The 45,161-nt window shown below is 67.5% G+C and carries 39 protein-coding genes; 12 read left to right on the forward strand and 27 right to left on the reverse strand.

Features of this window, described 5'->3' with window-relative positions; genetic code table 11:
- Window positions 1-447 (reverse strand): hypothetical protein (locus J7528_RS21905; protein ID WP_291878963.1); only part of this gene is annotated, 447 nt, incomplete at its 3' end.
- A 1,327-nt stretch (window positions 448-1,774) separates the two neighbouring features.
- Between J7528_RS21905 and J7528_RS21910 the strand changes: the two genes are divergently transcribed.
- Window positions 1,775-2,707 (forward strand): hypothetical protein, encoded by a 933-nt coding sequence (locus tag J7528_RS21910; RefSeq protein WP_291878965.1) that lies wholly within the window; start codon window positions 1,775-1,777, stop codon window positions 2,705-2,707.
- Here the strand turns inward: J7528_RS21910 and J7528_RS21915 are convergent.
- Window positions 2,704-3,174 (reverse strand): hypothetical protein, encoded by a 471-nt coding sequence (locus tag J7528_RS21915; protein ID WP_291878967.1) that lies wholly within the window; start codon window positions 3,172-3,174, stop codon window positions 2,704-2,706. The genes J7528_RS21910 and J7528_RS21915 overlap by 4 nt on opposite strands.
- Before the next feature lie 317 nt (window positions 3,175-3,491).
- Here J7528_RS21915 and J7528_RS21920 point away from each other — a divergent pair, with 317 nt between their 5' ends.
- Entirely contained in the window at window positions 3,492-4,223 is a 732-nt protein-coding gene (locus tag J7528_RS21920; protein ID WP_291878969.1) for a hypothetical protein, read from the forward strand.
- 289 nt (window positions 4,224-4,512) lie between these two features.
- Here J7528_RS21920 and J7528_RS21925 read toward each other — a convergent pair whose 3' ends face one another.
- A complete protein-coding gene (locus J7528_RS21925; RefSeq protein ID WP_291878971.1) occupies window positions 4,513-5,823 on the reverse strand; it encodes a cation:proton antiporter in 1,311 nt (436 codons plus the stop codon).
- A 438-nt stretch (window positions 5,824-6,261) separates the two neighbouring features.
- On the opposite strand from J7528_RS21925, the gene J7528_RS21930 reads away from it, so the two are divergent.
- The 4 genes from J7528_RS21930 (at window position 6,262) to J7528_RS21945 (ending at window position 12,834) form a co-directional block, all read left to right on the forward strand.
- A complete protein-coding gene (locus J7528_RS21930) occupies window positions 6,262-6,813 on the forward strand; it encodes an RNA polymerase sigma factor (RefSeq protein WP_291878973.1) in 552 nt (183 codons plus the stop codon).
- Window positions 6,814-6,822: 9 nt separating this feature from the next.
- Window positions 6,823-7,782 carry a FecR domain-containing protein gene (locus J7528_RS21935; protein ID WP_291878975.1) on the forward strand — a complete coding sequence of 320 codons (960 nt, stop codon included), beginning with the start codon at window positions 6,823-6,825 and terminating at the stop codon, window positions 7,780-7,782.
- Between the two features lie 109 nt (window positions 7,783-7,891).
- A complete protein-coding gene (locus J7528_RS21940) occupies window positions 7,892-10,831 on the forward strand; it encodes a TonB-dependent receptor (RefSeq protein WP_291878977.1) in 2,940 nt (979 codons plus the stop codon).
- Window positions 10,828-12,834: an Atxe2 family lasso peptide isopeptidase gene (locus J7528_RS21945; RefSeq protein ID WP_291878979.1), complete on the forward strand. Its 2,007-nt coding sequence runs from the start codon at window positions 10,828-10,830 to the stop codon at window positions 12,832-12,834. Before J7528_RS21940 ends, J7528_RS21945 begins: the two co-directional genes overlap by 4 nt.
- A gap of 1 nt (window position 12,835) precedes the next feature.
- On the opposite strand, the gene J7528_RS21950 is transcribed toward J7528_RS21945, so the two are convergent.
- The 11 genes from J7528_RS21950 to repC form a co-directional block, all read right to left on the reverse strand.
- Window positions 12,836-14,548, reverse strand: a complete 1,713-nt coding sequence (locus J7528_RS21950) for an asparagine synthase-related protein (RefSeq protein WP_291878982.1) — start codon at window positions 14,546-14,548, stop codon at window positions 12,836-12,838.
- Between the two features lies 1 nt (window position 14,549).
- Window positions 14,550-15,209 (reverse strand): lasso peptide biosynthesis B2 protein, encoded by a 660-nt coding sequence (locus tag J7528_RS21955; RefSeq protein ID WP_291878984.1) that lies wholly within the window; start codon window positions 15,207-15,209, stop codon window positions 14,550-14,552.
- Window positions 15,210-15,249: 40 nt separating this feature from the next.
- Window positions 15,250-15,384, reverse strand: coding sequence for a benenodin family lasso peptide (locus J7528_RS21960; protein ID WP_291878986.1), 135 nt, complete (start codon window positions 15,382-15,384; stop codon window positions 15,250-15,252).
- A gap of 93 nt (window positions 15,385-15,477) precedes the next feature.
- A complete protein-coding gene (locus J7528_RS21965; RefSeq protein WP_291878988.1) occupies window positions 15,478-16,116 on the reverse strand; it encodes a GntR family transcriptional regulator in 639 nt (212 codons plus the stop codon).
- A gap of 236 nt (window positions 16,117-16,352) precedes the next feature.
- Complete coding sequence (gene radC, locus J7528_RS21970) at window positions 16,353-17,108, reverse strand: DNA repair protein RadC (protein WP_291878990.1); 756 nt, start codon at window positions 17,106-17,108, stop codon at window positions 16,353-16,355.
- Between the two features lie 72 nt (window positions 17,109-17,180).
- A complete protein-coding gene (locus tag J7528_RS21975; protein ID WP_291878993.1) occupies window positions 17,181-21,440 on the reverse strand; it encodes a bifunctional class I SAM-dependent methyltransferase/DEAD/DEAH box helicase in 4,260 nt (1,419 codons plus the stop codon).
- Between the two features lie 148 nt (window positions 21,441-21,588).
- On the reverse strand, window positions 21,589-23,718 hold the full coding sequence (locus tag J7528_RS21980; RefSeq protein WP_291878995.1) for a chromosome partitioning protein ParB: 2,130 nt from the start codon (window positions 23,716-23,718) through the stop codon (window positions 21,589-21,591).
- Between the two features lie 76 nt (window positions 23,719-23,794).
- The gene (locus J7528_RS21985) at window positions 23,795-24,676 is read right to left on the reverse strand and encodes a toprim domain-containing protein (protein ID WP_291878996.1); all 882 of its coding nucleotides are present in this window, start codon (window positions 24,674-24,676) and stop codon (window positions 23,795-23,797) included.
- Window positions 24,677-24,844: 168 nt separating this feature from the next.
- A complete protein-coding gene (locus tag J7528_RS21990; protein ID WP_291878998.1) occupies window positions 24,845-26,170 on the reverse strand; it encodes a type II toxin-antitoxin system HipA family toxin in 1,326 nt (441 codons plus the stop codon).
- On the reverse strand, window positions 26,170-26,418 hold the full coding sequence (locus J7528_RS21995) for a helix-turn-helix transcriptional regulator (protein ID WP_291879001.1): 249 nt from the start codon (window positions 26,416-26,418) through the stop codon (window positions 26,170-26,172). The genes J7528_RS21990 and J7528_RS21995 overlap by 1 nt, the downstream gene beginning before the upstream one ends.
- A gap of 215 nt (window positions 26,419-26,633) precedes the next feature.
- Window positions 26,634-27,899 (reverse strand): plasmid replication protein RepC, encoded by a 1,266-nt coding sequence (repC, locus tag J7528_RS22000; protein WP_291879004.1) that lies wholly within the window; start codon window positions 27,897-27,899, stop codon window positions 26,634-26,636.
- 246 nt (window positions 27,900-28,145) lie between these two features.
- On the opposite strand from repC, the gene J7528_RS22005 reads away from it, so the two are divergent.
- Entirely contained in the window at window positions 28,146-28,415 is a 270-nt protein-coding gene (locus J7528_RS22005) for a hypothetical protein (RefSeq protein WP_291879008.1), read from the forward strand.
- Between the two features lie 35 nt (window positions 28,416-28,450).
- Here J7528_RS22005 and J7528_RS22010 read toward each other — a convergent pair whose 3' ends face one another.
- From J7528_RS22010 to J7528_RS22055, 10 genes are all read right to left on the reverse strand, one after another.
- Window positions 28,451-29,635 carry a TrbI/VirB10 family protein gene (locus J7528_RS22010; RefSeq protein ID WP_291879011.1) on the reverse strand — a complete coding sequence of 395 codons (1,185 nt, stop codon included), beginning with the start codon at window positions 29,633-29,635 and terminating at the stop codon, window positions 28,451-28,453.
- Window positions 29,632-30,651 carry a TrbG/VirB9 family P-type conjugative transfer protein gene (locus tag J7528_RS22015; protein ID WP_291879014.1) on the reverse strand — a complete coding sequence of 340 codons (1,020 nt, stop codon included), beginning with the start codon at window positions 30,649-30,651 and terminating at the stop codon, window positions 29,632-29,634. Before J7528_RS22015 ends, J7528_RS22010 begins: the two co-directional genes overlap by 4 nt.
- Window positions 30,648-31,349: a conjugal transfer protein TrbF gene (trbF, locus tag J7528_RS22020; protein ID WP_291879016.1), complete on the reverse strand. Its 702-nt coding sequence runs from the start codon at window positions 31,347-31,349 to the stop codon at window positions 30,648-30,650. The genes J7528_RS22015 and trbF overlap by 4 nt, the downstream gene beginning before the upstream one ends.
- Window positions 31,349-32,587, reverse strand: a complete 1,239-nt coding sequence (trbL, locus tag J7528_RS22025) for a P-type conjugative transfer protein TrbL (protein WP_291879018.1) — start codon at window positions 32,585-32,587, stop codon at window positions 31,349-31,351. Before trbL ends, trbF begins: the two co-directional genes overlap by 1 nt.
- A gap of 240 nt (window positions 32,588-32,827) precedes the next feature.
- Window positions 32,828-33,538, reverse strand: a complete 711-nt coding sequence (locus J7528_RS22030; RefSeq protein WP_291879020.1) for a conjugal transfer protein TrbJ — start codon at window positions 33,536-33,538, stop codon at window positions 32,828-32,830.
- Window positions 33,535-33,810 (reverse strand): hypothetical protein, encoded by a 276-nt coding sequence (locus J7528_RS22035; protein ID WP_291879022.1) that lies wholly within the window; start codon window positions 33,808-33,810, stop codon window positions 33,535-33,537. The genes J7528_RS22030 and J7528_RS22035 overlap by 4 nt, the downstream gene beginning before the upstream one ends.
- Window positions 33,800-36,256 (reverse strand): conjugal transfer protein TrbE, encoded by a 2,457-nt coding sequence (gene trbE / locus J7528_RS22040; protein WP_291879024.1) that lies wholly within the window; start codon window positions 36,254-36,256, stop codon window positions 33,800-33,802. The genes J7528_RS22035 and trbE overlap by 11 nt, the downstream gene beginning before the upstream one ends.
- Before the next feature lie 11 nt (window positions 36,257-36,267).
- Window positions 36,268-36,528 carry a VirB3 family type IV secretion system protein gene (locus tag J7528_RS22045; RefSeq protein WP_291879026.1) on the reverse strand — a complete coding sequence of 87 codons (261 nt, stop codon included), beginning with the start codon at window positions 36,526-36,528 and terminating at the stop codon, window positions 36,268-36,270.
- 2 nt (window positions 36,529-36,530) lie between these two features.
- Window positions 36,531-36,956, reverse strand: coding sequence for a TrbC/VirB2 family protein (locus tag J7528_RS22050; RefSeq protein ID WP_291879029.1), 426 nt, complete (start codon window positions 36,954-36,956; stop codon window positions 36,531-36,533).
- Between the two features lie 66 nt (window positions 36,957-37,022).
- A complete protein-coding gene (locus tag J7528_RS22055) occupies window positions 37,023-37,538 on the reverse strand; it encodes a helix-turn-helix transcriptional regulator (RefSeq protein WP_291879032.1) in 516 nt (171 codons plus the stop codon).
- A 340-nt stretch (window positions 37,539-37,878) separates the two neighbouring features.
- Between J7528_RS22055 and J7528_RS22060 the strand changes: the two genes are divergently transcribed.
- The gene (locus J7528_RS22060; protein WP_291879035.1) at window positions 37,879-38,013 is read left to right on the forward strand and encodes a hypothetical protein; all 135 of its coding nucleotides are present in this window, start codon (window positions 37,879-37,881) and stop codon (window positions 38,011-38,013) included.
- A 3-nt stretch (window positions 38,014-38,016) separates the two neighbouring features.
- Here J7528_RS22060 and J7528_RS22065 read toward each other — a convergent pair whose 3' ends face one another.
- Complete coding sequence (locus tag J7528_RS22065; protein WP_291879038.1) at window positions 38,017-38,217, reverse strand: helix-turn-helix transcriptional regulator; 201 nt, start codon at window positions 38,215-38,217, stop codon at window positions 38,017-38,019.
- Window positions 38,218-38,919: 702 nt separating this feature from the next.
- Window positions 38,920-39,639 carry a DUF6624 domain-containing protein gene (locus J7528_RS22075; RefSeq protein WP_291879039.1) on the reverse strand — a complete coding sequence of 240 codons (720 nt, stop codon included), beginning with the start codon at window positions 39,637-39,639 and terminating at the stop codon, window positions 38,920-38,922.
- Between the two features lie 758 nt (window positions 39,640-40,397).
- Here J7528_RS22075 and J7528_RS22080 point away from each other — a divergent pair.
- The 3 genes from J7528_RS22080 to J7528_RS22090 all read left to right on the forward strand — a co-directional run bounded on the left by J7528_RS22080 (window position 40,398) and on the right by J7528_RS22090 (window position 43,384).
- On the forward strand, window positions 40,398-41,009 hold the full coding sequence (locus J7528_RS22080; RefSeq protein WP_291879041.1) for a TetR/AcrR family transcriptional regulator: 612 nt from the start codon (window positions 40,398-40,400) through the stop codon (window positions 41,007-41,009).
- Between the two features lie 76 nt (window positions 41,010-41,085).
- A complete protein-coding gene (locus J7528_RS22085) occupies window positions 41,086-42,507 on the forward strand; it encodes an MFS transporter (RefSeq protein WP_291879044.1) in 1,422 nt (473 codons plus the stop codon).
- A 124-nt stretch (window positions 42,508-42,631) separates the two neighbouring features.
- Complete coding sequence (locus J7528_RS22090; RefSeq protein ID WP_291879047.1) at window positions 42,632-43,384, forward strand: SDR family oxidoreductase; 753 nt, start codon at window positions 42,632-42,634, stop codon at window positions 43,382-43,384.
- A 147-nt stretch (window positions 43,385-43,531) separates the two neighbouring features.
- On the opposite strand, the gene J7528_RS22095 is transcribed toward J7528_RS22090, so the two are convergent.
- Window positions 43,532-44,413 carry a tyrosine-type recombinase/integrase gene (locus tag J7528_RS22095; RefSeq protein WP_291879050.1) on the reverse strand — a complete coding sequence of 294 codons (882 nt, stop codon included), beginning with the start codon at window positions 44,411-44,413 and terminating at the stop codon, window positions 43,532-43,534.
- Window positions 44,414-44,551: 138 nt separating this feature from the next.
- On the opposite strand from J7528_RS22095, the gene J7528_RS22100 reads away from it, so the two are divergent.
- Window positions 44,552-45,161 (forward strand): hypothetical protein (locus J7528_RS22100; RefSeq protein WP_291879053.1); only part of this gene is annotated, 610 nt, incomplete at its 3' end.

The raw sequence follows: 45,161 nt of genomic DNA on the forward strand, positions 1-45,161 counted from the left end.
GCCGCCACCGCCGCCGCCGCCGCCACCGCCGCCGCCACCGCCGCCACCGCCGCCGCCGCCGCCGCCGCCGCCGCCTTCGCTGTTTTCAATTTGTTCTGTTATGTAGTCGTCGATGTCGTTCAAGAAGTCTTTAAGAACAGATATACTGCCCATGTCGTCCAGAAAGCCGACGGCGTCGAGAGCATCTGCGAGTTTTCCAGGGATGTGAGCGACATTTTTCATCGACTCCACCATACTGGTTTCGTTTGCATCGCTTTTCGCGTCTTGAAGGAAGGCGCTTAGCTTATCCGCCCCCTTTGTCACCTGATAAACTTCTACGGCTTTGACCGCAGCCTCGGTGCCCTTGTTGGGCGAGTTTGCCTTGATGAGCTCCGCTGCGTTCTTGACGTAGTCGCTACGGTCCGATGGGCCACCAGGCAGGTGGGGCAGGTCCTCGCTATCGCTCATTTTTCATAAACCCAGATCGATTAAAGGTTGAGCTAAGCCTTTCGTGCTGGTCCAGATTTATCAACCTTGGATTTATTAAACCTGTGGACGAATTTCGCACATCGATCACGCATTCAGCGCGCAATATTGGCCCTCGATTGCTCTGGATCCTCGTGAGCACGGCGCTGTTGACCGGCCTTGCCGCGTGCTCGGAGAGGCGCCCGGGTCACTATATTGTCTTCGCAAATCACTCGGTAATGGGCTCGGTGGAGATTTCAGATAGTAAAAAGCTCCCAACTCTTCACACGACGCTTGCGAAGCCAAAACTTGTCGACGGTAAATTTTCAAAACACCTAGTCCAGCCGGTAGAAGTTGACTGCAAGGCGCATAGGTTAAAGGTGCAGAGATCCTCCATCGTCGATAGCGCGGGGAGTGAGATCGCTGGCATCGAAGGTGAAAATTCTTGGAGCTCGCCCAAATCTGGGTCCTTGGAGGGGAAGGCGATAGAATTCGTGTGCGGGAGAAATTTGGAGAATCCAGACGCCGATAATTACGAGGATTTGTCGCTGATCTATGCCGTCAAGGTAAAGGGAAGTAATGAGTAATATTATTAGGATTTTAACTCGTGAATAGCGGGCCGTTGTGATCCCGTCGCCTTATCCTGATCGGCGCCTTGACGCATTTTTTGTCGCGATCTTACTCGCCTTGGGCGTCCTGATGCTCGTTACTGGCAATACTCATCCCCTGCGCGGGCCCTGGCGACCTAACTCTACGTTTCACGGATTTCGATGCTTCGATGACTGCCGCGATCATCGTGACGCCTACGCTTGGGCCGCTCGAAACGGCATTACTAGTCCGGCGCAATGCCGACACATTGCCCGCAGCTTTTCTGAAGGTTGTACCGCGTGGGCGCGTGAAGCTTCGAGCCGCCGCAGCCGAGAACGCCAGTCTTTTGATGCCGGGCTTTGATCTAGGTAGCTCAAGGGTCCGCGCGCTGGGATCGCCCATTTCGCGTGTGCAGATAGCCTCCAACGTCTGTTGCTGATCGGCGAAGATCATCCGGTCATGGCCTGAAGGTCCGCTTCCTAGAGGTGAGCCAATGGCTGCTTATGGCGCACCCGTCACCTGGCGGCCGCATGGCTCAACTCGATGGCGGTGATCTGCGCGGTGTGGTGCCGTTCGTATTTCAGCGGGTAGATCGCCCCCGGTAGGGCACGTGAATCGAGCGCTGCGCGTCTGGGTATGGCGCTTCCCCTTGGCGAAAAGTCGTGCGGCGCCCACCTTCCGACAGGCGGATCCGCACCGGTCTGCCTTTTTCCTGGCCACGCCATTGAGGCTGACACCAACCATGACCTTCGCCGCGCGCCTGCAGTTCAAACTCGGCAAGGGCCTGACCACCGACGCCGAGGCGCTACAAGGCCAGTTTGATGGTCGAGAGATCACCCTGAAGCCGCAGCTCGCCGGCGAGACGCTGCGCACCACCAAATTCTACATCCTCACCGCACCCGGCTTTTCCACGCCTGAGGCAGCCGAGGCCTTCGGTCGCCGGCTGCAGCGCGGGCTGGCGATCTCCGGCCTCCTCGCCAATGTCGGGGTCAATGTCGGCGAGGACAAACAGACCCTGTTCATGGCCCCAAGTTTTCTCAGGGCGGCTTTTCCCGACCATGCCGGCGAGTTCCGCTTTCCCATTTGGGGGTTGGAGGTCTACGACGAAACCAGGGATCCGAAGTGGGTCTACTTCGGCGCTGAAGCCACGGTTTCCGGCGATCCCGACCAGTTCCTGGCCGCGATCGACGCACAAAGCGCCCGTGTCGACGCTCTCAGCGAGACCCTGGTGCAGGCGCTCCAGCTGCTCAACGCGGCCGTGATGGCGCCCAACCCCGCCGCCCAACTCGTGCTGGGCATCGCCGCCATCGAGCTGCTCGCCAAGACCGAGGCCTGGTCACCGGCTCAGAAGGCCGCGGTCAAGCGCTACAAGGCCATGGCGTTGGAGGATAAAGCGCTCGCAGCCGAGGAGCGGGAAGAGGTCGCCGCCGCTATCGAGCGCATTTACAAAATTGGCGTCCTGGAAGCGAGTCGCCGCTTCATTCGGAGCGTGTGCCGGGAGGACCTGCTCGACGAATGGCAGGCGATCTACAAGCTCCGCAGCCAGATTTTCCACGGCCTATCGGCCTTCAAGGCCGACGATGTGAGCCTGCTAGCCGCGCGCACCCTGCCGATCGCCACCGCCCTTGTGACCGCGGCAGTCGAGCTGGCTCAGGCCGGCCCAGAGGAAAACTAGTCGAAGAAGCGCGGGCGGGTGGACGCCGACCACGCCGCTTCAGCCTGGCGGTAGAGCGCCTCGGCCATCTCGTAATCGATCGTGTGGGCGCTGTGCGGCATCGCGGTCACGAACCGGCGGATTTCCCAGGGCGCGAAAGAGAAATCCCGACGCAGGCCAAGCTTTCGCTTGGCGGCGCCGTCGGCCGAATTGCATTGCTCGCACATGACGGTCTCAGGAAACCGCGCCACAGCCGGCCCGGTCGCCCGACCGAAACGGACATCGTCGACGCCGTGATCGTGGTGGGTGTGATAGCCGCCGACCCAATCCTCGAAGGCGTTAGGCGTGCGTGGAAACCGGACCGCCCAGCGCAGGATTTCGAAAGGGGTTCGACCACAGCCCGGGCACGTCCATCCCTGCGGCAGACCCGCGTAGATATCGCGGCAATGGTGACCGTCGAACGCCTCGAAGTCCGCCAGGGTCGGCACCTTGACGGGGGCGATGTTTCTGCGGCTTGGCACGCGGGCTCCGGGGGCGATGGGCGAGGGACCTCGTCACCCAGAAGTCTAGCAGTCCCGGTCCTGCGGGAAAGCCTCGAGCCGACACGGCCCCACAGCGCTTCACGATCAACCAAGTCGACTTTCAACGCCCCATCGACGATTGGAAACCGCGCCTCGCCGATCGCGGTCGCCGTCGGCATCTGAGCTATTCGCTCGATTTCGATACGCGCGCCTTGATGCTTGAGGATCCCGAGCCTGGCTGGGACGAAGAACCCAAGCGGCTGCACTTGGAAAACCGCGCCTCCTTGATCGAGCATCTCGGCCAGGAGTTTGGAACCCGCTACCTCGACGGTAAGCTCAAGAACTTCGCCGCGATCAAGACTAAACCGTTCTCGATCCTGGCCTATCACAACCGCCTGTTTGACGAGGCGCGGACCGCCTTCGTGATGGGCGCTTACTATCCGGCGCTCGTGGGCGCCTGCGCCCTGGGTGAGCGGACCCTAAACCACCTCATTCTCGATCTTCGAGCCCACTACAGCCACACGCCCGAATACAAGAAGGTGGCGCGTAAGGACTCCTTCGACAACTGGAACCTGGCGATCGACACGCTGAAGGCCTGGGGAGTACTGCTCCCCGCCGCCGAAGCGCCGTTCCGGGCGCTGATGAAGCTGCGTCACACCGCGATCCACTTCAACGCCGGCACCTACGCGACCCTGCGCGACGACGCCCTCGCTGCGGTGCTTCACATGCGCGAGATCATCGATCAGCAGTTCAGCAGCTGGGGCCTGCGCCCGTGGTTCATCGAGGGCACGGCAGGATTCATCTTCATCAAGCGCGACTGGGAAGAGGACCCATTCGTGAAGACCTTCTTCCTGCCGCAGTGCCCGCTGGTCGGCCCCAACTTCGCGATCACCTTCGAGGGCGGTCTGCAGTATCACGACCAACACGACTACGGCGACGGCGTCTGGACCGACGAAGAGTTCGCCACGGCCTTCAACACCAGGTCGCCCGATGCCGTCGTCAGGCCGAGGTCGTGACGCCGGCGCGGGGCTTAGTCCGCCGGTATGGTTGGGCGCAAGCCCACGCAGATCGACATGCCTGCTGAGCCCATGCCCCGCGCTGGGCCCTGAAAGCAGGGCCGTGCTGGGCTCGCCAAGGCCAAGCCGCTTCCATGTTGGCGTCGATTCAGTCGGCCAGACCGTCGCACTCGTCGAGGGCGGCGAACAAGGCGTCATCGTAGCCACCCCTTCAGAGCACTGAATGTCGTCTTTCTGAGGTGCGCCAACGGCAGCAACTGGCGCACAGCCCAAGTCGCTGAGGGGCAGGTCAACCGGCTGGTCCAGACAGACCCGGCGGCGGGACGGTCTCGCCCTCTGGAGCGTCCGGGTCGCGTCCCTGGCTGCGATCGAGCCGGCGCATGATGGGCGTGACCGTCAGGCCATGGACGACGATCGACAGAAGGATGACCAGCGCCACGATCGCCCACAGCCGCTCGGCCTGCGGGAAGCGCGCATGGTTGAGGGCATAGGCGACATAGTAGATCGAGCCCACGCCGCGGATGCCAAAGAAGGCGATCGTCAGCTTTTCGCCGCGTTGAGCCTCCAGGCCCAGAAGGCCGATCAGGCCCGCGAGGGGACGCACGAGGAAAATGGTGGCCAAGGCCAGGCCCACGTCGATCCACGTCAGCGCCGCCAGGACGCCGCTGGTCAGGGCCCCGCCGAACAGCAACAGCAGGACCATCATTGCTAGCCGCTCGATCTGCTCGGTGACGTCATGCATCTCACGCTGGAAGTCATGCTCGCGATGGGCGTGACGCAAGGTCAAGGCGGTCACGAAGACGGCGAGGAAGCCGTAGCAATGGATCAGCTCGGTCAGGCCGTAGGACAGGAACGTGGCGGCGATGGCGATCAGGCCGTCGCCCGTGGCGGCCAGCTTGCTGTCGGAGGGAATGTGGAATGTCAGCCAACCGAACGCGCGCCCGACGAGCCACCCCCCCGCCACGCCCGCGCCGATCTCCCAAAGGACGTTGAACGTCAGCCAGTCGCCGAGCCAGGGCTTGCCGGTCGCGGCGGCCAGGGACAAGGCGATGGCGAGGTGCACGAACGGGAAGGCCAGGCCGTCATTCAAGCCCGCCTCCGACGTCAGGCCAAAGCGCGCCTCATCCTCCTCCCCCGCCTTGGGAGGGCCGACCTGGACATCGGAGGCCAACACCGGATCGGTCGGCGCCAAGGCCGCGCCGAGCAGGAGCGCGACCAACCAAGGCAGGCCAGCCAGGACGCCAAGTCCGGCGATGGCGGCGATGCAGAGGGGCATGGTCACGCCAAGCAGTCGCCACGTCACCCGCCAGCGACGGACTTCAAAGACCCTATCGATCTTCAGTCCCGCCCCCATCAAGGCGATGATCACGACGAACTCGGTGAAGCGCTCGGTGAACCGCGGATGCTCGCCGGGCAGAGGGCGCAACGCGATCGGCGCGAACCAGAACAGCGCCGCGCCTAGCGCGATGCAGATGATCGGCAGCGAAAGCGGTAGTCGGCGCAGCACCAGAGGCAGCCACGCCACCAGCGCGATCAGGAGGCCCGCGCCCGTCATGGCCAGGATGTAGGGCGACGGCGCAAGGTCTGGAAACAAGGTCATCGTCGCCAACGCGCCAGACGCCTGGGCGTTCGCATCGCGAGGTTGGCTAATCAACACGCCGCGAGACCAATCAGGCGCGCCGCGGACCACACGCAATCTGTCGGTTCCTGGATGTCCGTTGCCTGGAGATGCGCCAACATCACCCACGGGCGCCGACTTGCCATTTCGCCGACCGGCGTTCTAGACTCGCCTCACGCCGCTGAAAGCGCGGCGTCGGGGCGTGAGAACCTCGCTTGAACCAACCGCTTCGTGACCGGCTCCGCCCCGGCGCGACCGGTGTGCTGCGCCGGCGGCGCCGTCGATGACGGCCGCTCCACACTCAAGCATGGCCTCTCCAGGAGCCGGCATCCGCCGGTCCGCGCCCCCCCTGGAGGCGGACTTGGCTAGGCGACTGCGATCTGAAATCACGACATCACGTCCGGCGGGCAGGGCGCTTCAATGAGCCTGGACGCCGCCGATCCGATCGGCCGAGAGGCCGATGACCCCGCCCTGGCCGCCCGACGCCAGCTGGAGATCCTGTTCCGCCAGAAGGCCCCGGCGCTGGTCCGGTTCCTGCGCCGACGCACGGGTCAGGAGGAGGCCCAGGATCTGGCGCAGGAGGCCTTCCTGCGCCTGACCCGCGCGGCCGACAGCCGGGTCCTGCAAAAGCCGGAAGCCTATCTCGCCCGCATCGCCCGCAACCTGCTGCGCGACCGGGCCAAAAGCGTGTCGGGCTACCATGAACGCACCCACGCGGCCCTGGAGCCGGAACTGTATGCGGCCAATGACGGCGATCCTCATCTAGCCCTTGAGGCCCGTCAGCTGCTGGACCGGCTTGAACAGGCGATGATGCGGCTGCCAGCCAAGACCCGCGAGGTCTATCTGCGTCACCGGATCGACGATCAGCCCTATGCCGAGATCGCCCGCGATCTTGGGATCGGCGTTTCCGCCGTCGAAAAGCACATGATGAAGGCCATCGCCCTGGTCGACCGCCATCGCAAGCGGTCATAGGATCGCGCCATGATTTCGGGGACCGAAGAGCAACTACGCCAGGAGGCGGCCGGCTGGTTCGCGCGCATGCGTGGGCCTGGCGCCGAGGCCGCGCGCGCCGAATTCGATCAATGGCGCGCCGCGCCCGACCGCCAGGCCGCCTACGATCGTCTGCAGGCGCGCTACGAGGAGTCGGCGATCCTCGCGCAGTCGGGTCTGGCCGCCCTGCGCGTGAGGTCCACACCTGCCCGCCGGCGCCCGCCCCCGGCTGTGTGGTGGACGGCCGCGGCGGCCGCGGGCGTCGTGATCGCGGCCGGCGCCCTGACCCTGCGTCCGTGGTCTTCCACAATCGCGCCCGCGTCGCAGCGCTATGCGTCGGGACCCAATGAGATCCGCACCGTCTCGATCGCGCCCGGCGTGACCGCCGTGCTGGACGCCAACACCGTGTTGTCGGCCTCGACCGGCGAGCGGGCTCGGCTGGTCCTGGAGCGGGGACGCGCCCGCATCGACACCGCCCATCCCCTCGACGTGCGCACCGAGCAAACGACGTTCCACGCCGACCAGGCCGCATTCGACCTGCGCCGTGAAGGCGACCGGGTGGAGGTCGCCGCCCTGCGCGGCGCCGTCCAGGCCAACGCCGGTTCAAACCTGCTTCGTCGCGCCCGCACGCGGATCGAGCCTGGCCAGCGCCTTGTGCTGCGGGGCGCGCGGACGATCGTCTCTGGTTCCGCGCCCGCGCGCGACCGCGACTGGCCTACCGGCCTGCTGTTCTTTGACGAGACCCCGCTCGACCAGGTCCTGGCCGAAGCCAATCGGTATGGCGCTCAGAAGATCCGGCTTTCGGACCCAAAGCTCCGGAGCCTCAGGGTCAATGGGGCCTTGAAGGTGACCGACCACCAAGGCCTGGCCAGAGCCTTGGCCGCCGCGCTCGGCCTCAATGTCGACAGCGGCCCAGGCGGTGATCTCGTCTTGACCCGCGCCGCCGCCTGACACGGCGACGTCGTTTTTGTGAAAGTTTTTTGTGAGGGACCGCAGGCCCCTCTCGTCAGAGCCCCACGAACCGCCGCGAGCACCGCGGCCATCGGGTTTGGGGGCCCTCATGCGCAACACCGTCTATCGCCTTCGCAGCGGCCTCATGGCCACGGTCGCCGCGACCGTCCTGGTCGCCGCTTCGCCCGTCCTGGCCGCGCCCGTCGCGCCGCAGGGCGAGGCAAGACCCTACGATCTGAAGGTCCAACCTCTGGCCCAGGCCCTGGCGGATGTCGCCCGGATCAGCGGTCGCCAGGTCGTCGTCTCCTCGGCCCTGGTGCGCGGCAAGTCCGCGCCGGCGCTGAGCGGCCGCTACACCGCCGATGAAGCCTACGCCGCCGTGCTCTCGGGCTCGGGCCTGAAACTGACGCTGGTCGGCGACACCCTTGTGGTGAAGGACGCCGGCGCTCCCCAGGGGGAGCCGCAGGCCGGCGACGCTGAGGTCCTGTCGGAACTCGTCGTCACCGGCACGCGAATCCGGGGCGCCGCGCCGGTCGGCACGAACCTGATCACCATCGGTCGAGATGACATCGCCACCAGCGGATACGCCACGACCCAGCAGATCGTGCAGGCCATCCCGCAGAACTTCGGCGGCGGCGCCAACGACACGACCTACAGCTACAACAATCGCAACAACGCTTTGAACAACGCCGCTCTGGGGTCGAGCATCAACCTCCGCGGGCTGGGCGCGGAATCCACCCTGGTCCTGATCAACGGCGTCAGACCGGCCATGGGCGGCATCGCCGGGATGTTTTCCGACGTCTCGCTGATCCCGACGACCGCCATCGAGCGTGTCGAGGTGCTTCCAGACGGGGCGTCGGCGCTCTACGGATCAGATGCTGTTGGTGGCGTGGTCAACTTCGTGCTTCGCAACCGCTTCGAGGGCGTGGAGGCCCGCGCGCGTTACGGTACAGCAGACGGTGACTTCAGCGAGTACCAGGCGGGCTTGGTATTTGGGCGCTCCTGGCGAGGCGGCCATGCCACGGTCGCCTACGAGGTCTATGATCGCGGACGCCTGAGCGCGTTCGACCGCGACTTCGCCCGCGAGGACCTGCGCGCGCTGGGCGGAGCCGACAATCGCAAGGCCTATGGCGCGCCCGGCACGCTGGTCGCTGGCGGCAAGACCTTCGCCATCCCGCCGGGGCAGAACGGCATCGGGCTCACGCCAAGCCAACTGGTCGCTGGTACGTTCAACGCCACCGATCAGCAGGCCCAGATCGATCTCCTGCCGGCGCAGCGCCGACATAGCGTCTATGTCGCCGCGCAACAGGATCTCGGCGAGGACACGGAAATCTTTGGGCGGCTGCTCTATGCCGACCGCACCTTCGATCGGCGATATGTCGACTCGACCGCGGCCCGCAGTGTCACGGTTCCCGTCACCAATCTCTACTATGTCGACCCGATCGGCACACGCGCCCCGGTCGCGGTGCAGTACGACTTTGGCGGTGATCTTGGCGTCGCGCGCAATCGCGGGCGCGCCCAGGCCTACAACGCAGAGGCGGGCCTCTCCCGACGGTTCGGCGCCTGGTCGGCGACGGTTGGCGTGGGTTACGGGCGTCAGCGCGACGCCTGGTCCTTCACCGAGCTCAACACCGCCAAACTTGCCCAGGCGGTCGCCTCGACCAATCCGGCCACGGCCTACAACCTGTTTGGCGGTCCAGGATCCAACAGCCTGGCCATCGTCGACGCCATTCGAGGCTATGACGGCGCGAAGGGCGTGTTCGAGGTGTGGTCCGGCGCGCTGCGAATGGACGGACCCTTGTTCGCGCTTCCCGCGGGCCAAGCACGCCTTGCCGTTGGCGGCGAGTGGCGGTCGGAAGAGTTCAAGCAGGTCTCGAAGTCGTTCTACAACACGCTCACCCCGTTCGAGCGGATCATCGATTATCCCGGAGCGCGACAGATCTCGGCCGCCTATGCCGAGCTTCGCCTGCCCCTTGTCGGGCCGACGATGGCGTGGGCGCGCGGACAAAGCCTGGACCTGTCCTTGGCGGGCCGCATCGAGCGCTACAGCGACGTCGGCGACACCGCCAACCCAAAGATCGGCCTCGACTGGCGCCCCATAAGGTCCCTGACCGTCCGGGGCAGCTTTGGCACGTCCTTCCGAGCGCCGAGCTTCCAGGACCTTCGGTCCGGCGCGTCGGTCACTTCGTACCAGACCGCAGCGCTGTCGGACTCCGCTTCCCCGACCGGAACCAGCAAGGTCCTGGTCCTGATCGGCAATATCCCCGACATCGGTCCCGAGAACGCCACGACCTGGTCGGCGGGCTTTGACTACAGGTCCCGGATCGTCCCGGGCCTGACCGCCAAGGCGACCTATTTCAGCATCGACTACCAGGACCGCTTGGCGAATGTGAACGCCAACGTGCTGGCCATCCTGACGAACCGGGCCTTCTACGCCAGCCTGATCACCGACAAGCCGACGCCCGCGCAGCTCGCGCCCTATTTCTCCAGCCCCTATTTCCGCAACAGCCCCAACTACGCGGTCTCCGACATCGCCGTCATCGTTGATGTTCGCAATCGCAACCTCTCGACCGTCAAGGAACGCGGCCTCGACATCGATCTTGGCTACGGCTTTGCCCTGAAAGGCGGGCAGGTAAGCCTCGGCCTGGCGGGGACCTACATTTTCGACCTCCGCCAACGGATCACCGATACGTCGCCCCAGGCCAACATGGTCGGCAATGTCGGATTTCCGGCCGAGCTGCGCTTGAGAGCTCGCGCGAGCTACGCCGTCGGCGGCTGGTCGGCTTCGACGGGGATCAACTTCATCGACGGCTACACAAATCAGTTGGTCACGCCCATCAAGCCGGTCGCAAGCTGGACGACTGTCGACGCCCGGTTGGCCTATCGCTGGCCTTCGGGAGCGACCATCGCGCTCTCGGCCACCAACCTGTTCGATCGTGATCCGCCCTTCGCGGAAATCCGATCGACCTATTCGGCGATCGGCTACGACGGCGAAAAGGCCAGCCCGATCGGCCGCCTTGTGGCAATTGAAGTCTCGAGGTCGTGGTGAAGCTTAGTCTGAAGCTCACTGCGCTGATCGCGCTGACGTTCGGGACCGCCCACGCCGCTCCGCCCACGCTGCGCCAGCTGGTCGAATTGCACGATCTGTCCAGCCTGGCCGCTTCCCCCGACGGCCGATGGATCGCCTATCGTGAAGACGTGGCCTCGGTGGACGCCAATCGGCTGACCCAGACGTGGTGGGTCGCCCCCACCGACGGAGCCACGCCGCCGCGACGGCTGGCGGATGGCGGTGCGGCGCTGTGGAATGCGGCGGGCGTGGCGCTGACCGACCCACCGGCCTGGTCGCGCGATGGACGCTTTCTCTACTACCGGGCGCTGATCGACGGCCAGGTCGGCGTCTGGCGCGTCAGTCCGACTGAGGGCACGGCCCGCCTTGTTATTCAGGACCCCGCGGACGTTGAAACTTTCGATCTCGGCGCGGATGGCCAGCTCACCTACTCCGTCGGGCCAACCCGCGCGGAAATCCTGGCCGAGGAGCGCCGCCAAGCAGACGAAGGCATGCTGATCGACAACAAGGTCGACCTCGCCCAAAGCCTGCTCGACGCCGTTGAGATCAACGGTCGTCCCGCCGTGCAGCGATTTACCGGAAAGTGGTTCTGGCGCACCGGCATCCTGGGCGATCGGCCCAAGGCCGAGCGGACGGTCGCGCTCGGCGCCGACGGCTTGGCGCTCGGTCAGCCCGTCTCGGCGCCGAGCCCCGGCGTGGACCAGATCGATCGCGACCTCGTCTCCCGCGACGGTTTCGGTAAGATCACGCTGAAGCAACGTCCATCCGGGTCGGACCTCGCTGTCACCCGCGCCGACGGGCGGTCCATGTCCTGTCCCGCCACGGTGTGCGGCGCTGACAAGGTCGCGGCCGCCGCCTGGCGTCCCGGTCACGACCAGGTTGTGCTCATGCTGTCGGACGCGTTTCGGGCCAATCGGCTGACGCTCTGGGAGCCGGCCACGGGTCTGGCCCACGAGATCTACCGCGCGAAGGGCTCGCTGCAGGGCGGGGCGACAAACACCGCGCCGTGCGCGATCACACGCGAGGCGGCGATCTGTGTCGCTTCCGAGGCCATCAGCCCACCCCGTCTGATCCGGATCGATCTGGAGACGAGCAAGACCAAGGTGCTGGCCGAGCCGAACACCGCCTTGGACCACGGCGGGCTTGAGGCGCGGCCGTTGCAATGGACGACGGCGACCGGCGCGGCCTTCACCGGTCAATTGTTGACGCGCGCCAGCGCGCCACGTTTTACGCCGCTCTTCCTGACCTACTACAACTGCCGCGGCTATCTGCGGGGCGGCACGGGCGACGAGTGGCCGTTGATCGCTCTGGCGCAAGCGGGGATGGCGGTCCTTTGCATCAACAAGCCCACGCCCGTTAGCGATGAACAGGATGCTGTCGCCGACTACGAGCGGGCCGCGTCGGGAATCTCGGCCATTGTCGAACAGCTGGCCGCGCAAGGCGTGATCGATCCTAAAAGGGTCGGCATGGGCGGCCATAGCTTTGGGAGCGAAGTCACCACCTGGGTCGCGACCCACACCTCGCTGCTGTCGGCCGCCTCGATCAGTTCGCTTCAGCTCGAGCCCACCTACTATTGGCTCAATGGCGTGGCCGGTCGTGATGTCTGGGCCGGCCTGCGCTCGGCCTGGAAGCTTGGCGCGCCCGATGAAACGCCTGACCGCTGGCGCGCGCTATCGCCGGCCGCCAATCTGGCCAAGCTGCAGGCGCCGTTGCTGATGCAGCTTCCGGAACAGGAATTGCGCGCCTCGATCGAGCTGGTCGCGCGGGCCTCGCATGGCCCGACGCCGAACGAGGTCCGCGCCTTCGCGCGAGAGCCCCATATTCTCACTCAGCCGCGCCATCGGCTGTCGGCCTATGAACGCAATCTCGACTGGTTTCGGTTCTGGCTTCTAAGCGAGACGGATCCGGCGCCGGAAAAGGCCGAGCAGACCAAGCGGTGGCGTGAAGCGGCCGAACGCTGGCGGTCCACGCGATCGCCACCGTGAGCTAGGGATCCCAGCCGCGCGCCCAGACCTCGGTGTCGACCAAAAGAAAGACCTTCATCAAAGTTGCGCTCGGCAGTTGCTCGGCGCCAAGAACCTCGAAAAGGCGCTCGCGATCCAAGAGACCGTCCTGCGCGAGGCGCCCATCGCCCAGGAAGGCGCGTAACTGAGGCCGTACCTGACGATAGACCGAAGCTGCGAACCCGCCGAGCCCACCTTTCGTCGCGCGAAGGCGGACGCGCGCGGGCAACAGGTGCGCGAAGGCCTGGCGTGCGACCGCCCGGTTCTGGCCGCCCTCCACCCACATCCAGGTTGGGATTCGCAGGCAGAGCTCGACCATCGGCTGGGCCATCATTGGGGCAATGATCGCTCCGGCCTGCGCATGGGCATAGCGGTCGAGGAAGGCATGCGCGACCAGGATCGCCCGCACATGGTCGCGCTTTCCGGGCAGCACGGAGGAAGGCGCATCGAACCAGGGGTGCTCCGGCGGCGCGACATCGACGTCGCGGTTCAGCAGCAGGGGCTGGCGATCCCAACCCTGGACCGGCGGCCTCAGCGCCTTGGCGATGCTGAGTTGAGCGGCGCGCCACATGGTGCAGCCGTGGACGCGCGCCAGATCACCGATGGTCGTCCAGGATCGTGATCCAGGGCCGTACACCCGCAGCGCGTCTGCGCCTGGGCCCGCGGTGCTGATGCCGCACAGGACATTGTCGCCGCCCAGACCGCTGAAGAACGCGCTCGCCTGGGCGACTTGAGCCGTATCGATGATCTGCTGCTCAATGGCCTGCAGATAGACGTGGGCGCCCGGACGCGGCAGCCGGCCCGGACGGCGAACCTCCAGGTCCGACCTGGCCGCGACCGTCGCCTCGACCAGCCGTAGGCTCGCCGCCTCGGCGGTCAGCCGCGCATAGTCACGCTCGTCGCCATCGGCCTCCACCGTTACGATGTTGATCGCCGACATGCTGGGTGTCTTTGGCAGGCAGAGCGCGATCAGCGACGAATCCAGCCCGCCGGACAGTTCCAGGAGGCTACGGGGGTAGGCTCTTCCCCACAGCGACACGACCCGTTCAAGCGTGCGACGCAGCTGATCGCGCGCGACCCCGATGCTGTCGATCCGCAACGCCTTGTCCGCGAAGGTCCAAGGCGTCCACAGCTGGGTTTCGCTTACCCCCCCATGGCGCCAGGTCAGGCGCGCGCCGGCCGGGAGTTCCTCCACGCCGACGAGACCGGTCCTGCGACCTCGAATCTGAGGATAGGCCAGCATCTGCGCGACGCCGCCCTTGTCGCGTACGAAGCCAAGACCCGAGGCCCGTTCGGCGAGCGCGAGATCGGAGGTCAGAATGTCGAGGCCCGAGGCGTTCAAGCGCCAGGTCTGAAGCGCTCCCGACGGGTCGCGGACCACATCAAGCCGCCCTTCGGCCGGAAGGATCGCGACGTAGGCGCCCCAATAGGCTTTCGGCAAACAGGCGCCCTGCGAGCCTAGGATCTCGGCCGCCGCGTCGCGATCGAACGCCTCGATCCGCTCGCCACTTCGCTGGCTGAAGACGATCCCAAGCAACGCGCCGCGTTCCCCGACCTCGATGACCGACGCATCGGGATCAACAAAAAGGGCGTAGCCCTCGCCTTGGAGGATCAGCTTCAGTTTGGACAGCGCCAACGTGGCGTGTCGCGCCAAGTCGGCGTTGCGAGTTTCCCAGCGAAGGAAGATGAAGCCCATCTCAGAGCGCCAAGATGGGGGTATGGGAGCGCGCTCTGTGCAACGCGTCGTTCAGCACCAGGCCATCGGCCTGCACCCAGCAGTGGGCGCTGAACGGGTCCAGCGCCACACCGAAGACCAAGGTCGGATAGAAGCCCAGGGGCTCTAGATAAGACAGCAGCGCCAGGGAGTCGTGGAGACAGACCGGCGCGATCGGCACGAACCGACGCGCGGCAAGGAATTGCGACACCGCCTTACAAAGGTCCAACGTAGCCGCGCCGGCCGTTCCCGCCGGGCGTCGAGCGCGCCGCTGATCCAGCTGCTTCACGACCTCGGCGAACGGACGTCTTTCAACCGCGCGGCGCGCCGCAAACAATCGCCGGCCAACGCGCAGCACTTGGCTCAGCGTCGTATCGCCAATCTGACCATCTTCGAGATAGCTTGACGTCGGCGTCGGTACGTCCAGGACGCGGGTACGCTCCCCGTCGGCCAGTAGTCCGCGCCGGAGCAGCCGCTGGAGGTCGTCGGCCGAGGCGGGCCCGTCACCGTCGCCGACAAATCGACGAAAAGCGGCATTCAGGGCCAATGGCAGGGTGAAATAACGGTTTCGGGACGCATCCAGGATCGCGATGCGGTCCTGGATCGTGCAGAAGCCGATGTGATCGGGAACGGTCAGCGTCATGAGGAAAGGGGCCGCGGCGAGCGCACGGCCCCTCCCGCGCTCAGTCTTCGGAGATGCCGGTCGGCTCTTGGCCGATCCCCAGCTCGAACACGTCGGGCTGAGCGCCCTTCGTCTCGACGCTGACAGCGCCCAGGTCGACCAGGGCGTCTTCGATGTGGTCTTCGATCCGTTGCATGACGGTCTCCTTGTCTAAGTCACGCCACCGTGACGGTTGTACGGTGCGACCAGAGGTGGAGAACCCCCAGGGAATAACGCCAGAATTTTCCGATTATTCCGCCGGGCGAGGGCGCGGATCGCGATCATCGAGACCGTGCAATCGCCGGGTGATCGCCGACACTAGGCGAAGGCGACGGCGGTGATAAGCGACCAGCCCTTGGCGAAGGCTCGCCAGAGCGCCGTCGCTTGCCAAGCTGCGAAGCTCGCGAGTCTCTTCCTCGAATTCCGGGATCAGATCGAGCTCGACGCACCGCGCCCGGTGCAGGCGATCGCTGGCGCCGGCCAGCGCCCATTCGACCTCGACATTGCCGCTGCGCGCGGCCAGCCGGGCGAAGAGATCCTCCAAAGCCCGGATCGGCGCGTCGCCGTTGCCCTGATCCTCCAGGATCGGCGGCTCGGCCGTCACCGTCCGGGCGGCGTTGACCAGCAAGGCGAGGTTCCACTGGTAGAGGTCGGAGAGGTCCGGCTCGGTGACGCGGGCGAGGGAGAAGCCCTCGCCCTGATGGCTGGTCAGCAGCCGCTCGCCAACCAGGCGATGCAGCGCCGCGCGCACGGGCGTGGCGCTGGCGCCAAACCGCCGCGTCAGGTCCGGGACGTCCACACGTTCGCCGGGGCGCAGCGCGCTTTCGGACAACAAGAAGGTCTTGATCGCGAGGTAGACCCGTTCGCCGGTTCCAGGCCGGTCGATCATCAGCGTTCTCCCAGGGCGCCTTTCCCCGAGAAGCACGCCGACCCACGATCGCCCGCGCGGCTGAACCGCACAAAGCATCCGCCAAGGGTCGGGAGCATGACCGGTTCGGCGCCGAAGAGCACCCCGCCGGAATTCACGGGTCAGAATTGGGGGATTAGGTTGGTGTGCTGGCTGAAGGTCATGACGCGCCGGATGCGATCCGCGCCGAGCGGATCGCCAACCAAACCACGCCCCCGTCAAAGCAGGCCCGACGCCCGGAAGCTGACGACGCCCTCGGCGCCGATCACCACATGGTCGTGGATCGTTACGCCCAGCACCTTGCCCGCCTGGGCAAGGGATTTGGTCATGGCGATGTCCTCGCGGGACGGGGTCGGATCGCCCGAAGGATGATTGTGGGCCAGCACCATCGCCGACGCGCCGCACTCAAGGGCGCGGGCCATCACCTCGCGGACATAGACCGGCGCATGGTCGACCGTTCCTCGTCCCAGCCGCTCGACGACGATCAAGTGGTTCTTCTTGTCGAGAAAGGCCGCCCACACCTCCTCGTGCGGCAGCCCGCGCAGCCGGACGCGGAAGAAGGCCGTCACGGCGCTAAACGAGCTCAGGGACTCCCGCCGCGCCAGACCGCCGAGGACCAGACGTTCGGCGACCTCGCGGAGCATCTTAAAGGCGCTGATCGTGTCAGGCTCGACATGCCGGCGCAGTTCAGCGGGGCTGGCCCCAAGGACGCCGGCCAATCCGCCGAACCGATCGACCAGGCGCTCGGCAAGGCCCATCCCCGCTCGGCGATCACTCGGCCCCAGATGAAGCGCCAGGAGTTCGGCGTCCCGCAGCGTGTCTGGCCCCGAACGCGCGGCCAGAACCAGGAGGCGCTGATGGGTGGCGGCGCCGGTGACGTGACCGCGTCCGACGGGCGCGTCGGCGACAGCGCACCCGCCGTCCGCGATCGGCGACGTCGCGGGGAGAGAGGCCAGGGCAGGGGAGACGGACATGGCGATGTTCCAGTCTGACGGCGCCGAACCCGATGTCCGGATCGCTCGCCTCCCCAGCCCTGCCTTGCCCTCTCAGGCCGCCGCCGGCAGCAGGCTCTGCACAGGCCAGCGCCCCAGCACCGCGCCCAGCACCTCCGGCTTGTCGACGGGGACGAAGACGCGGGGGGTGTAGGCGATGATCTCGACGAAGCAGCCGAGGTTGACGAAGACCTGACGCTGAGCGGCCGCGCCGACCACCTCCAGGCGCCAGCGGTCCATCACCCGAGCCCGCCGTAGCCACAGGCCGCCCGCCAGGGCCAAGGCTGCGCCCTCCTGCAGGACAGACCGCAGCACGAACCGCGGCTCGCCGAGGGTCTGGGCGGCGTCGCCAAGACCAAGCGCCAGCTTCAGCGGAGGAACCTGAAGCGGATCCAGCACCCGACCCAGCCACCGCCGACCGTCTGGCGCCTTGATGCGGCGCACGCTGGCCTGACGGCTGGGAAGGCTCGACCACACGGGCAGCAGCAGGCCCGTCACCAAGACGATCTCGCGGGTGATGAAAGGGTCGGCCGTGGCGAGTTCGGCGCGCCAGGCCGCGCGCCAGGTTGCCTCGTCGACGCTCTCCCAGGCCGATTCCTCGAATACCTTGAGCGGCGTGGTGGTGCGCTTTTCGGGGCGCACCAGGCGCACGGCCGGGGTCAGACGGTCGTCGTCATCGGTCGTGGTCAAGCCTTGCACCGCCAGGGCCGCGCGTCCGGACTTGCGATTGACGCAGTAGAGCAAGGCCGCCGGGTCCAGACCCGACAGCGCGTCCTCGAGGCTAAGCAGATTGCGCCGGGTGCGTAGGGAAAACCTCGCCAGCCGCGTCTCGGCCCGCGTCATGACGTCGGTGCGGATGGTCTCCTCGCCCAGCACCTCCAACTCGTCGGTGACGATGTCCTCGACGCCACGGTCCAGCGCGCCCGACGCGGCCGCCCGTTCCAAGATGCCCGCCAGGATCGCGTCGAAGGCCGCGAAGAGGGCGTTCTGATCGGCGATGCGCAGGGCCAGCAGGCGGTTCAGGAAGGTGTTCATCGGCGGCAAGTCGTCGCATGCGCGCAGATTGCCGTCGCGGTCGACGAGGCTCAGGCCGGTCTTGGTCTCGAACGCGGGCCGATCCATGGCCGTCACCTCGCCGTGGTGGAGAGCGACATAGAAGGCCTGCAAGGCGCGATAGGCGAACGGGCTTTCGAGATTGTCCTCGGCCCGGAAGAGGCCGGCGCCGGCCGTGCGCCGCTCGCCCCGCGTCAAGGCGCCCAGGCTGTCCAAGCGCCGGGCGATGGTCGACAGGAAGCGCTTTTCGCCATGGATGTCGGTCGTGACCGGCCGAAAGAGGGGCGCGCTGGCCTGGTTGGTGCGATGCGAGCGGCCCAGGCCCTGGATCGCCGCGTCGGCCCGCCAGCCGGGCTCGACCAGATAGTGGACGCGGCGCTGCTGGTTGGCCGCCGCCAGGTCGGCGTGATAGCTGCGCCCTGTACCGCCGGCGTCCGAGAACACCAGGACGCGCTTTTTGCCGGACATGAAGGCGTCGGTCTCGGCCCTGGCGGCCGAAGCCCCGCGCCGCTCGACCACCCGCCGGTCCTGGCGGCGCACGATGCGGCGGGCCCGGCCGGTAACCTCGGCGACAAGATCGGGACCGAAGGCGTCGAGCACGGCGTCCAGCACGCCCGGCGCGGCCGGCAGGCAGGCCAGCTCTGTCATCAGCTGATCGCGCAGAGCCAGGGCCTCCTGGCTGTAGATCGGACGGCCGTCCTGGACCATCGGAACAAGCGTCACCGAGCCGTCGTCGCTTTCGAAGGCGCTCATCGCCTGGACCGGAAAAGCGGCCATCACGTAGTCGAGGACCTGATCCTTGGGCGTCAGGTCGACGGCCAGATTGGTCCACTCTTCGGCCGGGATCTGCGCCAGGCGCCGTTCCATCACCGCCGCGTTGGTGCTGACGACCTGGACGATGCTGGAGCGGCCGGCGGCGAGATCGGCGCGGATCGCCGCGACCAGGCTGGGCGCCTTCAGGCCCGCGAGCAGGTGACCAAAGAAGCGAAGCTTGGCCCCTTCGAAGGCCGACATCACCGCCGAGGCCGCCTGGCCGCTGCGCGTGGCGCCATCGTCATCGACCACCCCGGTCGCCTTCAGAGCTCGGCGCAGGTTGGTGTGGATCATCTGGTAGGCATCGGCCCAGCGATCCCAGATGAGGATGTCGTCGGGCGTGAGCACGTGGGGCAGAGCCTCGTACTCGACCCCGTCGAAAGACAGGGACCGCGCGATATAGAGACCCAAGGCCTTGAGCTCGCGCGCGATCAGTTCCATGACCGCCACCCCGCCGGCCGTGACGGCTTCCAGGAAGGCTTCGCGGGTGGTGAACGGCGCCTCGGTCCCGCCCCAGAGGCCCAGCCGACCAGCATAGGCCAGGTTATCCGGTGTCGTCGCCCCGGTGGCCGAAACATAGAGCACGCGGGCATTGGGCAATCGGTTCTGCAGGGCCAGGCCCGCCTGACCTTGCAGCGACGCTTTCTTGGGACCGCGTCCGCCTTTGCCGCCGCCGGCGGCGTTGGCCATGGCGTGCGCCTCATCGAACACGATCACGCCATCGAAGTCCGCGCCGAGCCAGGCGACGACTTGATCCAGACGCGAGGGGCGCTCGCCGCGCGCCGGCTGGCGCAGGGTCGCATAGGTCGAAAAGAGGACGCCGCGCTCGAGGCTGATGGCCTCGCCTTGCTTCCAACCGCCTTGGGGAACGATGTCGTGGTCCTGGCCGCCGATCGCGCCCCAGTCGCGCCGGGCGTCCTCCAGCAGGGCGTCGTTCTTGGAGAGCCAGACCGCGCGCAAGCGCCCCTGCGCCATGTTGTCGGCGATGATCCCGGCGATCTGGCGGCCCTTGCCGCAGCCGGTGCCGTCGCCCAGGAAGAACCCGCGCCGGAAACTCACCGCGTCCGGCGCCTCGGCGCCGACGGCGAAGGCCTGATGAGCGGCCGTCCCAATCCGCCACAGGCCCGGCAAGGTCTGGGCGTGAGCCTCGCCGGCATAGACCAGGGTCTCCAGCTGGGCGTCCGACAGGCACGCGCCATCGAGCAGGCGCGTGGGCAGGACGGGGCGATAGGTCGGAACAGGGGGCGCCACCGACGCCATCGGCCCGGACTCGACCAGCGGCGAGGGATGGGACGCCGCGCCGCTGATCTCGATGCGGCCCAGGCGATAGGCCTGGTAGAGACCCACGTCATGGCCTTCGCCGCGCCAGTCGATGACGCAGTAGTCGAGGGCGCGGGTCTCGGCGAACAGCGTCAGACGCGGGCCTGGACCGGCGGCGGCGCGTTCGCGCCCGATGTAGGCGGACGGTTGGACGGGCGTGCGAAACACCCGCGGCTTGGCGCTGGCCCGGGCCGGAAGGGCGCTGGCCTGAGCGGCCGCCTGCGCCAGGTCATCGCTCGACGACAGGGGCGCGATCGGCGCGGACGCCCCGCGATCAACCACCAGAAGGCCCGTCTCCACGGATGTTCCCTGGCCGGCGAAGGCGCGGGCGGGCAGGGCGATGCGGCCGACAACCGCGCCGCGCCGGGCCAGTCCGGTCAATCTGGCCTCGGCCTCCAGCAGGCGTAGCGGGACGATCGCCACCAGCCGGCCGCCGTCGGCCAGGGTGTCGAGCGCCGCATGCAGATGAGCCTCCAGCGCCCCGAACGGCGGATTGCACACCACGACATCGAAGCCGCCCGCGCCGGAAAGGCGGTCCTTCAACTCGATCGCATCGTGTCGCGACCGCGGCGCGCTCGGGAATAGGCCATCCAGCAGCCCGGCGCGCTGGGGCGAAAGCTCGTTGAGGGTCAAGCTGGCGCCGCAGGTCTCGGCCAGCACAGCCAGGAGTCCCGTGCCGGCCGACGGCTCGAGCACCTTGTCGCCCGCGCGCACCTGGCCGGCGAGCGCGCAGAGCGCGGCGATCTGCGGTGGCGTCGAGAACTGGTCGAGGGCGACCTGCTCGTCGTCACGCCGGGTCTGGGTCGGACAGAGCCCGTCCAGGCCCGACAGCAGCGCGCAGATCTCGGCGGGCGCATCCTCCAGCCGCGCCACCTGCGCGGCCAGCCGGCGAACCTGCAGCACCAGCGCCGCCTCGCAGGCGTCATAGGCGTCACGCCAGGACCACGCCCCGGCGGCGTCATCGGCCCCAAACGCCAGGGTCATCACCGAGGAAAGCAGTTTCCGGTCGAGGCGTCGGGATCGGTTGAGATGGGGAACCAGGGCGCGGGCGGCGGCCAGCAGGTTGGCGACGGCGTCGCCGGTGTCCTCGGTGAACAGGGACAGGCGCGTTGTGGAGGCAGCGGTCATGGAACAGGGCCTTGCTCGCCTGCCGCGGGAGGCTCTTCCTCCCAGACCCGGCGGGCTCGCCCGCCTTGGTCCTTCCCCTTTGTCCTTGTGGCGCGGCGAGCGCGCAGCAGGGTTCGAGCCCCCGCCGGATGGCGGAGGCTCGCGCCGGTCAGGCCGCGATTGGCCGGCTTTCGCCTTCGCCGTCCTCGGTCTTGGCCTCACCCGGAACGCCGACGGCTGCGTCGACCTCGGCTGTCCCTGGGCCGCTCGCGCCGTCCTCGGGCGCCGCGGGGACGTCCACGCCAAGGTTGGCTTCCTGGTCGGCCATCGCCGCGGCGTCGGCGTCGTCAGAACCGGCATCGACCTCTGTCGCGGTCCAGGACAGCGCCGCCGGCGCCCAACGTCGTTCGGCGGCGGCGTCCGCGACCAGGGTCACCAGGTCATCCTTCTTCAGGCTGGCGGCGCGCTCATCCTCGACCTTCATCGCCGCCAGCATGGCCAGCAGCTGCTTTTTGGAGTGCAGGGCCAGGAACGGGCCGTCGGCGCACCAGTGGGCCGAGAGGTCGGCGTCGCAGAGGGCGGCGATCTCGACCGCCTCGGCGCGGGCGCTGCGCCGGATCATGCTGTTGCGCGGCTCGCGAAGATCGAGCGATACCGCCACCAGCTCGGCCAGCAGCGCCATCTTCTCACCGTGCGCCAGGCCGTCGATGAAGGCGATCGGCCGCTGGCCCGAGGCGAGATAGGCCTCACGCCGCGCGGCCAGGCGGTCGAGGACCTCGCCGTCGAGCGCGGGCATTGGCGGGGCGGACGCGCGACGATAGCGGACCGCTTCGACCGTCAGGGCCGACTCGCTGGCCCCGCTTGGGCCGTTCAGCGCCAGCGCCTTGAAGAGTTGGGCCACGAGCGTGGTCAGCGCCGCGCCGGGGTTGTCAGCGAGATCGCGGATCAGGCCCCGCGTGGCGATGTCGGTGCGCGTCTCGTGCAGGCGGTGACCAGCCCCGTCGCGTTCGACCACGACGCAAACCTCGGCGACGTCCGGTGGCTCGACGGGCCCGTAGCGGATGGCGATCGGCGCCGCGTCCGCAGCGTCCCCGTCGTCGGCCGCCTCACGCTCGATCGCCTCGCTCTGGAAAAAGCGCGTGTCGACGCCAAGGTCGGCGCAGGGCGACAGCAGCAAGGCTCCCAAGGCGCCGCGGGCCAGGCCGGCCGCCGCCAGGTCGCGCCGCGCGGTCACGACCGCGACCATGGCGTCGAGGGCCGCGTCGCTGTCGATCGCCAGCGCCTTCAGCCGCGCGACAGCCTCGTCGATCGCCGCGCGAGCAGCCGCCCGCGCCGTCTTCTGCGGCTCCGACAGGTCGCCATGATAGACATAGGGCAGGGTCTCGAAGCCATCGGGCGCGGCCAGGCCGCCGTCCGGTCCGATGAACAGCCGCAGATCCAGCGCCTGCAGCTTCTCGCCCAGGGCGTCGGCGCGCGCCTGCCACAGGCGTTCGAGAAGATCAGGATCATGCAGCGCGTCCGGCATCTCGCCAAACAGGTCGCTGCTCGAGCCGCCGCCGGCGGCGGCGTAGCGCGCCATGCCGACCAGGGCCACACGGGGATCCTCTACCGTGACGCGCCCCCGCTCGACCCGCGCCCGCAGCTGATAGTCCTGCAGGAGGCCGTCCAGGGCCGACTGCGCCAACTGGCCCTGCTGGGACTTGTCCTCGATCCGCGCCAGGAGCTTGACCTGCTGAAGGGTCAGGCGGCCTTTGCGGAAGGCGTCCAGCACCCTGGGGTGGACGCCGGCCAAGGCCTCCAAGCGGCGGATCTCGGTGACGTCATAGCCCAGCGCCCTGGCGATGGCGGCCGTGTCCATCCGAGCCTTGCGGAACTTGCCGATGGCCTGGATGACCGCGGCGGTGTGGACCGGGGCGCGCTCGGTGTTGGGCAGGACGAGGGCGGCGGTCTGGGCGGCCTTGCTCACCGCCACCTGGCAGGTGACGAGATGATCATCGTCGATCTCGCCGCGATCGCGCCGCAGCAGCAGCGCCATACGGCGACGACGCCCATCGAGCGCCATGAACGCCTTCTCCCCGTTCCGGCCCGGCCGGACGATCGGCATGATCAGCACGCCGGCGGCGGCCATGGTGTCGGCCAACTGCGGAATGTCGGCGTCGGCCGGCTCGTCGAACCGAAGGTTTTCCGGGGCCAGGCCCAAATCGCCCAAGCGGACCTGAACGGCTTGGCCGTCGGTGAGCCTGGAGTTGGGCGCGGTCGGGCGCGCGGCGGCGGCCTTGCCGGTGGCGGACTTGCTCATGTCGGATCTCCAGCGCCGGACCAGGCCCATCCTGGAACCCGGCGCGCCCGCGCCGACCCTTCCTTTCCCCTCCTTGTCAGCGCCGGCCGTTGAGCGCCTCGTCCCAGTCCCCAAACCCCGGCGGCGGCAAGGCGATGGTCGAGACCACCCCGCCTTCGGTCGCGGTCTGGGCCAGCCGGGCGGCGGAGGCCTCGCCATCAGGGCCGCGATCGGCGGCGATCAGAAGGGAGCGAACGCCCGGCGGAGGCCGCCAGCGGCGCAGGTTCGAGGTCGACAGCAAGGCCCAGGCCGGGCGCGAAAAGCGCCGCCCGGCGGCGGCGGCGGTGAACACCCCTTCGGCGACCAGCAGGTCCGCCGCCAAGGGATCCAGCCGCACGGCGCTGCCGGCGGGCAAGACGCCGATGGTCTTGCGCGACAGGGCCAGGTCAAAGGCCCGCCGGCCGCCGGGCGTGAGATAGGTGACCTCGACGGCGGTCAGCGCCCCATCGGCGTCGCGGACGCCGGCCAGGAGGGCCGGGCGGCGGGCGCGGCCAGGCCGATAGACCGAGATCGGCGCGGCGGGATGATGACGAAGCGCGTCGGGACCCGGCAGGGCGCAAACCATGCCGCGCCCTTGGCAATGGCGCGCCGACAAGGTGTTGGCGAGCGGGCGCGCCGCCGCCCAGAGCGCCTCGGCGGCGCGTCGGCGCATGGAAAGAGCGGCGAGATCGGCCGCCGCGGTGGAGGGCGCGGCTGGCGAAGCGCGACGTCCTGCGCCGATCAGGCCAAGGCCGCGCAGGTGGTCGCGGACCTGGCGCCAGTCGCCGTCGCCGAAAGTGTGGACGATGATCTTGCCATCACGCTCGAGCAGCGAGACGGACCGGTCGGCGCGGCTGTGACCCGGGGCGGGGATGTTGGCGCGGCGACCGCCGTCATAGAGGTCGCCGCCCAGTTGGCGGACGATGGCGCGCAGGGACATGGTCAGGACTCCTCGGCCACCTCCGGTGGCCCGTCCTCATCGCCCCTGACTTTCACTCGAGCCGGCCAATCCCCCGACGCCAGCCGTCAGCACAGCTTGCCCTGCCGTGACAGCGCCAATCTCATCCACGGCTTGGGACCGATAATATTCCCATGGCGACCTGGCCGCTCAGAGCTCGGCAAGTGCGCTGGCCAGACGCGGCAAGCGTTGTTGGATCGCACGCGTCAGGCTTGTGTGAATCCCTTCGTGGAAGCCGACCGGCATTTGAGCCAGGGCCCGCTCGCCGGCTTTGTCGGCCAGGGCGATGATCTCGTCGAAGACCGCCCGCACCAGTCGAGGCCGAAGGCCTGCTTCCCGGGCCGTTTCCACGAAATGGCGACCGTGGACGTCAAGGATCTTGTAGTGACGGTTGTCCCCGGCCGACATGGCCAGCTTGTAGGTCCGGTGCGCAATGGCCTTGGCGTCGAAGGCGGGTTGGGCGCTGAGAATGTCGTAGAACGGCGTCATGGCGAAACGCCCTCCGGTCTTCAAAAAGACGCTGAAATTCTTGGCGTGCCCATCGGTGGCGCCGATGAGCCAAAATAGAACCTGGCTTTTGAAGAACGCGGCCTGATCCTCCAGCGGGGTCTCCGAGGCCTTTAGGCGACGAAGGATGTCTACGGCGCTCGGGCCGTGCTGGTTCTGATATTTCTGGGACGGAGCAATCGATAGAACCTGGCAAAAGTCCTCTTGCGGCAGTCGCAGCAGTTGGACGCCGCGCCAGGCGCGGTCAAACCGCTCAACCACCAGCACGGTGCGGTCTCCAAACCGGACGATCTGCGTCTGGGCCACGGGGAGGCCGAAGGCTTCGATCAGTTTCAGGCAATAGTGTTCATTCTCGACGCTATTGGAGAGGTCGATCGTCCCGAAGGCCGTTGGGATCTGACCCAGCTGCGGTTTGAGGATGTGGGTGGTGGCGGTCGTGCCGGTCGGCCGCTTCCATTGCCCGTCCTGAAAGAGCAGGGCTATCTTTTCCTGCGCGCCCGCGACCGAGATCCGAAACGCCTGTTCCTGATCCAGGCCCAGGGGCGCTCGGGCCAGGTTCGCCAGGATGGACTCGATTTCGGCGTCGCTGATCGATGTTCCAGTGGCCGGCGCGGCCGCGTCGAGCACCATCCCTTCAGGAAGAAACTGGAGCGCGCCAACGCAGTCGCGACCGATCTGCTCGAGCAAGCCGTAGGCGTCGAGGCTGGCCGCGCCGGTCCGTTCGGCAATGATCCGTCGCACGTCAGGATTATCGGGCAGCAGATTATCGAACACGGCCGCCACCGGTGCGCCACGGTAGGGTGTTGGCCTCAAAGGCAACGAAAGCGAAACGGGAAAGGCCGGCGCCCAGTCGAGCCAGGTTTCATCGTAGCGAAAGCCGATCGCGCCGTTGGCCTCCTTTTCCAGGCGACCGACCAGCCGGTTGTTGATCAGCACCTGCAGCGGGGCATGGGCGCGTCGCCGGCCCATCAGAAGACATCCAAGATGTCGCCGTTCGAACCCGACCGCGGGGCGACGGTCAGGTCCGTGTCCAAGGCCCGCAGCAGGTCAAGGATAACCGCGATCTTGGCTCCGTCATGGCCACGCTCGATAATCGACACCATCTCCTGACGAGCGCCGGCCAGCTCGGCCAGGTCTGTCTGGCTGAGCCCGCGGCGCTCCCGCAGGTTTCGGATGATGGCGCCGAGCTGATCTGGCGAACGGGCGATCCAGGACACACCACAGCTCCCAAGGTCATGCGCAAAATCGCATATGGGAGAGATATGCGATTTTCGACATAAAATCAATTTATGCTGTTTCAAGCATAAAGTCGATTTATGCGATTTCCGGCGTAAGCCTTGGAGCCGCCGCCCCCCGTGCTGGGGTTCGACGGCTAGCGGCAAGATCGGGCCTGTGAAAATCGCCGCTGTCGCGCACGAAATCCTGTCGGCCGTCATTCTGCCCGCGCCCCGCGTCCAGGCCGCGATTTTGTCGACAGGGCGCGATCCTTCAGGCCGTAGAGGCTGGGCAGCAGCTTGAGCGCTCCGAACTTTTCGCGCTCGCACATGGCGCGCAGATAGCCCCCCGCCGACGAGCGGATCTCGTGATCCTTCCAGCGGGCGAGCACCGTGGCCAGGGCGATCGCCGCCCGGTTTCGACCCATGGTCTCGCGCGCCTCGCGCACGGCCGACAGATTGACGCCCATCAGCGGCGCGGCGCGGCCGACGGCCTCGACCAGATCCTCCCAGCCGGCGCCGGCCGGGTCCTCCAGGAAGTCGCCCAGTTCAGGCACGGCCTCGAGCACCAGCGATAGCGGGATCGTCTCCTCGCTGATCGCCGCCTCCACCTGGGCCAGGTCCGCTTGCGCCGGTCGTCGGAAGGATCGCGCGGCCGGTTCGACTACCTCTTTTCGAAGAGATGAATACGTTGATCCTTCAGATCCAGGCTGGCTTGTAGGTTCTTTATGGGCTCGGCTTTCAGCGCCCCTGGGCTCTGATTGATCCTTTTCCCTGGCCTTGACCCAGGCCGCATCCACCGCCGCCATCAGCGCCGAAAAATGCTGATGCAGCGCCTCAAGCTCGCCGAGGCTGGGGGTGCGCGGCAGCCGGCCCTGCGCCTGGTCGACCGCGCCCTGCCAGTCGAAGCCCTCGAACCGCCGATGGACGGCGTCGGCGCAGACCGTGCGGATCTCGCGGCGGATCTCCCCCAGCTTGCGCATCAGGGCCCGGCGCGTGGCCTGTTCCAGGCCACGCGCGGCGGCCAGATCCGCGAACTCGTCCCAGCGCACCGCCAGCGGGGCCAGGTCAAAACCAAAGCCTTCGAGAATGTGGCCCCGCTCGTCGCGATAGCCCCAGCGCTTGCCGTTGCCGCTGTCGCGCATGTGGACAAGGCCCGCGGCGATGGCCGCGCGGATCAGGCCCTGGACCACTGTTCGCGAGCGCTGCAGCTCCTCGCACAGCGCGTCGTTGGACGGCCAGGCGATCGGACGCGTGCGGCCCGTCCAGTCCTGCTCGAACGTCACGCGCACCAGGGCGCGGATCAGGCGCACGAGACCATCGCCAAGCCCCAGCCGGGGCGCGGCGCGCTCGAAACGATCGAGCAGCATGGCCTTGGAGACACCCTCCGGCAGGCCTTGGTAGGCGTCGGCCAACTTCGCGGCCGCCCATTGGGCGTCCGCTTGACGGCGCACGTCGCCTACACCGTTCGAGACGGTCTGCATTTCTGCTCCTCCTTCCAGGGAGGCCGCAGGCACACAGGTTCCCGTCGCGCGAACGCGCGTTTTTGGATTGCAGCGATGTCGGTGATTCGGTTAGAAAGAGCAGGACTTGAGAGCTCGGGCGGGACGCCAATCCCGTTCTAGCGAATGACCTGGAGAACCCGGCGCGTTCCAGCGTGCCGGGTTTTTCTATGCGCTCACGGCAGGTTTCCTTTCCGATTTGCCCCCGTCGAAATAGGTCTCGAGCGCATGCTCGAGGGCGTCCATCCGATTGGTGAAACCGCGTTCGGCCTTGATTTCATCGAGCATCTCGATGAAGCGCTTGCCAACCATGCCGTTCAGCTGCGCCTTGCCGGCCGCGCGAGCGTCGGCGCGGAGGCGCTTTTGGTATTCGGCCTGGTATTCAAGCTGATGGGCGGATTTCATGGCGTCGGCGATAAGATCGCGATTCCAGCCCGCCAACTAATAAAGGCGGCGGTGGAAACACCCGCCTCGGGCGAATATAGCCCCTTGATCTAGATGGGAATCGCCCGGCTCGAGGTTGCTTTTCCAATTCAACGCGATGGCGGGTCTTCGGGCGGCAGGATCAGGTCCCGATCGATCAGCACCCGGACAAGCTGCCCCGGCGCGATCACCAGGGTGGGCGCGCGTTGCAGATCGCGTTCGACAAGGCGCTGGCCCGTCTGGCTGGCGGCGCTGGCCACCCCGCCGGCCGCGTCCTGCAGCACTACGCGATCGTCGCGGCGTCCGGCGCTGTTTTGCGCCGCCGCGCCGCCGATCGAGATCAGGGTCGACAGACCAATGGCGCGGGCCAAGCGCGGCAGATGGTTGTCGACCTTGCCGGTCAGGCCGCTCATCCCGGCCGCGTCGAGACCGACCATGGCGCCGAGATCCACGCTGCGGCCTGACGGGAAGACCATCTGCGTCCAGACCACCAGCACCCGCTGCTGGCCGTAGCCCACCTGGCTGTCGTAACGCCCGATCAGGCGCGCGCCTTGCGGGATCAGCACCCGCGACCCGGTGCGATGGTCGAACACCGGCGCGGTGACCTGGGCGATGACGGGACCGGGGAGATCGGAATTGATGCCGGTGATCAGGGCCGCCGAGATCAAGGCCCCGGCCTTGATCTCCCAAGGCGACAGCGGAGGGCGTGGCAGGATCGCCGTCGTGGGCCCACGCGCGCCCGCCGCCGCGATGAACCGCTCCTGGGCCGACAAGGCCGGCGCGGCGCTGGGCGCGGCGGGGCCCCAGCCTGCGGGACCGGCGCTCGCCGCCGGCGGCGAAGGCGTTGGCGCAGCGCCCGCCCCGCCAAAGAACGGACCCGATCCTCGCGCGGCCAGGCCTTCTTGGCGCGCCGCCTGGACCTCGGCCGAAGGTCCCGGCGCGGGCGAGGACGACGACGGTGGCGGCGCGGGCGAGGGGCGCGAGCCGCCGCCCCCCTCGGGCGGCGGCAGTTCCGCGGTGCCGGGCGCGGCCCCCGGATCGTCGTAGCGGGCTGGCAGGCGCGTCTCCAGGGCGACGGGCGGCTCGCCGGGCTCGGACGTTGCGACCGCTTCGGGCTTTTCGCGGGCCCGGTCATCAAAGCCGATGATGAAGGCCGCGCCGATCAGCAGGATGACCCCGCCGGCGATCGCCCCGACCACCACCGGCCGATAGCGGGTGATGCGGCGCGGCGGGGTCATCAGCACCGGCTCGGGCGGCGGCTTGGCGGGTCTTGTGTCGGTCGCCGCCTCGCTCATGAGCGCGCGCCCCGCCGGGTGATGCGCACCACGACGGGCTTCTTGTCGCCCAGCCGCAGTTCGGCCCGCTCGATCAGGCGATCGACGACGAGATAGCGGCCCGCCAGGCGCGGGATGACCAGTTGCACCTGATCATCGTCGTCGAGGAGGAAGAGCGGCGGCGCCTCGCGCACCGCCAGGTCCGGCGGAAACTCGACATAGGTCTTGGCCCCGTCGTTGAACACCCGGACCGGCTGCCAGGGCGGCGGCCGGCCCTTGGTGGTGCGCACCGCGTAACCGAAATCCAGCCGCTCGACCGGGACCGCGGGCGTGAGGACCTGGGCCTGCGGGCTGGCGGCCGAGGCGGCGGCCGCCGTCCGAGCGCGGGCCTCCTCCTGGGGATAGGTCCAGGCCAGCACGCTGGTATAGGGCCCTGCCGCGCTGGAGACGGCGTCGATCAGATAGGTGCGCTGGTCGGTCGTCAGCACGATGTTGGTGCGCAGGTTCGGGCGCGTTGGCTTGACCAGGATGATGACTTGCAGCGCTTCGCCCGCGCCGGCCTCGGTCTCGCCCAGCACCCACCGGACGGTATCCCCAGCCGCCTTGGAGATCAGCTTCTCGCCGGGCCGAAGGGTTATGGTGGTCAGAAACAGCGGCCGGGTGTGGAGATCGTAGATCCGGCCCGGCTCGTAGGGGTGGTAGAGCGTGGAGTTGACGAACGCGCCGCTGGCGGGCCCATCACGCGCCTCGCGGTTGGCGCGGCTGAGCTGGGCCAGCGGAGTGCTCGCGCGCGACCGCGCGTAGCGCGCGATCTTGGGCCGGGGCGATTGCGCCGGGGCCGACATCGCGCTCGGCGCGGGCGGCGATGAGGGACGAGCGGCGAAGCGCAGGGGCAAGGCCAAAGGGCGCGCGGGCGGCGGGGCGGTCTTGGCGGCGACGGGGTCGGGCGGCGAGGCCGCCAAGCTCGGCGTGGCCTGCAACAGCGCGGTCGCGAGCCCGGCGGCCAGCAGGATCGGCGCAAGCGATCGCGTCTTCATAGTTCGCGGCTCCATTGAAAGCTGGTGATCTCCAGGCCGCGCGGATTGGCCAGCAGCTGGGCCTCGTTGGAGGGTTTGCGCGGCGTCAGGGTAAAGAGCCCTGTCCAGCGCTGCGCCGGCGCGGCCACGCCTTGCAGATAGGTCGTCTCGCGCCATTGGACCTGGAAGGTGGTCGGGGAGGCCTGCAGGACCGACACGATCTCGACGGCGATGGCTTCCTGGCCCAAGCGCGCGGCCGGATCATGATCCTGGCCGTACTGCACGAGCTGGACGCGCGCGGCCTTGCCGGTCATGGCCAGGCCCCGCTCCCAGGCCCCGCGCAGCACCACCGGATCGGTGCTCTTGGCGCGAACAGCCTGGACAAAATCGGCCGTGAACGCGGCCATGATCGCCTGGTCGGGCCGGTAGGCCCGATCGGCCAGTTCGATGCGGCCGGGCCGATTGTAGCGATCGAGCGGCACGACATAGGTCGCGATCGGATGCGTAAGCTGGACATAGATGAAGGCGCCGGTGCTGAGGCTGGCCAGGGCCAGGCACAAAAACGCCATCAGTCGCCAGTTGCGGGCCTGGGCCAGCTTGGCGCCGTCCCGATCGTCGTGGACCTGAGCGGCGCGGTGATAGGGCGTCTCGGTCGGGGTCGAGGCGCCGTAGCGGTCCTCGGGTCGCGAGAAGGCGTTCGGCATCGGGATCTCGATCATCAGTTGGGATTGACGGGCGGATCGACGGCCCAGACGTCCGGCTGAGCCGGCGGGTTGGTGGGCGCTTCGCTTGCGGGCGGGCCGGGAGACGGCGCGGGGCTCGCTGGCGGCGGGGGCGGCGCCTGGTAGGTGCTGCGCGCCTGGCGCACGACGGCCGCCGATCCCGCGCCGCGTTTGGCCGCCGATGCCGCGGCGTCGCCGGACGCACCACTTCCAGACGGACTGCCACCAGACGGACCGCCACCGCCCGACGCGCCGCCCTGGCCGCCCGTCGACCCGCCCCGGCCGCTTGGCAACCGCGCCGCGGCCGAGGATGAGGCGGCCGAGCCGGCCGCGCCCGCGCCCAGCGCCCAACGGCCCGCCAGGGCCAGACCGCCGACGGTCGCGGCCAGGCCGATGGCGCCGGCCGCGGCCGAACCGGCGCTGAGCTGAGGACCGCCCGTGATCTGCGCGGCGGCGAGGGCCGGGATCTTCAGCGCCAGCATTACGATCATCAACGCCGCCAGCAGCAGGCCGCACGACTCCTCCCAGGCCGGCTCGGGCGAGACGGTGTAGCTGGCGAAGATCTGCTCGCCGATCGAGACCACCAGGGCCAGGGCCATGATCTTGGCCCCGACCGAGACGACGTAGCCGATCGCCCGTTCGGACATGAAGGCGGTCTGGGTGAGGATCCCGAACGGTACGGTGACGAAGCCGATCAGGGTGACGATGTAGAACTCGACGATGGTGACGGCGATCTCGATGCCCAGCACCAGATAGGCCAGGATGATGCCGATGGCCGCCAGGCCGGTGACCAGGATCGCATCGATATGGCTGAAGAAGCCGGTGCCCATGCCCTCACTGGCGACCCGGCCGATGTACTTCAGCAGATCAAAGGCGACCCCGAGCCCATCCTGCACCACCCGCGAGGGCGCCATCAGGTCGGCGACGCCCAGGTTGCCGCCGCCAGCCTTCAGACCCAGGGCCGCAAAGCCGTTGACGACGGTGAGGGTCAGGGCGTGCCAGCCACTGATCAGCCAGGCAAAGAAGCCAAACAGCAGGATCTTGCGGATCAGGGCGGCCGGCACGTTCTGATGCTCGTCGAGCGCCCAGAGCAGGGCCGACAGGCCCAGGCTGATGACCATCAAGGTCCCGAACACCGCCTGCACATCGCCCTGCACCAAGCCAAAGCCGGTGCCGACCTGGGCGGTGTAGCGGTTGAGCAGCTCATCGATGGCGGCGGGCGAGGCGGTCGACATGGCGGCCTCAGAAACGGTCGCGCGGTGCCGGTCGCGGCGTCTTAGTGACCACCGAAAGACGCTCGCGATCCGCAGCCGCTTTGTCGAGCAACGCTTGCATCTCGGCCGCGCAAGCGCGCGTTTGGGCCTGACGGGCACGCCACTCGGCTTCGGTGCACCGACTTCGCTCAGGCCTGGGATCCAGCTTGGGCGAGCAGCCCGTAACCGCTAGCAAAATGCCTGTCAGAACTGCCCGGCGCGTCATTGGAAACCGTCTCTCGGCATGGGACGAGACGTGCGGGTCACGACCGACATCCTTTGACGATCGGCCTCGGCCTTGACCGCGAGCGCGCGCTTTTCCGCCTCAAAGGTCTGGACCTGCCGCGCCTGGCTGATCAGCAGGGTCTGCAGCTGGGTCAGTTGGACCGAGAGCGCGGCCAGCAGCTGGTTGGTGGCCTGGACAGCGGCGGTCTGCCCCTGGGCGGCCTGGGAGGCGCTGACCGCGCCGCTCACCGCCCCGGCCGTCTGGCCCTGCGCCTGGACGATCTGGCTTTGGACCTGCATCGCCTCCTGCAGGGTCTGGCGGCTGGCCTGGTTCCAGGCCGCGAGCTTGTCGGCCAGGGCCGCGGGCGAAAGGCCCGCCAGATCGGCGGGATAGAGGGCGGCGAAATCCCGTGACAGGTCGGCGGCGTTGTAGCCCAGACCCTGGGATTGCCGCATCAGGCCCGTGGCCTGGCTGGCGATGTCGCGCAATGGGCCGGTGACGTCGACGCCCAGGCTCTGGAGCATGCGCTCGGAATTGGCCAGCTGCGCCTGAAGCGTCTGGATCTGCTGCAGGCCTTGGCTGACCTGCTTGAGCATCTGGGTCACGGCGGCCGGATCATAGACCGTGACCTGGGTCCAGGCCGGCGTGGCCAGGCCGAGCAAGACCATCGGCGTGGCGGCCAGGGCCGCGCGGCGCGACAAAGTCATGAGACAGGCTCCTTGGGAACAAGCGGGTCGTGCGAAGGGGGCGGCGCAAGCGGCGGCAGCCGTCTCGCGACCATCCGCGCGACGCCCAGGCCAACCGCGAGCCAGACCAGTCCGGCCAGGAGGATCGGCGGACTGACCAGGATTTGCGCGCCGGCGATGGCCAGGGCCGCGCCTGGAAACAGCGCGAACACCAGGGCCAGACGTCGCCGCCGCCGGCTGGCCAGCCAGGACGAGGCGCGCGCGGCGGCGTTGCGGCCAGGGTCAGGCCGCATCGCGCGTCTCCGCCAGGAAATCGGCGACCTCGGGCAATCCCTTGGCCCGGTAGAAGGCCGCGGCAAAGCCCTCCGCCCCGTGCTGCGCCAAGAGCCCGTCGATCATCGCCTGGTCGCCGGGCGAAGCCGAGGCCACCGCCGCCAGCGCCACCGGCCCCAGGCCCAGCTCGAACAGGCGATTGCCCGCCGCGCTTTGATAGTAGTATTCGCGCTTGGCCTGGGCCCCGGCGATGATCGCCACCTGCTGGCTGTTGAGACCAAAGGCGCCATAGGCGCGCGCCAGCTCCGGCGAGCGCGCGTCCGGATTGGGCAGGAAGATCCGGGTCGGGCAGGCCTCGAGAACCGCGCCGGCGATCGGCGAGTCCAAGACCGTCTTCAGGCTGGGGGTGGTAAACAGCACCGCGACGTTCTTTTTGCGCAGGGTCAGCAGCCATTCGCGGATCTTGCCGGCGAAGGCGGTCGATTCCAGCAGCAGCCAGGCCTCGTCGAGCACCAGCAAGGTCGGCCGACCGTCGAAGTCGCGCGCCAGGAGATGGAAGAGGTAGGTGAGCACGGGACCCGCGGCCGTGCGGCTGGCCATCAGTTCGCCCATCTCGAAGGCCTGCCAGTCGGCCCTGGCCAAGTCGGCGCCCGACGCGTCGAGCAGCCGGCCATGCGGGCCGGCCAGCGTGAAGGGCGCCAAGGCCGCCTTCAGCGCGCGATCCTGCAGGGTCGCGGCCAAGAGGGTGAGGGTGCGCTGGCTTCGCGGCGCGGCCGACAGGCTTTGCAGGGCGGTCCAGACCGCCTCGCGCACGGGGGGATCCAGGGTCACGCCCCCCGAGATCAGCAGGTCCTCGACCCAGCCCTGCGCCCAGGCCCGCTCATCGGCGTCGTCGATGTCGGCCAACGGCTGGAAGGCCAGGGCCCGGCCGCCGGAAAGGTCGTGGAACGCCCCGCCGACCAGCAGCGTGGCGGCGCGCGCGCTCGCGCCCTTGTCGAAGATGCGCACCTGCGCCCGCGGGTAGCGCAGCCATTGCAGCGCCAGGGTCAGCAGGCACACCGATTTGCCCGCGCCGGTCGGGCCGGCCAGGAAGGTGTGGCCGACATCGCCCTGATGCAGGTCGAGGCGGAACGGGGTGGTGGCCCCGGTCAGGGCGTGCATCAGCGGCGGCTGGACGCCGGCCGCCCCGCCCTTGGCGCACTCGGCCGTCAGGTGGGCGTTGCGATCGGGCCCAGGCCAGATCGCCGAGAGCGGCAGCATGTCGCAAAGATTAAGCGTGCTGACGAGCGGGCGGCGCACGTCCGCATAGGCCTGCCCCGGGAGACTGCCCAGCCAGGCCTCGACGGCGTTGAGGTCTTCGACCTTGGCCACGAAGCCGGCCCGGTTGATCGCCGCCTCGACCTGGCGCACCTGCCCGGCCAGGACGTCGGGATCGGGGTCCATCAACGTCACCGTCGGGGTGAAATAGCCCATGGCCGCGGCGTCCTCGCCTAGCAGGGCCAGGGCCGCGTCGGCGTCCTGGGCCTTGTGGACGGCGTCGGGATCCTCCAGCACCGACGGTTCCTTGGTGATCGCCTCCTTGAGCACGGCCAGCACGCCCTTGCGCTTGGAGAACCAGCGCTTGCGCAGGGTGGTCACGGCCCGGCGGGCGTCCTCGCGATCGAGGGGCAGGTAGCGGCTGACCCAGCGGTAGGACAGTCCCAGGGCGTTGAGCTGGTCGAGGATCCCCGGCGAGGAGGCGGCCGGGAAGGCGCGGATCGACAGGGTGCGCAGATAGTGACCGCCCAGGCGCGGATAGAGCCCGCCCTGAAGGTCATCGTCGGTCAGCAAGGCGTCGAGATAGGCCGGCGTCGGCGGCGGCGCGACCGGATGGGCCTTGGTGGAGATGCAGGCGTGCAGATAGGTCAGGGTTTCGGCGTCGTCGAGGGGGCCCACCCTTGGCAGCACCGCCGCCAGGATGTCGCCCAGTCCCGCGACCGTGGCCTTGAACTCCTCGAAGGCGGCCCTGTAGAGCGCCTGGTCGCCCTGGCCGCCGGGCAGGTTCTCGACCAGCAGGCTGCGGGCCTTGCCCACCGCGCTCTGCGGCGGGAGATAGGTGAGGGTGAGATAGAAACGGCTTTCGAAATGAACACCCTCGGCCTCGAAGTCGAGACGACGCTCCTCATCGATCAGATGGCTGACCGGGTCGGGAAAGCGGGCCGGCGGATAGGCCCGCGACGGGCGACGGACGGCCTCGACGTGGAGGCACCAGCGCGAGCCGAGCCGGCGCAGAGCGTTGTTGAGCTGGGCGCGGGCGGCGACCAGGCCGATATCGGTGGCGCTGGCCAGGTCCGGTCCTCGGAACGCCAGGGTCTGCTGGAAGGCGCCGTCCTTGTTCAGCACCACGCCCGGCGCGATCAGCATCGCCCACGGCAGATGGTCGAAGAGGCGTTGGGACCGGCGACGGTATTCGCCCAGATAGAGCATGACCGGTCCCTTCAGCCGTCGAGCGTGGCGGGCTGGCGGATGTGTCGGCGCAGCACGTCGAAGACATAGGGGTCGCGCCGGGCCAGGACATAGGCCCCGGTCCATAGGCCCAGGCCCAGCGGCAGACCGATCAACGGCACTTGCAGACCCAGCGCCAGCATGGCGGTGAGCGTCCCGATCAGCACGGCGATCTCGCGCGGCGCCCCGCCCAGCGTCACCGGCTCGGCCAGGGCGGTGTGGAAGGCGATCTCGAAACCGTCGACCTGGCCCATCGTCAGAACACCGCGCCGCTCGTGAAGCCAAGCCAGGGCAGGAAGAAGCTCGAGGCGGTAAAGGCGATGGCCAGGCCAAACAGCACGCTGCAGCCGCGCCGGACCATCGATCCCCCCTCCGACACCGCCACGGCGATGCCAAAGAGCGCGATCGCGATCACCCCGATCGCCCGCGCCACCGGTCCGGTCACGGAGTCGGCGATCGCCGTCAGCTTGTCTTCCCAGGGCATGGCGGCGCCGCCGCCCGAGGCCCAGGCGGGGTCGGCGGCCAGGACCAGCAGTCCAGCCAGCAGCATCAGGCGTATGGGACGCAGACACGCGCCAGCGGGCGGCGTCGCGGTGGCGGGCGTGGGCATGACCGGTTCCTCGCGGTTGGCGAGACCCACCGTGCACAGCCCTACATTGCGCCGCAATTTAGAGGATTTCATGGGTGAAAACCCACGGGACTTGAGCGTAACACGCCCCGCGCCCCGCCCCGTGCCCCGCCCCGTCGGTCAGGACGGTGTCGCGGCCGCCTTCCGGAGCGCCGGCCTGGGCGCTAGGCCGTCGGTCTCGGTCTCGGTTTCGGTCTCGGTCTCGGTCTCGGTCTCGGTCTCGGTCTCGGTCTCCAGGTCGGCCACCGTGCGCAGGAACGCTAGGGCCTTGCGCCTTAGGGCCAGACCTTGGATGGCGGCCAGCACCTCGATCCAAGCGCTGGCGTCATCCTCGCCCAGAAACCGCGAGAGGGCGGCGCTGCGCGCGCGGCGAGCCGGGCAAGGCGGCGCGCCTTGCGCCGCTAGCCCCTCGAAGAAGAAGGTCACCGAGACATCGAGCGCCTGGGCGATCTCGTAGAGCTTGGAGGCGCTGATGCGATTGGCGCCGCGCTCGTATTTCTGGACCTGCTGGAAGGTGATCTTCAGGTCCTTGGCGATGGCGTCCTGCGACAGGCCCAGCAGCTTTCGCCGAAGGCGGACACGGCGGCCGACATGCTGATCGATCGGATGGACGCGGGGATCGGGGGTGTCGGACACAGGGCAGGCTCCGCAGAACGAGGATACGGCGCGCGCCGTCCAGGTTCTGACGAGCTTCTGGCCCTCGACCGGAAAAATAATGTCGTGGCCGAGCGCGGCGACGTTGTGCCGACCGAGCGCCACAACGCCGGCCGCTGGCGCCGCGGCCGGCGTGATCGCATGGCTTGCCGACGACAAATCTTCCAGCCGTGGGCGCGCCAGGCGCTCGCTCTGGCCGCCAAGCCTTAGGATTGCGCCCCATGCCCGCCAAGCGCCGCCCATCTCCCCGCGCCAGCGCCTTTCGGCTTTGCCTTAGCGGCGTGATGGCCCTGACGGCGCCAGCGGCGCGGCCGTCCTGATCTTGACCCTGGTCGGCGTCGGCGTCGGCGACGGGGCATGGCCGCGCTATCGCATCGCGATCGACCTCTTCGCCGGAACCTTCAAACTGGGCCTGCTGGCGCTGCTGGGCCTGATGGGAGCTAAGCGCCTGACGTGACGGTCAGATCTCGCCCAAGCGCACCGCCTCGGCGACCGCGTGGGTCCGGTTTCGGGCGTTGAGACGACGATAGGCGTCGGAAAAGTAGCTGTTGACCGTATGTTCGGAAATGCCGAGGAGGTCGGCGATCTGGACGGCGGTCTTACCCTGTTGGGCCAGTTTCAGGCATTCACGCTGACGGGGCGTGAGCAGAAAACGGGGCACGCGATTACTCCGGTTGCGAACTGCAAACCGGCCCTGCTCAGTTTAGAGACGGTACTCCAAACAAAGCCGTTCTCACGCGGCGGTGTCCTTTCACCAGGCTCCTAAAGAACCGGACTCGGCTCAACCTTTACGAGAAACAATCTATCAACTGTTGCGGCAACGGCAATTCCAAATCTGCCCGGCGTTTTGAAGAGCCGCGCAGCGACGCCTCGCGCGCCAGGCGCAAGGCGAGAAATCCATCGAACTGGGCTGCGTGTCGATTTTAGGCCGTCAACGGACGGCTCAGGGGTGACGCCGTTTTCGCGTTCGGCCAGGCTTTACCGCTTTCTGTTGGGCCGCTTCGATCTGGTCGCGGGCGGTCTTCTTCTCATGGTGCTTATCTGCGCCGCCATGAAGCCCTGCTGGCTGCACTGCGGTAATCGCGACGGGGCGTAATTGTCGCGCTTGCCTCTTTGGCAGTTCGCCGACCTTGGTGCTGATCTAGCGCGCGCATTCGGTATCTTCGACGGGGAGGAGGGGGCGTCACTCCGTGGAACGTTCATTGTCGATCCGGCCAATGTTGTTAGGCCTATTTCTGTTAATGATTTCGTTGGAAGAAATCCGGCAGAGAGCTTGAGGGTTCTGGACGCGCTTCAGACCAACGCTCTCTGTGTGCATGCAATCGGCCGGTTGGCGGCATGACGCTCTACGTGACGTCAAGCTCTATTTGCAACGCTTCCCCAAGAACGGCTCGGCGTACTGGACACTCGTTTGCGTCATCCCCAGCTGAGCTCTGCGGGCGTCGACGCCAGCGGGGTCTTCGAGGCTGTAGAGGACGAGCCGGCCGTCGCGGCAATCAAATTGAGAGCCGAAGCGCTGCGGGCGCCCCTCCTGCATCGCTTGGCGATCGAACATTAGGGCGTAAAAATCCCCGGGAATAAGGCGGCGCTCCACGAGTGGCGGCATTTGCGCCAGCGATGTCAGAACGAGTTCTGGATCGAATATGTGTTGAATGACGCCAAATATGGCGGCGTCCAGCGCAATATCTCGGTTCTTCGTGCGCAGCCAAAAGCCGCCGCGCACAAGCCGGATCGCGACGGACCTCATGGTTTCGTCGAGTTTTAGGATTTCTTGGTTAATTCGAGCAATCTCTCGGGCGCGCTCCTCGCCGTCGGGCGCGCTAAGCGCGGCGGCTAACTCCGCCCTCAGTGCGTTGCTGGCTATCGGATAGGCTCTGAGCGCCTCCAGCTCCTGCTCGGACACGTCGCGGATTCCCAGGTCTTGGGCAGTGAGATTTCTGGCCGTGAATTGCGCGCGGGGCGCGCTCGGGAATGTGGCGAGCCCAACCACCAGAAGGGAAACAGTCACGACCTTGAGCGCGAGGCGGAGCACTCGGTTTCGCCCGTCAGGGCGTGAGCTATTGCGGGCGATAGCGAAGAGCATGATCGATATACCCTAGGGCGTAAAGTCGGACTCGACAATCTTTGGGCGCAGATGCAGTTTCGGCGGGACCGCTATCCTTCCCGGCTTAGCTGCGTCGAGACCCAGCAGTTTGCGCTTCCCCAGCAACAGACGGCTGCGCCGATTGAAACGCCTGTCGCTGAGAATCTACTCTGGCTCCACGACGTGCTGAGCGACCTTCCGGCGCGGGAACCGTCTCGGCCCACCGAACGGGCCGCTTGTTCAGCCATCAAAGCGGGGCTCTCAACCGCCGCGAAGCTTGGCGCAAGCCTCCATTCCGCGCGCCTCTGGCTCAAGCCTCGACCCGAGCGGCACTACGATCGAGCCAATCGCCTGGCGGAGAACATATGTCGACAAGCCACCGGTGACGACGCCGCCGATCGTCGTTTGATCGACCGCCACATCGGTAGCCAATGCGCCCAGGCGACGCTTCTGACGTGAGCCAGCGCCGCGTCGCGGTCGAAGGCGCGCGGCCGACCGCGTCCGCGCGAGGGGGCGTTGGCGTCGGTTTTCGGACCTTGTTCTGAATTTTGCATCGATCGTTAGATCAGCCCCTTAAACCCGCCCGGCGCCTTCCTGGCTGCTTATGTATCGATCACTTCATAAAAGGGCTTTGGATTCATATGAAGTATCTGGTTGGCAAGCGCGCCCTGGTGACGGGCGCTTCGCCATCGGCAAACCTCTAGCCGCGTTGGAACGCCATGGTTGATTTATAGACCGATCGGTTCCATATACCGTCTATGGTCAGCAGCACGTCGTCATCGCCATCTCCAGGACGCCCCCGCGAGTTCGAACTCGAAGAGGCGGTCCGCAAGGCCAAGGAGGTCTTCTGGGATCGTGGGTACCACGACGCCTCGCTGCCGGACCTGCTCGATGGGATGGGGCTTTCCAGGGGCAGTTTCTACAAGGCTTTCGGGGACAAGAAGGGCGTCTTCGTGCGCGCCCTCGACGCCTACATCGAGGACGCTCTGCGCGAGGTCGGCGAGGTCCTGGGCGCTCAGGGATCTCCGCTATCGGCCATTCGCAACGCTCTTCTGCGGAATGCGGACCAATCCTTTGGCGCAGAGGGCTTGCGGGGCTGTTTCGTCGTCCTGACGGCGACGGAAATGCTGCCGGGAGACGAGGAGGTCTCGGGCCGGGTCGCTAGCCTGTTCCAGCGGCTCCAAGACCTCTACGCCAAGGCGATCATACGGGCCCAGGCCGCCGGCGAGATCGACCCCCGCCGCGATGCGCCAACCCTGGCCAGGTTCCTCGTATGCCAGATTCAGGGAATGCGGGTGTTGGGCAAGGCGGGCGCCGATCGCGATGACATGCGAGCGATGATCAAACTGGCCCTCGAACCGTTGGGCTGACTCTAATTTGGAACCATACGGTTCCGAATTGTGCGCGAAACTGTTGAGCTGCGCCGGCCCCCGGCAGGAGACGACCTTGAACCACGCCCTGAACACGCAAGCCCGTCGCGACCCCCGCCGATGGACCGCCCTGGTGGTTTTGCTGGCCGGAGCGTTCCTGCCGCCGCTGGATTTCTTCATCGTCAATGTGGCGTTGCCGTCGATCCGGGCGGACCTGCGGGCTTCCGCGGCCGTGATGCAGCTGGTCATCTCGGGCTATGCCACGGCCTATGCGGTGATGCTGGTCACCGGCGGGCGTCTGGGCGATCTCTACGGGCGCCGGAACATCTTCCTGATCGGCATGGCCGGCTTTGCGGCCTCATCGGCCTTGTGCGGATGGGCTTCGGCCGCCCCGGCCCTGGTCATGGGCCGGATCCTTCAGGGCGTGTCGGCCGCCATCATGGCGCCCCAGGCCCTGGCCTCGATCAATGCGATCTTTCCGGAAGACGAAAAATCGAAGGCCCTGAGCCTTTACGCGATGACCTTCGGGCTGGCGTCGATGGCGGGGCTGTTTCTGGGCGGAACCCTGATCGCGCTCGATATCTTCGGGCTCGGCTGGCGAAGCATATTCCTGGTCAACCTGCCCGTGATCGCGATCGCCGCGCCCGCGGCGCTCTTGCTGGTGAAGGACACGCGATCGGATCGCCCCAGCAAGCTGGACGTCGGCGGCGCCGTCCTGCTGGCGCTTGGCCTTTTCGCGCTCATCGCGCCGCTGATCGAAGGGCGCGAGCAGGGCTGGCCGTGGTGGGCGCTGGCCATGCTGGCCGCCGCCGTCCCGCTGTTGCTGGCGTTCTGGCGATTTGAGCGAAAGCTGGAGATGGGCGGCGGCGACCCGATCGTGGCGCCAAGCCTGTTTCAGGCTCCCGGACTGATGCGAGGACTGCTGGCCGCCCTGTTCTTTTATGTCGTCGCGGCGTTCTGGCTGGTCTTTTCGATCTACCAACAAGGGGGACTAGGGCGGACGCCCTTCGCCGCCGGGTTGGCGATTCTTCCGGCGGCGGCGGGCTTCTTTCTTGGCCCCTTTGTCAGCGGGCGGGTGCTTAAGCTGTTCGGGCGATACGCGGCGGCCGCCGGAATGGGCGTGCAGGCTGGGGGGCTGGCGGCCACGGCGGTGCTGATTTCTTTCGGCGCTCCTCGATTTCTGTTCGTCGCGTTGTTCTTCATCGGCGTGGGACAGGGCATCGCGCTCCCGAACCTCGTCCAGACCGTCGTCCGGGGTATCGACAAGAGACAGGCGGGGCTGGCGGCCGGCCTGGTCAATTCGACGTTCCAGATCAGCGCGGCGCTGGCGGCCGCGTTGATCGGCGGATTGTTCTTCTCGGTGCTTGGATCGGCGACCGACGCCCGATCCTTCGGTCATGCCTATGGCATCGCGGCCCTGGCGATCGCCGGTTGTCTTCTGATCGCGGGATGGCTGTCTAGCGACCCTGCCGGTCCCACGACGGGCAGCCCGCCATGACTCGACCAGGCTTGTTCAGACCGCTCAAGCCTTGGCCCGGTCGGCGCGATCCGTCTCCACGTCCGTGGCCGGTAACCCGCTCTTTCCAAAGCAGCGCCGAACAGTTTCACGCAGGAACACCGATATGAACCTCGCCTCTCTTCGTCTCGCGGGCAAACGCGCGCTCGTCACCGGTGCGGCCCGCGGCATAGGCGCGGCCATAGCGCTGAAGCTGGCCGAGGACGGCGCCGACGTCGCCATCACCTACGAGAAGTCCGCGGGAAAAGCCGAGGCGCTGGTCGCCGACCTTCGCGCCCTGGGCCGCCAGGCGGTCGCCATCCAGGCCGACGCCGCGAGTGCTGACGCCGCCAAGGCGGCTGTGGAGCAGACCGTCACCGACCTCGGTGGCCTCGACATCCTGGTCAACAATGCCGGCGTCCTCTTGGCGGGTGACTTTTCCGAGCAGCCGCTCGAGCAGATCGATCTGCAATTGGACGTCAATGTGCGCGGCGTCTTCCTGATTACCCAGGCCGCGCTGAAGCACATCCCAAACGGCGGCCGCATCATCAGTATCGGCAGCAATGCGGGCCTGTCTGTTCCGTTCGCCGGCATAGCCGTCTACGCGGCCACAAAGTCCGCGCTGGAAAGCTTCACGCGGGGTCTTGCGCGTGAACTGGGACCGCGTGAGATCACCGTCAATTTGGTCCGCCCGGGTCCGATCGACACCGACATGAACCCCGCCGATGGCGCTCTGGCGCCGTCCATCCTGCCAAGCCTGTCGATCGCCCGCTATGGTCAGGCAAGGGAAGTGGCCGAAGCGGTCGCCTTCCTTGCCGGGCCTGGCGCCGCCTACGTTACCGGTTCGGGCATCCTTGTTGATGGCGGCATTAGCGCCTGAACGCACGCGCGAAGGGGCAGACTCCTCGCGCCCCGGCTGCGCCCTAAAATCTTATACCTCATGCGATCCGGAGCTGAGTGCCGAGATCGTGTAGCAGATCCAACGTCCGCAACCGGCGCGGGGCAGGAGTTGGACAAGCACTTTACGCTAAGCCGCTAGGCGCGATAGCAGACTGGCCTTTTCGAGCGCATGCTTGAGGCTGGCGTCACCGACGTGCGCATAGATGGCGGTTGTCGAGATGTTTTCGTGGCCCAGCAGGCGTTGTAGGAAGAGGAGATCCACGCCGTCTTCCAGCAAGAGCGTGGCGGCCGTGTGCCTAAGCATATGCGGCGTGACCTTGCGAGAGACCTGGGCCTCGACAGCGAAGAGCCGTAGGCGTTGACGGAAAGCCTGCGTGCTCCAGCCGCCACTTTGAGCGTTGAATAGCACCGCCCTCTCTGGAGACGCGAGCGCGGTCACGAGGGTTCGAAGCCGGGGGTCGACGATGGGAACGCGCCGTTCACGACGGCCTTTGCCCTTGACCCTCAAGCTGCCGGCGGCGTCGAGATCGGAAGGCGCCAGGGCTACGAGCTCGCCAACCCGAAGGCCTACGGAAAGCAGGAGCAGGACCGCGATGGCGAAGTCCTTGTCCGGCGCATCCGCAGCGCATCTCAGCCACGCTGCTCGCGCCAGCAGGGCCGCCTCCTCGCGAGCTAGGCAGCGCGGCAGCGATTTTGCCCGCGGTATGTTGATCTCCAGCGCCTGGAAGGGCGTCTGTTCGAGCGCGCCGATCCGTACGAGGTCCTTATAGAAGCCTCTCAGGCAAGCGACCCGCCGACGCACGGTTCGAATGGCAAGCGCGCGCCCCCGCGAGAGCTCTCGCACGTAGCTTAAAAGCGACTCGGAGGTTGCTTTGAGGGATCGATCGTCGAGGAAGGCGAGATAGTCGGCCAAGTCGGCCCGGTATGCGCGCAGCGTATGGGGGGAGGGATCGCGACGGGCGCTCAAGCGATCCAGATAGGCGTCCGTCATTTCCTTTGTAACAATCATGCTCAGCTCCCTCAAAACGGGGACGGCAGCGCAAGAAATGCACCACGGACGCGTAGGTGCATGCATGCGTTGAAGCTTCACCTTTTTGCAGCCATGCGTGTAGGGTGCGGTGAGGAAATGGCTGGATAATTCGGGATTATGCGTAGCGGTCCGCTGGAGTTTATCAATCGCGGCGCAGAGCTGGCCTACTTCAAGGGCGTCCTGGATCCGCAGTCTCAAGAGCCGGCCCTGGTCGTCGTCCGCGCGCCCTCGGGGTTTGGCAAATCAAGCCTGATCGATCGGGTGCGCGGCGAGATGGACGCGCCCGAACGTCGGTTCTGCTTGGTCGATCCGTCCATCCGCGCCACGGCCGGCGGCACGCGGCTCTACGACGGCTTTTTCCTGCAAAAGTGCGCCGAGGCGCTTTCGGACCTGGCCGCCGACGACAAGGCGACCTGGCCAAGCCTCTCGGAATTCCTCAAGCAGCGGCGATGGAAGACGGCCGCCGAAAAGTCCGCAGGCGACCTCGTCAGCGAGCTGCCCTCGTTCGAGAGCGCCTACAAGGTCGCGCTGGACTACGCGGCCCGTTTACTTGGCGTTGGCCAGCACAGTCCCAAGGCGCTTCTGCAGAGCGATCAGGCCCAAGCGGTCGCCGTCTGCGGGGAATATGCGCGCTTTGTCCTGGACGGCTTTGCGCTGGTTCTGGTCGTGCGCGAGGCCCAGCACTGCGACCTCGAAAGCCTTCGTCGCCTGTTGTCAGCGACAAGAC

This window comes from Caulobacter sp. (assembly GCF_017744445.1).
Classification (GTDB): Bacteria; Pseudomonadota; Alphaproteobacteria; order Caulobacterales; family Caulobacteraceae; genus Caulobacter.

Coding starts and splice junctions, on each gene's coding strand:
- J7528_RS21910 (WP_291878965.1), top strand. CDS start 1,775: ATGACCTTCGCCGCGCGCCTGCAGTTCAAACTCGGCAAGGGCCTGACC.
- J7528_RS21925 (WP_291878971.1), bottom strand. CDS start 5,823: ATGACCTTGTTTCCAGACCTTGCGCCGTCGCCCTACATCCTGGCCATG.
- J7528_RS21930 (WP_291878973.1), top strand. CDS start 6,262: ATGAGCCTGGACGCCGCCGATCCGATCGGCCGAGAGGCCGATGACCCC.
- J7528_RS21935 (WP_291878975.1), top strand. CDS start 6,823: ATGATTTCGGGGACCGAAGAGCAACTACGCCAGGAGGCGGCCGGCTGG.
- J7528_RS21940 (WP_291878977.1), top strand. CDS start 7,892: ATGCGCAACACCGTCTATCGCCTTCGCAGCGGCCTCATGGCCACGGTC.
- J7528_RS21950 (WP_291878982.1), bottom strand. CDS start 14,548: ATGGGCTTCATCTTCCTTCGCTGGGAAACTCGCAACGCCGACTTGGCG.
- J7528_RS21955 (WP_291878984.1), bottom strand. CDS start 15,209: ATGACGCTGACCGTTCCCGATCACATCGGCTTCTGCACGATCCAGGAC.
- J7528_RS21960 (WP_291878986.1), bottom strand. CDS start 15,384: ATGCAACGGATCGAAGACCACATCGAAGACGCCCTGGTCGACCTGGGC.
- J7528_RS21965 (WP_291878988.1), bottom strand. CDS start 16,116: ATGATCGACCGGCCTGGAACCGGCGAACGGGTCTACCTCGCGATCAAG.
- radC (WP_291878990.1), bottom strand. CDS start 17,108: ATGTCCGTCTCCCCTGCCCTGGCCTCTCTCCCCGCGACGTCGCCGATC.
- J7528_RS21975 (WP_291878993.1), bottom strand. CDS start 21,440: ATGACCGCTGCCTCCACAACGCGCCTGTCCCTGTTCACCGAGGACACC.
- J7528_RS21980 (WP_291878995.1), bottom strand. CDS start 23,718: ATGAGCAAGTCCGCCACCGGCAAGGCCGCCGCCGCGCGCCCGACCGCG.
- J7528_RS21985 (WP_291878996.1), bottom strand. CDS start 24,676: ATGTCCCTGCGCGCCATCGTCCGCCAACTGGGCGGCGACCTCTATGAC.
- J7528_RS21990 (WP_291878998.1), bottom strand. CDS start 26,170: ATGGGCCGGCGACGCGCCCATGCCCCGCTGCAGGTGCTGATCAACAAC.
- repC (WP_291879004.1), bottom strand. CDS start 27,899: ATGCAGACCGTCTCGAACGGTGTAGGCGACGTGCGCCGTCAAGCGGAC.
- J7528_RS22005 (WP_291879008.1), top strand. CDS start 28,146: ATGCTCGAGGGCGTCCATCCGATTGGTGAAACCGCGTTCGGCCTTGAT.
- J7528_RS22010 (WP_291879011.1), bottom strand. CDS start 29,635: ATGAGCGAGGCGGCGACCGACACAAGACCCGCCAAGCCGCCGCCCGAG.
- J7528_RS22015 (WP_291879014.1), bottom strand. CDS start 30,651: ATGAAGACGCGATCGCTTGCGCCGATCCTGCTGGCCGCCGGGCTCGCG.
- trbF (WP_291879016.1), bottom strand. CDS start 31,349: ATGATCGAGATCCCGATGCCGAACGCCTTCTCGCGACCCGAGGACCGC.
- trbL (WP_291879018.1), bottom strand. CDS start 32,587: ATGTCGACCGCCTCGCCCGCCGCCATCGATGAGCTGCTCAACCGCTAC.
- J7528_RS22030 (WP_291879020.1), bottom strand. CDS start 33,538: ATGACTTTGTCGCGCCGCGCGGCCCTGGCCGCCACGCCGATGGTCTTG.
- J7528_RS22035 (WP_291879022.1), bottom strand. CDS start 33,810: ATGCGGCCTGACCCTGGCCGCAACGCCGCCGCGCGCGCCTCGTCCTGG.
- trbE (WP_291879024.1), bottom strand. CDS start 36,256: ATGCTCTATCTGGGCGAATACCGTCGCCGGTCCCAACGCCTCTTCGAC.
- J7528_RS22045 (WP_291879026.1), bottom strand. CDS start 36,528: ATGGGCCAGGTCGACGGTTTCGAGATCGCCTTCCACACCGCCCTGGCC.
- J7528_RS22050 (WP_291879029.1), bottom strand. CDS start 36,956: ATGAAATCCTCTAAATTGCGGCGCAATGTAGGGCTGTGCACGGTGGGT.
- J7528_RS22075 (WP_291879039.1), bottom strand. CDS start 39,639: ATGCTCTTCGCTATCGCCCGCAATAGCTCACGCCCTGACGGGCGAAAC.
- J7528_RS22080 (WP_291879041.1), top strand. CDS start 40,398: ATGGTCAGCAGCACGTCGTCATCGCCATCTCCAGGACGCCCCCGCGAG.
- J7528_RS22090 (WP_291879047.1), top strand. CDS start 42,632: ATGAACCTCGCCTCTCTTCGTCTCGCGGGCAAACGCGCGCTCGTCACC.
- J7528_RS22095 (WP_291879050.1), bottom strand. CDS start 44,413: ATGATTGTTACAAAGGAAATGACGGACGCCTATCTGGATCGCTTGAGC.